Origin of the sequence: Yersinia aleksiciae (assembly GCF_001047675.1) — a bacterium.
GTDB lineage: Bacteria > Pseudomonadota > Gammaproteobacteria > Enterobacterales > Enterobacteriaceae > Yersinia > Yersinia aleksiciae.
The window spans coordinates 3,855,786-3,913,456 of sequence record NZ_CP011975.1 but is presented as its reverse complement, the minus strand read 5'-3'; the positions used below and the strand labels follow the sequence as shown (position 1 = coordinate 3,913,456).

Below are 57,671 nucleotides of genomic sequence, written 5' to 3'. Positions count from 1 at the left end.
GAGCAAAACCCCAGGTGGTATCGGCAGAAAATGGCGGGAAGATAAAGACCAGCATAAACGAGCCGATGATCATAAACGGCAGTGCCGAGGTAAAACCGTCGCGGATCGCGATAATGTACTTTTGTTGCCCTAACCGCCCGGCCAGCGGCGTGATGGTTTGCTCTATCATCCCAACCATTGTTTGGTAAAGAGAACTCATTGCAGATACCTTTTATTTCACTGCATTAATAAGAGATAAGGCGAAGTCGAGCACCTTATCACCGCGTTGCATACCGTAATCCATCATGTCGATGGTCATCACCGGAATACCCAAAGGCTCAGCTATCGCTGCCAAATCCCGTTGCATGTATTTCACCTGCGGCCCTAACAGCACCACCTGATAGCGGCTGAATTGCTCGTTGAACTCGCTGGCACCAAAAGCATCAATCTGAACGTCAAGTCCACGTGTTGCCGCTTCAGCCAGCATTTTTTTCACCAGCATACTCGTGGACATCCCCGCTGAGCAGCACAACATTATTTTTTTCATTACTTATAGCCTCATTGTTATCTTGTCATATTGAGCCTCATTGGAAACAAATTGGAAACCGGTTTCCATCCGAACAAGAGAGATATGAGAGCGCGCTCAAATATTTACTTACTGAAAGATATGCAGTTGTGAATGACGTCACAAAAAGCTAAGCAGGAATTAAGGTTTTACCGGATACTTTCCGGTAACAACGGTTTCCGTAATGGCGATCAGGGTATAGAATGAGTGGCGTTGGATGGGAACCAAGGATAAAGGGAACTGATAAGGCCCTCTGGCCTTTGATCAGATAAAGTGGAGTGAAGTTATGTCGACTATTAATGATGTATCGCGGTTAGCCAACGTATCTAAAGCCACTGTGTCTCGGGTGTTGAGCGGGTCACGCGGAGTCAAGGAAGAGAGCCGTCAGGCAGTAATGAAAGCGGTCGAAACACTTAACTATAAGCCGAATGTGATCGCGCAATTTCTGACCGCGCAGTCAACGGGCTGTGTCGGAGTGATTTGTGCCACTGAACATATTCAGCAAACAACCAGTTATCTGTTTGCCTTGGAAAAACAGTTTAGTCAGCATCAAAAGCACTTATTACTGCGCTTTGCTGACAACAGTGTCGGGGTCGCTAACGCCGTCACCGAGCTTGCCAATGGTCTGTGCGATGCCATTATCATCATCGGCGCACGCTTCCCGCTGCCGCCCCCCGATGAAAAAACCATCATGATCGATTGCCTTGAATCCTCGACCCCTAACAGTATTTTATTCGATCACTCATTTGCGGCAGAAACCGCCTGCCACTATCTGGTCAGTCAGGGCCGTCGGCATATCGCGCTGTTAAACCATGCTTCGGGCACGGTGGCAGAGCAGACACTACTGGGTTATCAGCGGGCGCTAGAAAATTATCTGATCCCCTATAATCGCAGTCTGGTGATGGGCAATGTTCTCTCCTCTTCCGAGGCGTTACAGACACTGTTAAACAATGGCGTGCAGTTTAATGCTCTGCTGGTGATGGATGAGATTGAAGCCCAAAAAGCGATTGCGCTGCTGCATCTCTTCAAACGCAGCGTGCCAGATAAAGTGATGGTTTTCAGCCTGGACGGTTCCGTGCAATTACCGGGTGTCCCAGCAGTACCCGCCATCGAGTATTCGTTGGAAACACTGGCCAGAAAAGTTGTCGACTTAATTGATGCCCGCGCGGGTAAGCATGTAAACCCACAAGTCTTCCGAGGCAATCTTGTGGTTCCGCACGGTTTAACCGAGTGAAAATACCTATTTAGGTGATTCGATAATGAATGCCATTCAGACCGATTATGACGCTATCCGTGCCACCCTCAGCGATAACAGGCTGATAACGCTATTACATATTGGTGATGGATCTACCACGATAACAACATCTGATGCCGATAACGCCGTGATCGCGCAGCCGCTCACTGTCGGCGCAATCAACACTGCTCGGGCCTATTTCCGACACAATCCGCCGACCCCAGATGAGATGGAAACCGCCATTATGGTGGTTGAAGATGAAGTTATCCGTATCAGTCCTGCGGTGAATAGATCTTCGCAACTCTTTACCACTGACCGTCATATCGCGGAGATTGCCCAGTTGGCTGGTTTGCCTTTGCAGGCTGAAACCCTGATGTCACTGGAGTCAGTGGAGCGAATGTTTGATAGATTAGCCGCCGTGATGATGGGCAGACCTGCGGCCTCCGAAGGGATTCCGGCAGATAATGAGTTTGCCGCTCGTCTCCTGATTCTGCGCGAATTTATGCATCATTTGCAGTTTTCGGCGATTACCGTGGTGAGGTTACAGAACGCGGGTGATTAGCTGTGAGATAACGTTCTGACTAGAGAGGAGACTGACAGCGGCAATGTTCATCGCACACTGTCAGTCTTTTTTAGGCTACTTTTTCTAGCAGTATCGTCGCTTATTTACTGGCTTTTGGGTCCAGATTATCCGCAGGCAATTCACCCGGCAGATAGTCAGGTAAGCGACCGGCAGGGAAAATGGCCAGCAGTGATAACAGCGCCATGATCAGCAAGCCAAATTTCAGCGCACGTAAACGTGCTTCTTCGTTGACTCGCACCGCTTCCGCAACCTGTTCAGGAGTCGCAGTCGTCTGCGCCAACACACCTTGTAGGCGGTCATTACTGACAAAGTTGATGCTATCCATATTGACCTGAGCCTGAATCTCTGGCGTCAGAATTGGCGTTTCAGCCACGCCACGCATCACATTGGCACTTAACAAGCCCACGAGCAAAGCACCAGCGACCGCCGTACCGATGGCATTTGCCAGGTTATTGGTGGTGCCACGCAGTGAACCCACATCGCCTGCCAGTTCTTTTGGTGACGCGCTGACCAATACGTTGAACAGCAAGGTCACCAGTGCGCCCTGAGCAAGGCCGAAGACTACCAGACCGAACAGTACCGCGAACTCACTCCAGTTATTGCGTACCACAAATGCCAGCCACAACAGGGCGATGGTACAAATGATAAAGCCATAACGGCCGATTTTACGTGGCGTCAGTTTCTTGTAGAAACGGACAATCAGCATCGCAGAGAAGAACACAGACAAGTTAAACGGCATCATGGCGATCGCCGTTGCCATTGGGGTACTGCCCTGCACAATCTGGATATACAGCGGAACAGAGAAGTTCAGCATCGCTTCCAGTGCTACCACGGCGAACATGGCAAACACGGCGGCTTTCTCAGTGGATGAGGTAATCACTTCCAGTGCCAGTAACGGCGTCTTACCTTGTTCCTGGCGGCGACGTGTCCAGACCACAAACGCCTGACCCAACACGATACCCAGTACAATCATGAATGGTGCAGGTGAAAAGCCCAGTAGATCAAATGGCGCACCGTCACGCACTAAGCCGAAGCCCCAGCGGTTCAGGTTATTGAAGCCAAATGACAGCAAAATAATGGCCGAAGCGGCGAGAATCACACCGATGATATCGATGCCCACTTCTGGACGGCCTTTATCTGCTTTCAGACGGAAGCTCAGTACAAAGATGACTGCCGATAGCACAATCAAAATACCGAACGCTGGACGCCAGCCGATATAAGTCCCGAGAATACCTCCGATCAGAAATGCCGCGACACCAGCACCGGCACGGGCAGAACCCAAAGCACCGAGCGCAGTAGCCTGTTGCGTACCACGGTAGTTTTCAGCAATCAGCGCTACCAATGCGGGTACCAAGGCTGCACCTGCCAGGCCACTTAGTGCCTGCGCGCTGATCATCACGGTAACATTCGGGCTGAATGTCATCATGACCTGTGCAATACCAAACAGCAGAACTGTGCTGCGGAACACCACCAGTGGCCCAAAACGTTGGTTGAGTTTGGCACCCAGCATAACGAAACCGGCAACGGACAGTGAGTACATCACGATCGCAGTCGCAATCGTGGTCGGTGGCACATTAAAACTTTTTACCATCCCACCTAAGGCTACTGGCAGGGAGGCAACGTTGAATGACATTAAAATCTGGGCCAATGCGATGGTTATCATCGGCACCCAGGACTCTTTAACTTCCACGCCTGCGCGGAGAGTTGATTGATTCGCCATAAATTTCTCTATCCTTTTGACATGTTATTCTTGTTTTCAAAACCATGTGTTTTGCAGTCACTTAGTTTTTGAAACGATCGATTTTCAGAGCAATGCCCACTTGTCGAGGCTCAACCCTTTTCGGTGTAAGGCTCAGAAACAAACATGTCCATCCCAAGACGACGTGATAAGAATCGGGCAGCTAATTGTCCTTTGACACTGTTACCGGCAGCATCCAGTAACGGTGCGAAGGTCCCCAAGCCACCCTTACCAGGTGACACTGTCACAATTCCGCCACCGATACCGCTTTTACCGGGTAGACCGATGTCATACAACCAGTCACCTGAGGTTTCGTACAGCCCTGCTGTTACCATTACGGCTAATGCGTAATGACACACATCGTTGTCCACCACTCGCTCACGGGTCAGTGGGTTCACACCGCCATCAGCCAGTGTTGCGCCCATCACGGCGAGATCTCGTGCACTGACATTCAGTGAACATTGGCGGGTATATAAGTCGGTGGCAATCAGCGGATCACAGCCCAGACGCCCATAGCCTTGAAGTACGTTGGCGATGCCACGATTGCGGAAATTGGTTTCACAGGCTGATTGATACACTTCTTCATTCAGTGTCAGTTCGCGCCCAGCGAAGCGGCATAAACCGTCATAAATGAATTTCCACTGCTCATCACTGGTTGCCCCCGGCACTAAGCTAGTGGTAGCAATTGCACCGGAGTTCACCATTGGGTTTGTGCGTCCATCGGGTGCGCGTTCAATCGCAGTGACAGAGTTAAATGCCATCCCCGTACTATTAACACCCAATTTTTCGCGGGCCACTTTTGCCCCAATAGCCTGACAAACCAACGCAAAAACAAAGGGTTTAGAGACGCTCATTATGGTAAATTCATAGTCTACATCACCGGCTGAATGCACTTTACCGTTAGTGCCGACCATGCATACACCAAAGAGATTCGGTGGAATACGCTCCAATGCGGGGTAAACTGTTGAAACCACACCTTCTGTATCTGTGCCAAAACGTTGATGGGCTTCTTGCACCAGTTTAACTACTGTGTCTGGATCCGGCAGATGTCCGGTGGATACGTAGTCGATAATTCCATTCTTGCTATCATCTGTAGGCATATTGGTTATCTCTCGTTTAACTTCTGTTTATTATTCTGTCTTTCTTTTATCTATTTAGCTTATTTTAAACGGCGAAAATACGTCCTTCGTTTGAACTTAGAAGGAATGGTAATAATCGATTTAAGCTTCTTCTACCCTTGGTTTTATCAATTAATCATGAAATTCTTAGAGTAAGATATCCTAGGTTAAGAAAGCTGTATATCACTTGTTTTCAATAATTTGATTGTGATTGAGATGAGGAAAAAACATCATGACTATTTTAGAATCATAACATTAAAGGTAAGGGACGAAGAAATTGGCAGCCATGTATTTAATTACAAACAGCCGATTCCCATGTCAGTTAGCAATAATCTGACATAACAGCGCAACAAAAGGATGAAGTTTGCCGTTAATGACTAATATTAATAAAAATGAAACAGCACCAACCGCGATATTTAATGCTGTTACAGGGGGAAAATTAATACGGATAATTGTTCTCCCTTCTCAGGGTAGGGAATGAAATCACATCATTTAACATCTGTAGTTTATGCTTTTCATCTTATCATTTACCAACGAAATTAGTTGATTAGCGTTAAAAAATGACAAAGACATTTTTACTAACACGTATAATCACATTAATTACCATTCCATACTCGGTAAACAGGCTAACTTAACAAGCAACAGTCATGGTATCGATTGAACGTCACTAACAGAAACTGACAGAGGTGGCCGAACGTGACTATCAGCATTGTTGAACTGGCTGAGTCTGGATGTATCGCCTTGCGCCGTGGTGCGGCGGCGTGTGAAAGGTAAAATTTGAATAACTATATAAATCGTTATGTAGCTAAAGTAACCCCAAGTCTTAGCATCCTAATAACTAAACAGCGTAAACTATAGGGTAATTTTGTAAGCCCGCTCATTGGGTTTACTGCTTTTGGTACTATACCCATTTCATCAATCTAGACGTCTGAGAATCACGCAGGCCGGTGTCTCTGGAGCATGACATGAACAACGCAACATCGGCAGGCAAGCAAAAAGTACCGTTACGGCTCAGCACCTCAATTACCTTGATGGTTTCTGCGGTGATTGTCTCTGTGTTGTTGGTGGTGCACACGCTTTTCTTCATTCAGCTCAGCCAGATGGCACAAGAGAGTTTACAAAACAAAGCTGTTGCCGTTGCGCGAGCCTTATCTTTCTCACCCACGATCATTAACGGCTTAACAGACCCGCTGGCCGGACAGAAGATTCAGGCTTATACCCAGAAAGTACAGAAAGCCAATGACCTACTATTCATCGTTATTACCGATATGAAAGGCATCCGTTATTCACATCCCAACGCTGAAATGATCGGCCAGCATTTTATCGGCAATGACCTGCTACCCGCATTGCAGGGCAAAGAGAATAGCGCGGTTAATCGTGGTGTGCTGGAGCAAGCATTGCGTATTTTTGTTCCCGTTTATGAGCCACAGGGAAAACAAATTGGCGTAGTGGCGATTGGTATTTCCCTTACCAACATCGATTCAGTAGTGAGTGAAACTCGCTGGACTATTCCATGGACCATCTTATTTGGTGCTCTGATTGGTTCACTGGGAACCTGGTTTTTGGTTAAAGCGCTTAAGCGAATTATGTTGGGCTTCGAACCTTACGAAATATCTAATTTGTTTGAGCAGCGGAACGCTATGCTGCAATCAATTAAGGAGGGCGTTATTGCGGTTGATGCGGACTCTCGTATTACCGTGGTTAACCATGAAGCCAAGCGCCTATTCAAGCAAAGTGGACCGATGGAGAATTTACTCCTGAGTAATGCCAGTAAATATTGGCCGGTGCGTTTGTACTTGCAGCAGGTTTTGGAAACTGGCATCGCCCGCCGTGATGAAGAGATAAACTTTAATGGCAGTATATTACTGACCAACACTGTCCCAGTGATGGTGGAGGGTAATGTCATCGGCGCCATTGCTACGTTCCGCGATAAAACTGAAGTGAGCCAATTGATGCAACGCCTGACCGGCATGGTGCATTACGCGGATGCTTTGCGGGCGCAGTCACATGAGTTTATGAATAAGCTCCATGTGATTCTCGGCTTATTACACATGAAGTATTATCAACAACTCGAAGATTATATCGTTAAAACATCGAATAATTATCAGGCAGAAATCGGCTCTCTGCTGCGTAAAGTAAAATCACCGGTCATTGCGGGCTTTCTGCTAGGGAAAATTAACCGGGCACGGGATTTAGGTATCACATTATCCATCAGCGACGATAGCTTATTGCCGGATACAGATAATGAACAAGTGACCACCACCTTAATCACAGTGCTAGGAAATTTGATTGAGAATGCCATGGAGGCCATTGGCAACCAGAGCCAACGAGAGATCAATGTCAGCTTCCATTATCAAAATGGCCGAGTGCATTGTGTCGTCAGTGATGATGGACCGGGCATATCAGCTGAAGTGCAAGATCGTATTTTTGAAAATGGCTTCTCCACCAAAGGAAATGAACACGGCATCGGTTTGAGTCTGGTGCGCCAGAGTCTAGAGAGCATTGGCGGCGATATTGAGTTTGACTCTGAAGCAGGTGTTTTTACACAGTTCTTTATCACCCTCCCCTACGACATTACCCTTAATAATATGACATCTAATAACAATGTAACTTCTAGCGATATTTCTTCAAACAACATCAGCGCGGTAAATCATGATTAATGTATTAATAGTGGATGATGATGCAATGGTGGCTGAACTGAACAAGTGTTATCTCAATCAGGTAGCCGGTTTCAACTGCTGCGGTTCAGTTTCCAGCTTACAGCAAGCCAGAGAATACTTAATGGCAGCGGAGCAGCCGATTGATCTCGTGCTGTTGGATGTTTTTATGCGCCAGGATAATGGATTGGACTTGCTACCAGTACTGCGTGAATTCAGCGTACAGACTGATGTGATTGTTATTTCATCAGCTACCGACGTGAACACCATTAAAAAAGCACTGCAATATGGGGTTGTCGATTATTTGATTAAGCCTTTTCAGTTCTCACGTTTTGAAGAAGCACTGTCCACTTACCGTGAAAAAAAGAGCTTGCTGGAGCAACGCGAGTATTGCGCTCAAGAAGATGTGGATTCATTACTGCGGCGTAGCAATGTGACCCCCGCCGAGCGTAAAAAGCTGCCAAAAGGGCTAACTGCGCAGACATTACGCACAGTATGTGAATGGATTCAGGAGATGCAAGACGGGGAGTTCTCAACTGAGCAGATGGCGAACGCCATTGGTATTTCGCGGGTTTCTTGCCGTAAATATCTGATTTATCTTTCAGATACCGAAGTCCTTAGCACCAAGGTTCTTTACGGAGCGACCGGACGTCCTGTGTATCTCTACAAGCGCTTACCCAGCCAGCAAGAAGTATTAAAACAGTATTGCCAGTAATAGGGGACGCCTAAGCATATCGTCCTGAAAAACAAGCGGCATCCGATAAGGGATACCGCTTGTTGCACCAGTCCCAACAAAGGGATTTACATAATCCAACCTAATAGCAGCGTGGCACCAATCACGGTAGATGCACCACCAATACGGGTTGCTATCTGAGCAAAGGGCATCAATGACATTCGGTTAGATGCGGACAAAATCGCTACATCACCTGTCCCGCCTAATCCACTGTGACAGCTAGTGACAATGGAAGCTTCAACCGGATACATATTTAAATAGGGAGCGATAATAAAACTGATTGCAGCCATGGATAGCACCACGGCACCACAGACCACGATATACCCGACAGAGAACACCGCGACAACACTTTCCAGCGGAACATAGAGCATCCCCAGACCAATCATCAGCGGCCACACCAGTGTTGTAGAGACAAATTTGTACCAACTATGCGCGCCCTGCTCCATTTTTGATGGAATAAGCTGTGCGTATTTGCACATCACCGCAATCAAGATCATCAATACCGGGCCAGGAATATGAACAATATGTTCAAACAGCCCTCCAACAATAAAGAAAGCGCAGGTCATCAACAACCCACCGCCCATTAACTGGAAGTCTGCTGGTTTTGGCCCCTCTTGCGAGGTAAATATCGCATTGTCCTTTGCCGAACGAATTAGCATCCCCTCACCATTAAGATCTTTACGTCGCATACCAATACGCGCCAGTGCTCCCGCACAAATAATCGCAAAAATATTCCCGACCACCGCCGCAGGTGCGAGTTGAGCGACATAGACATCTGGAGACTGCCCAAGTATGGCTGAATACGCCAACGATAATGGCAAGATACCTTCGCCGATACCACCACCGATGATGGGGACAATAATAAAGAAGAAGGTGTGATAAACGGTAAAACCAAATAATTTACCCACCAATAAACCCGTCGCTACTGCGGTTAACGTGCCTACGACCAGCGGGATAAACATCCGCGTCATCCCTTGGATGAGCACCACGCGGTTCATGCCAAGAATACTGCCGACCACCAGACTGGCTATCACAAAATAGAGTAAATTTGCTTCTTTCATCAGTAAGTGGACGGTGTCCAACGTATTCGTTTGGAAAATACCAAAGTAAACCAGAACCGAGGGCACCATTAAGCACAAAATGGCTGGCCCACCGATATCTTTCAACACGGGGATATGGCGGCCAATGTGTGATAAAACAAATCCCATCGTCATGATCACAGCCAAACCGCCAATCATATTTTTCGGCAAATAACTGGCATAAGCTGAAATGAACACGATGGCCGAAATAGTCATAAATAAGACCATTGGCATGGTATTTATATTCATCTCGTTAATATTTGAAATAAATTTTCTGGTTACAGATTTATCTGTCACATCAATTTTATCGGCGGATACAAGAGCGACATCCTGATTTGTTTTTTTCATTTTAGACCTACGTTGGGTAGCACCTAAGGTACGAGAGATGGCTTATCTAATGCCTAAAGTAGATAACATTCATCCAATTAATACTTCTGATGAAAACATCAAGCAAACAGGCAATGGAAAATAAATTACCTACATTACACATCAAATATTTAATTGAAATGTAAATATATACCGTCAAAGTACCACTCGATTAAAAATAAAAAAACAGCCAAGGCGATTAGTATTTCTGTTTTTGAGAAGATATCGTCAAGTTTATTATAATTAACTTAACTTGGCGTTTTGTAATTAAATAATCTGAAGAGGGTGATTTTTGTCTGGTATGATTTTCAGTTGGTGCTGAATAGATTCATGTTGAGATGCTGTTCGGGTCGACCACCACTACTCATCGTCCGATGATGAACCAACAAGACGAACTAGGTATATGATTAAATACAACATTTCGTCATTTGAAATAGTGATGTTCAGCAGGTTTTTGATGTAATCCCAGATTAACATACTGCATCGGTACTCACCCAGATACTCGCGAATCACTTGTTCAAAAATAAAGTCATCTTTAGTTTCAATCTGACTACTTTCAATCATACGCTGAATAAAAAACTGCATATGGGTCAGAAACCGTTGGTAATTGAGTGAGTCTTGGTCAATCACAACATTGAAGTGATATTTGATGATATTAAAGATATCTTTCAGCATCTTAACTGAGAGCAATGTGCTCTCCATTCTCTGGATATTGGTTTGCCCATTCACTAAATGGAATGCAATATTTCCGGCTTGTTGCGCAATGGCTTCATACCACAATTGACCCGTTTGGCCGGACTCAATATTATGCCAAATAGGGTTGTGTCAGTGGGCGGACTGTTTTCCGTCCAACGGCATGCAATATCATTCTCAAAAAATTGTGCGTCCGACCTCATATCACCCCAAGATATGTGTGCTTTATGTGCAGTGCGTGACTTAGGTCATTCAGATAGAATATCCGCATAAACCTATTGAATAAACAGATTCCATTATAACAATCTAGTACCTGGGTAAATATCATCGATAATATTAATGTCGCTACATAAAATAAATAATAGATATAAATAGAGAGATAAAAAACAATGATAGCTCATCATTAATGCAAATAAGATAAATTGCAATTCTGCGCAAGGAAATAATCAAAAAGTGTAAACTAAACCAAGAAATAGTTAATATCAAATCGATATGTATATAATCTATATTTAAGATAAGCACTGATTGATTTTTCATCAATTAAACAATGATCTATGAATTGTTGAAAATTAAATCAATAAGCCACACTAATACAACTACTGAAAAACATTCTAATTGCATATAAATCAACCTGCCATTTTCAATTACTGACTCTGCTAATAACACAAAAAAAATAATTTATAAGTGAATATTTTTTTGCCTCATCACGACAGAAACGATAGCATGCCCCTCCAGAAATCTAATGACAGCAATAAAACCATAATAATGGAAGGCGCTAAGACGCTATTTATGCATTAACCTTTAGCAATCAGTTGCTGTAATACATTCACGATGATTGCACGACAGACAGGAAAATAGGGAAAGTCTATGATGTCAGGTAAATACTCTGCGGAGACCCATCACACCGCAAAAAAACGCTGGTTAGATTCTCATGATACTGGCTACCACAAAAGTATGGGGCGACGTCATATACAGATGATAGCTATCGGTGGCTCTATTGGTACAGGGCTGTTTTTGGGGACAGGTGCTCGCTTACAAATGGCTGGCCCAGCACTGGCTTTGGTTTATCTGGTATGTGGGATTTTCTCGTTTTTTATTCTCAGAGCTCTCGGCGAATTAATATTACATCGCCCTTCCAGTGGCAGCTTTGTCTCTTATGCCAGAGAGTTTTTAGGCGAAAAAGCGTCCTATGTCGCCGGATGGATGTATTTCCTTAACTGGGCCATGACCGGCATTGTTGATATTACCGCTGTGGCACTTTATATGCACTATTGGGGCACATTCTCTGATGTCCCACAATGGCTGTTTGCACTCGGTGCTCTTTCCATTGTCGCGACCATGAATATGATTGGTGTTAAATGGTTTGCTGAAATGGAGTTCTGGTTCGCACTAATAAAAGTGGCGGCCATTGCCCTATTTTTAGTCGTGGGAGTCGTCTTCCTTGGGACAGGACAGAGTGTTGCTGGGCATCCTACGGGCATTCATCTCATCACCGATAATGGTGGTCTCTTCCCTCATGGGTTATTACCAGCGCTGATATTGGTCCAAGGAGTCATATTCGCTTTCGCGGGTATTGAATTGATCGGCACCGCTGCCGGTGAATGCAAAGATCCGGAAAAAATGCTACCAAAGGCCATTAATAGTGTCATTTGGCGCATCGGCCTATTTTATGTCGGTTCCGTGGTACTACTGGTCTGTTTACTGCCATGGAATGCCTATCAGGCGGGCCAAAGTCCTTTTGTAACATTTTTCAGCAACTTAGGTGTCCCCTATATTGGCAGTATCATGAATATTGTGGTATTAACTGCCGCACTTTCTAGCTTAAACTCGGGCCTTTACTCTACTGGCCGCATTCTACGCTCGTTATCAATGGGCGGTTCAGCACCTAAATTCATGTCCAAAATGAGCCCACAATCCGTCCCTTATGCCGGAATATTAGTTACCGTGGGAATTTATGTCTTGGGCGTGTTACTAAACTATCTTATCCCATCACAAGTATTTGAAATTGTATTAAACATCGCCTCTTTGGGTATTATCAGTTCATGGGCATTTATCATTGTTTGTCAGATGAAATTACGCCAGGCAATAAAACAGGGAACAGCTAAACCAGTATCCTTCAAGATGCCTGGTGCGCCGGTCACATCTTGGCTGACACTCTGTTTTCTGTTCGGTGTTTTAGTGATGATGGCTTTCGACTACCCGAATGGTACTTGGACCATCGCCACAGTACCGGTGGTCGCCATGTTACTCATTGCGGGTTGGTACAGCCTACGTAAACGCGCCAGCGAAGTTGCTGCTGCACCGATAGAAGTTATATCGCAGGATGCCTTATTCAGCGAATCTGAAATCCCCAAAACACCCCCCAAAGAGCTATATAAGCAAGAGTCGGCAGGCTAATACCTTCTGTCATTGAAAGCCTGTAGGTGGGTCATTGCACCTACAGGTTGGATTGAATTTTATAACTGGCTAAATCAGAGCTTGCTCAAAAGAAAATCACGCAACACAACTGCATATTACTATTTCGCGGCAACTGGGTTAACATTTCACCAGCGACATTAGGCATATCGCAGCCGAGTGACAGAGAATAAATACGCGAAACCTTGTGGCAAATACAGTAATAGTGATTTCCTCATAAATACTAACATGTTATATTCATTTCTGCTGAATCATTGGTGAAAAAAATGACTACTGTACCGCTTAATACCACCAGACAGATGAAACAAAAAAATATTATGTTGGTTACAAGTACATTAAAATCACTGATATCTGCAACCAAAGGCGATATATCCAACCACACAGGGCTAAGTCTAGCGACATGCGGCACCATTTTGAATGAACTCTGTTCGAAAGGTGAAATCATTGAAGAATCTTTTGATGAATCACGTGGTGGTCGACCAGCTAAACGTTATATATATAATTCAAACTACTTTAGCCTATTAAGCATTTATGTCGAGGGGACCAATACCTCAGGTATTATCTCCTCACGCCTAACGTCTGCGGATAATAAAACCATTGAAGAGCACGATGAAACTTACAGTAAGTTCACTGTAGAAGCGTTAATAGCCCACATTCAAAAAATTGCTGATAAACACAGTAATATCAAAGCCATCGGGCTAGGTTTGCCCGGAGTTGTTGTCAGCGGAAACGTACTTTCCTGCGACATTACTAGCCTGGAAGGATTAGCAATAGCCGAGCAATTAAGTGCCCGATTTGGTATTTTTGTCCAGGTAGGTAATGACATGAACTATACGGCATTTGGCTTCTATCGGAATAACTGTCGAAATATAGATGAACCTATCGCATATATTTATATGCCACCAAGGCATTGTGCTGGTTGTGGTATCGTTATTTCAGGAAAAATGCTTAGAGGTGCAAGTCAATTTGCAGGTGAAGTATCAAAACTGCCATTTTATGATAACTTTGAAAATAGCATTAATATAAAATCTCATCACACATTAGTGATAGAGAGATTGATCAATATTGCGTCGTCTTTGATTGCAATAATCAACCCCGTCACCATAGCCATATCAGGGGAATTAGTCAGCCAGAATTGTATTGAAGATCTCTATAGCGAATTACTAAATAGGTTTGATAGCAAAAACATCCCCCACTTTGTTTACCGCGATAGCATAAAATCTGATTATCATAATGGAATATCAGAATACACCCTTGACGCCTACAATAACTTCCGAGTATTTAGGATTTAGCACTCAGATACTTCTGCGATGAATCTGTCTGAGGCAGAAATATCACTATTCAAAAAAACAGACTTCAAGCCAGCACTCACCCCCCCCTTTTCAACCTTAGATGATAAACCAGCCCATCCGTCAAGATTGTGCTTGACACTTCGAGTTGCAGCATTATATTTTATCACTTAATTTAAGTCTTTTATAAAGTGATTTTGAATTGATGACTTAACCACACTTAACCAGAGAAAGGTCACTATAGAATGTCTACGTATACCATCGACTACCCTCTGGACTCTCAGGCCAAACGTGTCGCCACACGTGCCATCTTCTTTGTCGCCGGATTTGCTATGGGGCTTTGGGCATCACTGGTGCCCTATGCACAAAACAGATTAAATTTCGATGCAGGTTCATTGGGCATACTGCTGCTCTGCCTGGGTAGCGGCTCGCTTCTGGCAATGCTTTTCTCAGGAAAACTCATTGGCCGTTTTGGGTGCAGAAAGATAATGCTATCGGGTATCGTGCTGGCTTGCATTTTCTTACCTACCTTGGCCGTTATCGACCAATTCCCCATAATGGCACTATGCCTATTCTTTTTTGGTGCGGGTATTGGCCTGGTCGATGTCGCCGTGAATGTTCAGGGTTCTCTGGTTGAACAATCCGCTGATAAACCGCTTATGTCTGGCTTCCACTGCTTATTCAGTATTGGCTCACTTGCTGGCGCAGGTGGTGGCGCAATACTGTTTACGGTTGGCTTAATGCCCTTCACTGTAACACTTGTTGCTGTCGCGGTGATTGCAATAATTACATCAGCCGTATTTAACGAATTAATCCCCTTTGGCGATCATAAAGAGCCTAATGAGCCAGTAATAACAAAACCGCGACCCAACTTTAGGCTTATTTTAATGGCACTAATGTGCATGATATGTTTCATGGCGGAAGGTGCAATATTGGATTGGAGTGGCGTATTTCTGACGAATGACCGTGGCCTCGATATCGCCCATGCTGGATGGGGATTTGCCATTTTCGGTGGCACAATGTCGGTCATGCGTTTTACTGGCGACAAAGTTGTCAGCCTCTTGGGCCGTAAAACCGTACTGATCATCAGTAGTGTATTTGCCATGATCGGTTATGCCATCGCAGTCACTATTCCTGACTGGAAATTTACTTTGCTTGGTTTTGCTCTGGTCGGGATTGGTGCTGCCAATATTGTTCCAGTACTTATCACTCTGGCGAGTCAGGAAAAAGTCATGCCCGTTAATATGTCTGTCGCCTTAGTTGCAACAATGGGTTATTTCGGGGTCTTGGGTGGACCAGCATTAATCGGATTTATTGCCCACTTAACTGACCTTTACATGGCATTCTCAATCGTTGCACTGACATTTCTGGTTATCGCAATAGGCGCGTTTAAGCTGAAGTATTCCAGCGACTAGTGCCAATATTGCTGAAATGAAAAGCAGCAGGAGGCTTAGCCAAGACATTTATTGCAGATCAGATTTAAAGATTAAAATGTAACTGAGTAGGTAATTTTACCGGCTAGCAAAATTATGCTAGCTTTTTTTTAGATAAATTACGCGTCAATATTTTCTATCAGCCCTATTTTAAGCTAAGTTAAAGAGGAAAACGAAATGAGCATCAAAATTATTGCTGTTGATATGGATGGAACCTTCCTCAACGATCAAATGAGCTTTGATCGGAAACGGTTTAGTGCGCAATATTCACAATTAAAAGAAAATGGAATAAAATTTGTTGTTGCCAGTGGTAATCAATATTATCAGCTAATCTCATTTTTTCCTGATATCGCTCATGAAATCGCTTTTGTTGCTGAAAATGGTGCCTATGTTAGCAATGAAAATACCGAGATTTTTTGTGGCAAAATAACCAGTGATGACTGTCATAAAGTGCTAAAAACATTGCTGACAATATCCTATCTTGATGTGATATTTTGCGGAAAGAATGGTGCGTACATGCTGAGCTCCTCAGATGAAGAATTCTATACCACCATGAGTAAATATTATCATCGTCTTAAAATCATTGATGACTTTGATCAAGTAACAGAACCGGCATTTAAATTTGCGATCAGCCTACCCAATGATGAACTACCCGATTTTATGGCCTTCATTGAACATAAATTGGCTGGTATCGTCACCCCAGTCTCCAGCGGTCATGGTTCTGTTGACCTAATAATACCTGGCGTCCACAAAGCCAATGGCATTAAATTACTCCAAGATATTTGGGGGGTAAAGGATGAGGAAGTCGTGACCTTTGGTGATGGTGGCAATGATATCGAGATGCTGCAATATGCAGGTTTCGGTTATGCCATGGCGAATGCACCAGACAAAATTAAAAAAATCGCAAAATATCAGACTGACTCAAATAATGACTTTGGTGTGTTAAATGTAATAGATAAAATTCTAAAAAAAGAACCTCCTTTCGCATAAACATCCACATCAGATGGCGGGAAACTTCCCGCCTATCCTATTAAAATCCGAGCTTAATTGTAACTCGGCAATCAATAGTACTCTGTATTATATATTGCTGTGTAAACCTCAATAACTTTACCTTCAGGTTCCATACTCTCTATTTTGCAAGATGTTGGATTGCCATGTGAGTCAGTCTGACAATCTCTTTGGGTAGAAAGTACAAATTTATCATCTTCATAAATCTTTGTTTTATAATTGAATGGTTTTTTCCCTTTTGCATCAAGTTCAGTCATTATTTTAAACGTCTTACCGTTATCATAGCTAATGTCTACGATAGGAAAACCATTATCGTCATAATCGTAATGTTTTTTTATCGCACCGGATTCTGACATTTTGACATCTGTTACGAATCCTTTGTCATTAATTATGACTTTAACGTTTCCACTGGCGGTCTGAGTAATGTTACATTTGTCGTTTAAAGCGAGTTGTTTTTCTTTAGTTTTATTATCGACCAGATAACTTCCCTCTTTTACGTAATCCAAATCGACATCTTGAGCCGGAGTCTGTATCTGGAGAGTAGTAAAACAGCCATGCTCATTAATCTCTGCATGAACCTCAGAATAAGTATCACCCTTCGCATCTAGCATTTTTTGAGTCAGTGATCTCACGGGTCCCTGTATTGGATCAAATCCGAATATATTCGAATAACTTGCAACATTCGCTGTGAAAACGAAAGGTTCATGTCCCCTATCGCAGGCACTTAATGTCAAAGCCAGCAAACAAATCCTTAAAATCCGTACCATTAATTACTATTCCTATAATAATCAGTGGGCATACTCTAGCAGGTATGACGCCAAAACCATGAGACGCACCGCTAATACCTTAAAAATTTTCGGAATTTTGCCAATAGAAGCCTATTGTGCTTATTACTCAGAGATAAATCTCTTTCAACAGCTGAGCCATACCAAGAGGCAAACTAACGTAAGTACTAACCATGTCAGTTAATGGTGGCTGTTTTGCTGGAGGGTTTTGCAGGAGCGTCAAGGTGGGGGTTTTAAAAATCACGGAAGCCGAAGCCTCCGTGAGATATTGCACTCAATATGCAATTACATATGCTGAATAATGGCGTCGCCAAATTCACTGCATTTCAACAGCTTAGCGCCGTCCATCAGACGTTCGAAATCGTAAGTCACGGTCTTGGCCTGAATCGCGCCTTCGGTGCCTTTGATAATTAAATCAGCCGCTTCGAACCAGCCCATATGACGCAACATCATTTCTGCAGACAGAATAATAGAACCTGGGTTCACCTTATCCTGACCCGCATATTTTGGTGCCGTACCGTGTGTGGCTTCGAATAAGGCACATTCATCACCAATGTTGGCCCCTGGCGCAATACCGATACCGCCAACCTGTGCAGCCAATGCATCAGAGATATAATCGCCGTTCAGGTTCATACAGGCGATAACATCATATTCAGCAGGACGCAGTAGGATTTGTTGCAGGAAGGCATCAGCAATCACATCTTTCACGATGATCTCTTTGCCGTTGTTTGGGTTCTTGATTTTAACCCATGGGCCGCCGTCGATCAGTTCACCACCAAACTCCTCACGCGCTAACTGGTAACCCCAGTCTTTAAATGCGCCTTCGGTGAATTTCATAATGTTGCCTTTGTGAACCAGAGTGACTGATTCACGATCGTTGGTAATTGCATACTCAATCGCAGCACGTACCAAGCGTTTGGTCCCCTCTTCTGAACAAGGTTTTACACCGATACCACATTGTTCAGGGAAGCGGATTTTCTTCACACCCATCTCTTCACGTAGGAACTTGATGACTTTCTCAGCTTCTGGTGAGCCAGCTTTCCATTCGATACCCGCATAGATGTCTTCTGCGTTTTCGCGGAAAATCACCATGTTGGTTAATTCAGGGTGTTTTACCGGGCTTGGTGTCCCTTCGTAATAACGCACGGGGCGCAGGCACACATACAGATCGAGTTGTTGACGTAAAGCAACGTTTAAAGAGCGAATACCGCCACCGACTGGTGTCGTCAATGGGCCTTTAATTGCAACGCGATAGTCACGAATCAGATCCAACGTTTCTTCTGGCAACCAAACGTCTTTACCATAAACATGCGTTGATTTTTCACCGGTGTAGATCTCCATCCAGGCGATTTTACGCTCACCTTTATAGGCTTTCTTCACTGCAGCATCGACCACGTTGATCATGGCTGGAGTCACATCAACGCCAATGCCGTCACCTTCAATAAAGGGAATGATCGGATTATGCGGAACAACCAGTTTACCCTGAGCATCGACAGTAATTTTCTTACCTTCTGCCGGAACCACTACTTTGCTTTCCATCAACCTCTCCTTCAGCGCAATTTTGTTAATGCCTTGTAAGATTCGTGTCAATACTACTTGAATATTCGTTCCACGCCAATCCGAAACGGATTGAGGTATAATGCGCTAATCATTCGGAATCGCAATAATCATGAATAAATTCTCTGTTAAAAATCACAAAGTTAACCGATTCAGCACTAAGTCACAGGCCAAAACGGTAACCCCAGTCACCCCACGGCAAGTACTGTTATTCAACAAGCCTTTTGATGTGTTACCCCAATTTACAGATGAGTCCGGACGCCGAACTTTGAAGGAATTTATTCCTTTTAATGATGTTTACGCCGCAGGCCGACTCGATCGTGACAGCGAAGGTCTGTTGGTATTAACCAACGATGGCAAGTTACAAGCCAAACTGACGCAACCGGCCCAGAAAACAGGTAAAGTCTATTTTGTGCAAGTTGAAGGGGTACCTGGAGAGGAAGTGCTTACACAGCTACAACGGGGGTTGATCTTAAAAGATGGCCCGACCTTACCAGCCGGAGCTGAGCTAGTGGGTGAACCCGAATGGCTCTGGCCACGTAATCCGCCCATTAGAGAGCGAAAGTCTATCCCCACCAGTTGGTTAAAGATCACGCTTTTCGAGGGTCGCAACCGGCAAGTTCGCAGAATGACCGCCCATGTTGGCTTCCCAACCCTGCGTCTGATACGTTTTAGTATGGGTAATTTAAGTCTTGGCGACTTACAGCCAGGCGAATGGAAGGAGATAAACCATGTTTAAGCCCCATGTTACCGTCGCTTGTGTCGTTCATGCTCAAGGGAAGTTTTTAGTCGTAGAAGAGACCATTAACGGTAAAAAGTTATGGAATCAGCCCGCGGGTCACTTGGAGGCAGATGAAACCCTGCTACAAGCCGCAGAAAGGGAACTGTGGGAAGAGACCGGCATTCGTACAACACCCCAATCGTTTTTGCGGATGCATCAATGGATTGCACCGGACAAAACGCCATTCTTACGTTTCGCTTTTGTCATTGAACTGCCGTTCCCGCTGCCGACGTCACCCCATGACAGTGATATCGACTGTTGCCTGTGGCTCACTGCCGATGAAATACTGCAATCAGCCAATTTGCGCTCACCGCTGGTCGCTGAAAGTATCCGCTGTTACCAACAACCGGAGCGCTATTCGCTTGATTTGGTAGGCTCCTTTAACTGGCCGCTATAACTGGTGGATTTGATTTACGCAGGTAATTTCACCCAGACTGCGAATCGGCAATGCAGCAACGCGATCAACGTGATAAAATCCGGCGCTTGTTTTTATAATGCCTTTCCCGTGTGGGTAAATTATTCGGATGGTTAATCCGCGAGAGCCCTGCCGAGGCTTAGGTAATTACGTTAGTGAGACTCCCATGTCAGATAACAGCCAGAAAAAAGTAATCGTCGGTATGTCCGGCGGTGTCGACTCTTCCGTTTCCGCTTACCTGCTCCAGCAACAGGGTTACCAAGTCGCTGGTCTGTTCATGAAGAACTGGGAAGAGGATGATGACGAGGAGTATTGCTCAGCAGCGACCGATTTGGCCGATGCTCAAGCAGTATGCGACAAGCTGGGCATGGAGCTGCACACCGTCAATTTTGCCGCAGAGTATTGGGATAACGTGTTCGAGCTATTCCTCGAAGAGTATAAAGCTGGGCGTACGCCTAATCCCGATATCCTCTGTAATAAAGAGATAAAATTTAAAGCTTTCCTTGAGTTCGCCGCCGAAGATCTGGGGGCTGACTATATCGCTACCGGTCATTATGTTCGCCGCCAGGACGTTGACGGTAAAAGCCGCTTGTTACGTGGTCTGGATGGCAATAAAGATCAAAGCTACTTCCTTTATACACTCAGCCACGAACAGCTTGCTCAGAGCCTGTTCCCAGTGGGTGAGTTAGAAAAACCTGAAGTTCGCCGCATCGCCGAGCAGCTTGATCTGGTCACCGCCAAGAAAAAAGATTCTACCGGCATCTGCTTTATCGGTGAACGTAAGTTCCGCGATTTCCTTGGCCGCTACCTGCCCGCGCAACCCGGTCCTATCATGACCGTAGATGGTCAGCACATGGGTGAGCATCAGGGATTGATGTACCACACATTGGGGCAACGTAAAGGTTTAGGTATCGGTGGCACCAAAGATGGTGGTGATGACCCTTGGTATGTGGTGGATAAAGATGTTGCCAACAATATCTTGCTGGTCGCACAAGGCCATGAACATCCGCGATTAATGTCTGTGGGCCTGATTGCCCAGCAGTTGCATTGGGTTGATCGCCAGCCAATAACTGCCGCTTTCCGCTGTGTCGTGAAAACACGTTACCGCCAGCAGGACATTCCCTGCACCGTGACACCATTGGATGACGAACGCGTCGAAGTTCGGTTTGATGCTCCAGTCGCGGCGGTCACACCCGGTCAGTCCGCCGTCTTCTACCAAGGCGAAGTGTGTCTCGGTGGTGGTATTATTGAAGAGCGCTATCCACTGACTGACTCAGCAACCCACTAATTCAGTCAACACTGAGCCAAAATGTTTACAGGAGTGACCGTGGCGAAGAACTATTATGATATTACGCTGGCATTGGCAGGGATCTGTCAGTCAGCTCGCTTGGTTCAACAGTTGGCCCATGAAGGTCAGTGCGATAACGATGCATTAAGTCCCCTGCTGGGGGGATTGCTGCAAACCAATCCCCCTTCAACACTGGCCGTGTTTGGTGGTGATGAACAATCCCTGAAAATGGGGTTGGAAACCTTGCAAAGCGTCTTAAATGCCAATCGTCAGGGGCCAGCAGCAGAACTGACCCGTTATACCCTGAGCCTAATGGTGCTTGAACGTAAGCTCAACGCCAATAAGTCAGCTATGAATACCTTAGGTGAACGTATCAGTCAGCTTGATCGCCAACTGGCACATTTTGACCTCGAATCTGAAACCATGATGAGTTCGCTGGCATCCATTTATACTGATGTTATCAGCCCACTTGGCCCACGTATTCAGGTCATAGGTTCACCGGCTATTTTACAAAGCACACTGGTGCAGGCAAAAATTCGTGCCACCCTGTTGGCGGGTATCCGTTCAGCCGTGCTTTGGCAACAAGTTGGCGGAAGCCGCTTGCAATTAATGTTTTCGCGAAATCGTCTGTTTAAGCAGGCACAGAGTATTCTTGCTCATAATTGAAATCTGATCTCAGGAGTCGCCACCGATGGAATTATCCTCACTGACCGCCGTTTCACCTATTGATGGACGCTACGGCGATAAAGTCAGCGCACTGCGCCCAATCTTCAGCGAATTCGGTTTGCTGAAATTCCGTGTGCAGGTCGAAGTACGTTGGCTGCAAAAACTGGCCGCCTGTGCAGAAATCAAAGAAGTTCCGGCTTTTGATGCCGACGCAAACGCTTACCTTGATAAGATCGTGCAAGAGTTCAATGAACAAGATGCACAACGCATCAAAACCATTGAACGCACCACTAATCATGATGTGAAAGCGGTTGAGTACTTCCTGAAAGAGAAAGTGGAAAGCATTCCAGCCTTACATGCGGTGTCAGAATTCATTCACTTCGCTTGTACGTCTGAAGATATCAATAATTTGTCCCACGCCTTAATGTTGCAAACCGCCCGTCAGGAAGTGGTACTGCCGATGTGGCGTCAACTTATTGATTCCATTAAAGCATTGGCCCACCAATATCGTGACTTACCGCTGCTGTCCCGCACCCATGGCCAACCCGCAACCCCCTCCACTATCGGTAAAGAATTTGCGAACGTCGCCTACCGTATGGAGCGTCAGTTCCGCCAACTATCACAAGTGGAAATTCTGGGTAAAATCAACGGTGCTGTCGGCAACTATAATGCGCACATCGTGGCTTATCCTGAAGTTGACTGGCACCAGTTCAGCGAAAGTTTCGTCATGTCACTGGGGATTACCTGGAACCCATACACCACTCAAATAGAACCTCATGATTATATTGCTGAGCTTTTTGATTGTGTTGCCCGTTTCAATACTATCCTGATCGATTTTGACCGCGATATTTGGGGTTATGTTGCACTGAATCACTTCAAGCAAAAAACCATCGCTGGCGAAATTGGTTCAAGTACCATGCCGCATAAAGTGAATCCGATTGATTTCGAAAACTCCGAGGGCAACCTTGGGCTGTCTAACGCGGTACTGGGCCATTTGGCTAGCAAATTACCGGTTTCCCGCTGGCAGCGTGACCTAACGGACTCCACCGTGTTGCGAAATCTAGGTGTCGGCCTGGGTTATGCCCTGATCGCCTATCAGGCGACGTTGAAAGGGATCAGTAAGCTAGAAGTTAATGAAGCACACTTGTTGGAAGAGTTGGACCATAACTGGGAAGTTCTGGCCGAGCCCATCCAGACCGTAATGCGCCGCTATGGCATTGAAAAACCGTATGAAAAGCTGAAAGAACTCACCCGCGGTAAACGTGTTGATGCCGCAGGTATGCAGGCGTTTATTGATGGTCTAACCCTGCCGGAAGAAGAGAAAACTCGCTTGAAGGCCATGACGCCAGCCAACTATATTGGTCGGGCTACAGCCATGGTCGATGAATTAAAATAATGCTGACCGCTTAGACAGCCAACGTCATTGGCGTTGCAGGTAAATATCACCTAGACGCCCCTCAACTCACTCAAGCCAGTGAGTTGAGGGAGGTGACTCTAGCGAACAAGTCACAACTTAAAATATCAAGGAAATACAGAAGGTTTAATATTGCCCACCTCACTTCGTTGCCTTTTTACCCCCCTGCTTTCCCTCCCTGTTGAGCCTCGGTTTACCTGTTATCACTGATAATGCTAGCGATATCAGAAGGACTTTATACACGCAGGAGCAATTATTACATGTTGAAAAAAACCCTATTTTCTCTTGCCCTGATGGGCACTTGTACCACCGCGATGGCGAGTGATTACACATACATCGCTGGTGGTCTGCAATACGGTGCAATCAATAATAATGCCAATTTTGATAAGCAATTTAATCAAAATAATTACGCTCAAGTCGGTAAGCGTGATATGGGTGGGATATACCTCAACGGTGGTTATGGCTTTGATAATGATATATTTATTGATGCGCGACTGAATAGTATCGGCAATGATGATCGGGCTCTTGCAGAAGCCGTGCTCGGTGTGGGATACCACTTTGCTTTTTCACCCAATATCGACTTTTATAGCTTAGTGGGCGCGAGCCGCCATGCGATGGTATTTGATGCCAGCAAAGAGGGTAAAAAAACCGATACCAGCAATAGTGCAACCGGTGAAATCGGTATTAAAAGCAAACTTTCGCAAAATATCGGTATGGATATAGCCTACCGCATCGCAAACTACGACCATAGTGCATTTAATGAGGCACGCATTATGACAAGCTATGCTTTGACACCAAACCTTGCGGGTGAAGTCGGTTACACCTACCATAATTGGAAAGTCAATGACCAGACAGTGCAAGCGGGTTTGCGTTATAACTTCTAAATAATCAGTTTTAATGACTTTCCGGGTAACATTTGATTACCCGGTTAAAGACTTATCGAGGGATGTGGTATGCGGGTTCTGGTTGTGGAAGATAATGCTTTGTTGCGTCACCATCTGACGGTACAAATGCGTGAAATGGGCCATCAGGTTGATGCAGCAGAAGATACCAAAGAGGCGGACTATTTCTTGCAAGAGCACGCCCCAGATATCGCAATTATTGATCTTGGCCTACCCGGTGAAGATGGATTGAGCCTTATCCGTCGCTGGCGTAGCCATCAAACAAATTTGCCCATTCTGGTGCTGACTGCACGTGAAAGCTGGCAAGATAAAGTCGCGGTGCTTGAAGCCGGTGCTGACGATTATGTGACCAAACCCTTCCATCTGGAGGAGGTCATCGCTCGGATGCAAGCCTTGATGCGGCGCAATATTGGTCTGGCATCCCAGGTCATTGAGTTCCCTCCATTTCAGATAGACCTTTCGCGCCGAGAGTTGTGTGTCAATCAGCAACAGATTAAACTGACTGCCTTCGAATACACCATTATTGAAACCCTGATTCGTAATTCGGGCAAGGTCGTCAGCAAAGAGACACTTATGCTGCAACTGTATCCTGATGCAGAACTGCGTGAGAGCCATACCATCGATGTATTAATGGGCCGTTTGCGTAAAAAACTGCTGGCAGAACATGAGGGTGAAGTGATTACGACCATTCGTGGTCAAGGATATCGTTTTGACGCCAACTAGACACCATGTTCAGGAAAAATAGCAAACCCTTCTCCCTTCGTGCACGTTTTCTTATGGCAACAGCGGGTGTCATCCTAGCGCTGTCGTTATCTTATGGCATGGTCGCTGTGGTGGGTTATATTGTCAGTTTTGATAAAAACACCTTCAGAGCCCATCGCGGTGAAAGTAACCTATTCTTCAGCTTGGCACAGTGGCATGACAATAAACTCAGTATCTCAGTACCCCCTGAACTTGAACTAAACATCCCTACGCTGATTTTGATTTACGATAAAGATGGCAATATCTTGTGGCGTCAACGTCATGTCCCCGAACTTGAATCTCATATCGAAAAAAGCTGGCTACAAAAACCCGGCTTTTACGAACTGGATACTGGAACGCACATCAGTAGCATGATGTTGGGTGATAATCCGAAAGCCCAAGACCAGCTCAAAAAGTACGACGATAACGACAACAGTGCTCTGACTCACTCAATATCAGTCAATACTTATCCAGCGACCGCCCGCTTGCCACAACTCACTATTGTGGTCGTCGATACCATTCCGCAGGAACTACAGAGGTCTGACTTGGTTTGGGACTGGTTTAGTTATGTTTTACTGGCAAATTTGCTGTTGGTGATCCCTCTGCTGTGGTTGGCCGCCTATTGGAGCCTTCGACCAATTAAAGCGCTGGTCAGCCAGATCAATCAGCTCGAAAAAGGTGAGCGCGAACAACTGGATGAGAACCCTCCCCGCGAATTACAGAGCCTGGTTCGCAATCTTAATATATTGCTGACCAATGAACGCCAACGTTATACCAAATATCGCACTACACTGTCGGACCTTACCCACAGCCTTAAGACCCCATTGGCGGTATTACAGACGGCGTTACGTTCTTTGCGCACCGGCAAACAGGCAACCATTGAAGAGGTCGAGCCGATCATGCTTGAGCAGATAAGCAGAATCTCTCAGCAAATTGGTTATTATCTGCACAGAGCCAGTATGCGTTCAGAACATAGCGTGCTGGTTCGGGAAATTCACTCTGTTCCAGCCCTATTGGATAGCCTGTGCAGTGCGCTGAATAAAGTTTACCAGCGTAAAGGGGTGGTATTGACACTGGATATCTCCCCAGAAGTCACTTTCCTTGGGGAGAAAAATGACTTTATGGAAGTGATGGGCAATGTTTTGGATAACGCCTGCAAGTACTGTTTGGAGTTTGTCGAGATTACCTCCCTGCACTCTGAAAAACAGCTCACTATTGTGGTCGAGGATGACGGGCCAGGCATCCCTGAAAGTAAACGGCAGTTGATTTTCCAGCGCGGCCTGCGGGTGGATACGTTACGTCCTGGACAAGGGTTGGGATTATCAGTCGCCGCCGAAATTATCGAGCAGTATCAGGGCGAGATTTCCATCACTGAGAGTCCCTTAGGTGGCGCAAAAATGATGGTAACCTTTGGCCAACAGAACGATTACCATGATGATTAACAAAATTTGCCTATCACCCCCTGATACTGGTGGCTGGCATCCGTTATAATCACTGCCAAGCCCCTCCTATTTGGAATAAACATGGATTACCAACTCGATCTCGATTGGCCTGATTTTCTGCAACGCTATTGGCAGAAACGTCCCGTTATCCTCAAACGTGGCTTTAAAAACTTTATTGACCCACTCTCGCCAGACGAGCTGGCTGGGTTAGCGATGGAAAATGAAGTCGATAGCCGTTTGGTCAGCCATGAAGATGGTCGCTGGCAAGTCGGTCATGGCCCCTTTGAGAGCTTTGACCACTTAGGCGAAACCAACTGGTCGCTGCTGGTTCAGGCGGTTGACCATTGGCATGAACCTGCCGCTGCATTAATGCGCCCCTTCCGTGAGCTTTCTGACTGGCGCATGGATGATTTGATGATCTCCTTCTCCGTACCCGGTGGTGGCGTAGGTCCGCACTTTGACCAATATGACGTCTTTATCATTCAGGGCACAGGCCGTCGTCGCTGGCGGGTTGGCGAAAAAACTGAAATGAAGCAGCATTGCCCACATCCAGATTTGCTGCAAGTTGGCCCCTTCGATGCCATCATTGATGAAGAGATGGAACCGGGTGATATTCTCTATATCCCACCTGGTTTCCCTCATGAAGGCTATGCACTTGAAAATGCATTGAATTACTCCGTCGGTTTCCGCGCCCCAAATGCGCGAGAGCTGGTCAGCGGCTTTGCCGACTATATACTTTCACGGGAGTTAGGCAGCCACCGCTACAGTGATCCCGACCTGCAATTGCGAGAACACCCCGCAGAAATGTTGCCACAAGAGGTCGATAAGCTTCGTACCATGATGTTGGATTTAGTTCAGCAGCCTGAGCACTTCCAAAATTGGCTCGGTGAGTTTATTTCTCAATCGCGCCATGAATTGGATATCGCACCGCCAGAACCACCTTATCAGGCCGGTGATATCTATGAATTGCTCCAGCAAGGCGAGGCGTTACAACGCCTGAGTGGCCTACGCGTGCTGCGCATCGGAGATCATTGCTATGCTAACGGTGAGTTGATTGATACCCCGTATTTGCAGGCTGCTGATGCATTGTGCCAACACTTCAGTGTTGATGCTGAGAAACTGGGCAGCGCACTCGAAGACCCTTCATTCCTGGCGATGCTGAGTGCAATGGTGAACAGCGGATATTGGTATTTTAACGACTAATACTTGCTGCCTATACACAAAATACCCCGAACAACGGGGCATCAGACCGTTGACAAAGTTAATTGGCGGGGAAGTGTGACGAATGGGTCGTAACGGCGTGAGCCGTCGGAGCGCCCATCGGTGCAGTCGCCCGCCCGTCACCGAGCTATAAATGAGGTTTGTCAGCAAGCTCATGCCCCGAACAACGGGGCATTTTGCTAAAAGAGTCGCAAAGAAACCTATACCGCTTTAGCGCGTTTAGCGGTCAATTCCGCAATTCGCATGATAACGGCGACCGCTTTCTCCATCCCTTCCAGCGTAATAAACTCATGTTTACCGTGATAGTTATAACCCCCAGTAAAGATATTTGGGCAAGGTAATCCGAGGAAGGATAGCTGAGCGCCATCGGTGCCTCCACGGATCGGCTTCATAATAGGGGTGATATCACAATCGCGCATAGCCTGTTGGGCCAGTTCGATAATATGCGGGTGCTTAATAATATGCTCACGCATGTTGTAATAGCTGTCATCCATAATGATTTCGATATAGCAATCACGGTGTAACCCCTTCCCGACCCGCTTAGCAATATCCACCATATTCTTTTTGCGCGCTTCAAAACCATCGCGGTTAAAATCCCGCACGATGTAGTGCATTTCTGCCCGCTCAACGGTACCTTTGATACTTTGCAGATGGTAGAAACCTTCGTAACCCTCTGTGTGCTCAGGTGTTTCATCCGCAGGAAGCTCTTGATGGAAGCGAGTCGCCAGCGACAAAGCATTGACCATCACCCCTTTCGCACTACCAGGATGAACATTGTTACCGACAATTTTAATGGTCACGGATGCCGCATTAAAGTTCTCAAACTCCAGCTCACCCACACCGCCACCATCCACGGTGTAAGCCCACTGCGCATCAAACTCCTCCACATTAAAGAAGCGCGCACCTTTGCCCACTTCCTCATCTGGCGTGAATGCAATGCGGATATCTCCGTGAGGCACATTGGTGTGTCTTAAGCGCACCATGGCGGTGATGATCTCGGCAATGCCAGCTTTATCATCCGCACCTAACAGCGTTTTACCGTCAGTGGTGATTAAGGTATGCCCAAGTAGTTGATGCAATATCGGGAACATGACCGGGGACAAAACTTCGTCGCCCATCCCTAAGGCAATATCGCCACCTCGGTAGTTTTCTAAAATCTGTGGATTGACGTTTTTACCTGAGAAATCAGGGGAAGTATCAAGATGGGCAATAAAACCAATGGTGGGGACCGGCCAAGAGACATTTGCAGGCAATGTTGCCATAACACAGCCATGGTCGCTCAAGCTAACCTGAGAGAAACCTAGCGCCTGCAACTCATGTTGTAATGCCTGAGCAAGCTTTCGCTGCCCTTCAGTGCTCGGCACGGATTTTACATTGGCTTTTGCTTGTGTATCAAAAGAGACATAGTTGAAAAAGCGGTCGAGTAATTTGTCCATGGTTCCCACCCTCATAATAGTGATTATCATTATGGGGAAGTGATCATGATCAAATATTGCGTCAGGTCAGTTTTAGACAAACTTAAGCCAGAATAAAAGCCGCGACGTCAAAACGTGGCGGCTCCAATTAAGCAGATTGAATATGGTGCAAAGTCATTGGCGTTGCAGCTAACAACGCTACAGCCCCAATGCCGCAGAGTCATTAGTCACCCTGACGATTCTCGCCCCGTGTCGTTAAAAACTCACGCACATATTCTGGAACCACTTTACTCGCCAAACCGTAGTGTTTTTCATCAAACTGGCTTTCCACCTGGCTTGGCTCCAGATTCAACTCGACGGTATGCGCACCGTGCAAACTTGATTCATGAACAAACCCGGCTGCGGGATAGACATGGCCGGAGGTGCCAATCGAGATAAAGAAGTCAGCTTCAGCCAATGCTTGATAGATCTCATCCATTCCCATCGGCATTTCACCAAACCACACAATATGAGGCCGTAGCGGTGAAGGGAATTGGCAACAGTGGCAACGTTCATCAGCAGAGAGATCACCCGGCCAATCCAACACTTGACCAGACTGCGTGCAACGGACTTTCAGCAGCTCACCATGCATATGGATCACTCGCTTACTACCCGCTCTTTCATGCAAGTCATCAATATTCTGGGTCACCAGAACAAAGTTATCACCAAGCACAGCTTCTAAGTCTGCCAGTGCGAAGTGCGCCGCATTTGGCGCAATATCGGGCTGTTGTAACTGACGACGGCGGGCATTATAAAAAGCCTGAACTAATTCAGGGTCCCGGCGATACCCCTCAGGTGTGGCGACGTCCTCCACCTGATGCTCTTCCCATAAACCATCAGCGGCACGGAAAGTACGAATACCGGATTCAGCCGAAATTCCTGCCCCAGTCAACACCACCACAAAGGGTTTCTTCATTTCTGAGGTTGCAGCACTGTCCCGATGAAAAATGCGGGAGCGAAAACGTTGATGCCGCAAATGCTTATTCTTGCGAAACCGACATAGCCGATGGCGAATGCGCATAACTTTTTGCCTCTTCTATAACCTTGGCACTTGGCGTTACAGGGGTAATATGCTGCCGACCTGTAACATCAATGACATTGGGTATTATTATTGATAGTAACGACTATTGCTCATTCAAATTCAGAAATGCAGCCCCACGAACACCACCCGCATCGCCATAACGCGCTTTCTCAATGCGTGGTAAGCGCGCCACTCGCAATAAATGCTGCGGTAAGCGTTTCGGTAGTTCCTCGTAGATCTTTTCGAAATTAGATAATCCGCCGCCAATCACCACTAAATGGGGGTCCAGCATGGTCAATAGATTGCCTAAACACACGGCCAGCACATCCATAAAGCGCTCAATATGGGCCACAGCCTTAGGTTCACCAGCGTTATAGTTGGCGATGATTTCTGTCGCTGACAAGGATTGCTGGTTAAAGTGCTGATACATCCATTCAAAACCACGGCCAGAAATATAATTCTCGATGCAACCATTATGACCGCACCCACAAGGCACCCGTGGAATATCAGCACCCAAGATATCTAGCGCATCCACCGGTAAGCGAAAGTGACCAAATTCACCGGTGATATGATTACGTCCACTGACAATACTGCCGTTCACAATCAGGCCGCCGCCGACACCGGTACCCAGAATCAACCCCAAGACGGTTGGATAGGCACGAAATTCCGGGTCCCAAGCTTCAGACAGCGCGAAGCAGTTGGCATCGTTATCGATACGAACTTCACGCTGAATCAATTTTGACAGATCGCCTTGCAATGATTGGCCCATCGCCGCAGGGACATTGGCGGTGAAAACGGTGCCATCATCCGCATTAGGTAAACCGGGAATACCGATGCCCACGTGGCCTTTAACACCACAATGGGCATCGGCTTCCAGTGTCAAACTCTGTAATGTTTGCAGCAACTGCTGATAGTCATCACGTGGTGTAGGGACTCGTTTATGCCAGATTCGTTGTAGGTTGGCATCAAAAACGCCCAACTCTATTTTGGTGCCACCCATATCAAAGCCGTAATACATAAACTTATCCTTATATGCCCTAAATAATTCAAGTTGCAGGAAGGTAGCCACGTACATGCTGCTTGGAGTACGACGGCAATAATTACTGCCCGCTCAATACCCGAGCTGGATCAATACGACTCGCACGACGTGCAGGATACCAGCTGGCAATCAAACTCAGCACCAGCGCGGTTGCCAGCACGCAGACTACGTCAAACCAATGCAATTCTGACGGCAAGAAGTCGATGAAATAGATATCGCCCGACAAAAATTGATGCCCGATCAGCTTTTCTAACCCACGGATAATATTGGTTAATTGCAGCGAAATAATCACCCCAGCCACCACACCGCTAATGCTGCCGATAAACCCAGCCAGCAAGCCATACCAAATGAAGATGGAGCGAATCAGGCCATCCTTAGCGCCTAATGTGCGCAATACCGCGATATCACTGCTTTTATCTTTAACCGCCATCACTAGGGTGGAAACAATATTAAAACTGGCGACACCAATCACCAGCACCATCGCTAAGTACATGATAGTGCGGATCATCTGGATATCTCGGTACATATAGCCATAAGTGCCAATCCAGCTACTGATATAGACATAGGCGTTGCTCACCTCACCGGCGCTACGTACCAGCTTGTTGGCGTTGTAAACATCATCTACCTTGATGGCGATACCTGTAACACTGTCCCCCATTTCAAGATATTGCTGTGCATCCGCCAAGGGCACCAGTGCCAGACTGTGATCCAACTGACCACTCAGTTGAAAAATACCCGCCACCTGTAAACGAATGCGCTTAGGTTGCAGCAATTTCATCTCAGGATCGCTATTGGGGATCATCACCGTCAGCCAAGAGCCTTGTTTCACCCCTAAGGCATCTGCCAAGCCCTTACCTAAGATAATCTGCTGCTGCCCCGCCTTGAAATTATCCCAAGCGTGATCAACAACAAAACTGGGCAGTGCACTAAGGCGCTGCTCCGCCTCGGGATCCACCCCTTTGACCTGTACCGCTCGAAGTTGCGTGGCGTTTTCAATCAGTCCAGTGAAATTGATGTAAGGGGCCGCTGCCAAAATACCCGGCACTTTTTCGATCCGTTGTAAGCTTTGTGACCAGTCAGCAAACGGCTGATTAACCGCCGCAATCTCACCATGGGGAACGACCGCCAAAATACGGTTTTTCAGCTCACGCTCGAAGCCGTTCATCGCACTTAGGCCGACGATCAATACCGTGACACCCAAGGCAATACCCAGAGTGGATATCACCGAAATTAGCGACACCATACCGCCACGACGGCGGCCACGGCTAAAACGTAAAGCCATTAAGAGCGAAAGTGGCAAAGCGCCCATCACTGAGCCCCCACCAACGTCAAATGCTGCTGTAACTGACCATCACGCATTTCTAACTGCCGACTCATCCGTTTCGCCAACTGCAAATCGTGGGTGACCACTAAGAATGCCGTACCCTGACGGACATTCAATTCACCCAGCAAATTGAAGATACTATCCGCATTACGTTGGTCCAGATTCCCGGTCGGCTCATCGGCTAAAACCAGCGAAGGGTTATTGACCAGCGAACGGGCAATCGCCACACGCTGGCGCTCACCACCGGACAACTCAGAGGGGCGATGCTTACTGCGCTTCTCCAGCCCCACAGCCACCAACATGGCTCGGGCTTTATCCTGCGCTTCTGCCGGTTTAGCGCCACCAATGAGCAGTGGCATCGCGACATTTTCTAATGCAGTGAAATCAGGCAGCAAATGGTGAAATTGATAGATGAAACCTAACTCACGGTTACGTAATTCCGCTTTCGCACTGGAGGAGAGCTGATTCAATGAGCGCCCCTGATAAATCACTTCACCGGATGTCGGGGTATCTAAGCCGCCCAACAGATGCAGCAAAGTGCTTTTCCCGGAACCAGAGCTACCGACAATCGCCATTAGCTCACCAGACTCAATGGTGAACGACACATTGCTCAAAACCTCGGTATGCAGTTGCCCTTCCTGATAGCGTTTGCACAAGTTTAAGCACTGTAATAAAGGATGATTACTCATAGCGTAAAGCCTCGGCAGGTTGTGCGGCGGCAGCGCGCCAGGAAGGATAAAGCGTGGACAGCAAAGCAATCGCCATCGCCAACAAGGCAATGACCGTGACCTGAACCGGGTTAATTTCCACCGGTAACGAGCCACTATCAATCAGTAAACCGAGAATAGGCATGATAGTGTTCAATTGGCTGGCGAGCAAAATACCCAGCCCGGCACCGAGCAATGCACCAATTACGCCCGCGGTCGCACCCTGCACCATAAATATCAGCATGATTTGGCGACGGCTCAAACCCTGCGTCTGCAAAATAGCCACCTCACCCTGCTTTTCCATGACTAGCAGGCCCAGCGAGGTGATGATATTAAAGGCCGCAACGGCGATAATCAGACTCAGCAGCAGCCCCATCATATTCTTTTCCATGCGCACGGCTTGGAACAATTCGCCTTTGCGGTCACGCCAATCCTTCCATACCGTGCCTTCCGGCAGAGTTTGTTGGCTTAGGCTATCGACTGTGAGCGGGTGCGAAAGGAATAAACGCCAGCCGGTGATGTTACCCGCCGGATAGCGCATTAGGCGCGAGGCATCCTGCTGATTAACCAGCATTTGGTAGCCATCCACTTCGCTGTCAGCCGCAAATGTCCCGATCACATTAAATAGCCGCTGGCTAGGAATGCGCCCCATTGGAGTGAACTGGCTGGCGCTTGGCACCATCAAACGCAGCGTTTCGCCCCGTTTAACGCCCAACTGGCCCGCCAGTTTCTCACCGAGGATCATGTTGTAGCTGCCGGGCTGTAAATCCTTCAGGTGCACATTAACCAGATAGTTGGCCAAGGGTTCATGCTGGGTGGGATCAACCCCCAACATCACACCCGCGGACAGATTACGAGCGCTCTGCAACACCACGTCCGCCGTGGTCAATGGCACAATATCGATCACCCCCGTCAGTGATTTCAGTGCTGACGCTGGGATCTTGTTCGGGTCGAGTGAGCCTTGCGGCGTGGTAATCAGCACCTGTGGCATCAGCCCCAAAATATTATTCTGCAAATCACGCTCAAAACCATTCATCACAGACAATACGGTAATCAATGCCATCACACCCAGCGTGATGCCAATGGTAGAAAGCCACGAAACGAACCGACCAAAGCGGTCAGATGCACGCCCGCGCATATAGCGCAGGCCAATAAATAGTGCGACAGGTTGATACATGAAATCTGTTTAGATCCTGTTGCTAAAGCAAAGTGATCGAGGATAATAAAGGGTACTACCGCTTTATGGAACCATTAACCGCCTAAATCTCCGGCTTTTATTCCAAAAAAGGGCACCCATCTGTGGCTATAGCTGTTCACGTGCTAGGATAGCCGCCGAGATAATTTGTCCTGATAAAGAGACTGTTTAACTGCTTATGTCCCAACAATATCGTTATTCATTACCTGAACGACGTGGCGATACCCGTCAGTTAGGTCAGTTGACCGGCTCTGCTTGCGCGGTCGAATGTGCGGAAATCATTGAGCGCCATAAGGGTCCGGTAATGTTAATTACCCCCGACATGCAGACGGCGCTGCGCCTACGGGATGAGATCCAGCAATTCTCATCATGGCCGGTGAATACCCTCTCCGACTGGGAAACCCTGCCTTACGACAGTTTCTCACCGCATCAGGATATTATTTCGGCCCGCCTCTCTTGCTTGTATCAGCTTCCCGCAATGCAGCGTGGCGTTATTATTCTCCCGATCAATACCCTGATGCAACGGGTATGCCCCCATGAGTTCCTGCATGGTCATGCTCTGGTGATGAAAAAAGGCCAGCATCTGTCACGGGATAAGTTGCGCGCCCAACTCGAGCAGGCAGGTTACCGCAGTGTTGATCAGGTGATGGAGCACGGTGAGTTTGCCACCCGTGGCGCATTGCTGGATCTCTATCCGATGGGCAGCGAAGAGCCATATCGCATTGATTTCTTTGACGATGACATTGACAGCTTGCGGGTGTTTGATGTGGATACCCAGCGCACGCTGTCCGAAGTTGAGCAGATAAACTTACTGCCCGCTCACGAATTCCCTATTGATAAAGCCGCCATTGAGCTGTTCCGCAGCCAATGGCGTGAGCAGTTCGACGTCCGCCGTGATGCGGAACATATTTATCAGCAAGTGAGCAAAGGCATCTGGCCCGCCGGGATCGAATACTGGCAGCCGCTATTCTTCAGCCAGCCATTACCCTCACTGTTCAGTTACTTGCCTGAAAATACCCTATTGGTAAACACCGGCTCGCTGGAAAGCTCCGCAGAGCGTTTTTGGCTGGATGTGAATCAGCGTTTTGAGAGCCGCCGCATTGACCCAATGCGCCCTTTGTTGGCCCCCGAAACCCTCTGGTTGCGGGTCGACTCGCTGTTCAGCGAGCTCAAAGCCTGGCCACGAGTCCAGTTTAAAACCGAAGAAGTGCCGGCCAAAGCAGCCAATACCAACTTGCACTATCAGGCGCTGCCTGATTTAGCGGTTCAAGCGCAACAAAAAGCGCCATTGGATAATCTGCGCCGCTTTATTGAGGCTTTCAGCGGCAGCCTTGTGTTCTCCGTAGAGAGTGAGGGCCGACGCGAAACACTGCAAGATCTGCTGGCGCGGATAAAAATCAGCCCGACCCTCATTACCGAATTATCGCAAGCCCGCGCGCCCGGCCACTATTTGATGATTGGTGCGGCTGAACGTGGCTTCCTGGATACGGATAAGCAGCTCGCGCTGATTTGTGAAAGCGATTTATTGGGTGAGCGCGTTAGCCGCCGTCGGCAAGATAACCGCCGCACCATCAATACCGATACGCTGATCCGCAATCTGGCCGAGCTGCGCCCCGGTCAGCCGGTGGTGCATCTGGAACACGGCGTTGGCCGCTATTTGGGCCTAACCACCCTTGAAGCGGGCGGTATCAAAGCCGAATACCTGATATTGACCTATGCTGGCGAAGATAAGCTGTATGTCCCAGTGTCATCCTTGCATCTGATCAGCCGCTATTCCGGTGGCGCGGACGAAAATGCGCCGCTGCACAAACTGGGTGGCGAAGCTTGGAGTCGCGCACGGCAAAAAGCCGCAGAAAAAGTGCGGGATGTCGCCGCTGAACTGCTGGATATCTATGCGCAGCGCGCCGCTAAATCAGGCTTTAAATTTAAACTCGATCGTGAACAATATCAGCTGTTCTGCCAAAGTTTCCCGTTTGAAACTACCCCCGATCAAGAGCAGGCCATCAATGCGGTTATCAGCGATATGTGCCAGCCGTTGGCGATGGATCGACTGGTCTGTGGTGATGTCGGCTTCGGTAAAACCGAAGTAGCGATGCGGGCCGCATTCCTTGCAGTAGCTAATAATAAGCAAGTCGCAGTATTGGTACCGACCACCCTGCTCGCTCAGCAGCATTTTGACAACTTCCGCGACCGCTTTGCCACGTGGCCGGTGCGGATTGAGATGATGTCCCGCTTCCGTAGCGCCAAAGAGCAGCAAGTGATACTGGATCAAGCCGCTGAAGGGAAAGTCGATATTATTATCGGCACCCACAAATTGCTGCAAAGTGACCTTCGCTGGCAAGATCTCGGCCTGTTGATCGTCGATGAGGAGCACCGCTTCGGTGTGCGCCATAAAGAGCGCATCAAAGCGATGCGCGCGGATGTGGATATCCTGACGCTAACTGCAACGCCTATCCCGCGCACACTGAATATGGCGATGAGCGGCATGCGCGATTTGTCGATTATTGCCACACCGCCTGCGCGCCGTTTAGCGGTGAAAACCTTTGTACGTGAGTATGACAGTCTGGTGATTCGGGAAGCGATTCTACGTGAAATTCTCCGTGGTGGGCAGGTTTACTACCTGTACAACGACGTGGAGAACATCGAAAAAGCTACCCAACGACTGGCTGAATTAGTGCCAGAAGCACGGATCGCGATTGGTCACGGTCAGATGCGTGAACGTGATCTGGAGCGGGTGATGAATGATTTCCATCATCAGCGTTTTAACGTCTTGGTATGTACAACGATTATCGAAACCGGCATCGACATTCCTAGCGCCAATACCATTATCATCGAACGTGCCGATCATTTTGGTCTAGCGCAGCTACATCAATTGCGAGGCCGCGTCGGGCGCTCGCATCATCAGGCTTATGCCTACCTGCTAACACCGAACCCGAAGGCCATGAGTACCGATGCCAAAAAACGTCTGGAAGCCATTGCTTCACTGGAAGATCTCGGTGCTGGTTTCGCACTGGCAACCCATGATCTGGAGATTCGTGGTGCCGGTGAGCTGTTAGGCGAAGACCAAAGCGGCCAGCTGACCACCATCGGCTTCTCGCTGTACATGGAGCTGCTAGAAAACGCTGTTGATGCACTGAAAGAGGGTCGCGAGCCATCACTGGAAGATTTAACCAACAATCAGACTGAAATTGAGATGCGCATGCCCGTGTTGCTACCCGATGATTTCATTCCAGATGTGAATGTTCGGCTTTCGTTCTATAAGCGTATCGCCAGTGCACGTAATGAAACGGAACTTGATGAGTTAAAAGTTGAGCTCATCGATCGCTTTGGCAAGCTGCCAGATGCCGCCCGCTACCTGCTACAAACCGCTGAATTGCGTCAGCAAGCTCAGAAGTTGGGAATTAAGCGGATTGAAGGCAATGAGCGCGGTGGTTTTGTCGAGTTTAGCGAGAAGAACAAAGTCGATCCGGTCTATCTGATCGGGTTGCTGCAACGGCAGTCGAAAATATATCGACTGGAAGGGCCAACCAAGCTGAAGTTTATGCAGGATTTAACTGACCGAGCGCAACGACTGAAATTTATCAGTGAATTGCTGACGGCATTTGCTCAGCATCGCGTGGCTTAATCGGATGATTAATGCGGGTTCTCAGAAATGAGAGACCCGCGTTAATGCTAATGCCACTCGCTTAACTCCTATACTCTTCGTACTTAGCGCCGCAGGGGTGTTGGGTACAAATTAGGTTAAGCGATCAGAATTAACACTAAATCGCGGGTTCTTGGTACAAGGTCTTGGACAACAGTTTTTGTATTATGCTCGGTCGTTCAGTATCAGTTGACCATTTTTATCGATTGGGATCTGCGTGCCTGGATCACGATCCATACGAATTTTTCCCTGCTGATCGCCAATTTTGTAGGTTACGTCATATCCCAGCATTTTCTGTGACTTGTCGTAAACGGTTTGGCAACGCTGTTGGGTGGTCGTATAAGTATCATTTTCCTGCATATTGTTTTGCACGCGGTTACCGGCATAACCACCTGCCAGCGCGCCAGCCACAGTGGCGATATCTTTACCACGCCCACCGCCGACCTGATGGCCCAGCACCCCACCAGCAACGGCACCTAACACTGAACCCGCGATTTGGTTCTCGTCTTGCACCGGTTTACGATGAGTGACAGTGACATCACGACACTCTTTACGAGGCGTTTTGATCGTCTCTTTAATCGGTGTTGCGGCAAGAACTTGTGCATATTGCGGTGCGCCGGAGAAGACATTCATACTCGCGACAGCGGCAATTCCCAGAGCGGCCGCAATACCGATACCCACACCTGCTAACATTGATTTGTTCACAGGAAATCCTCCTGAAAGTGTTACCACGCATCTTCTGCCCCAGAATTCCAATGTCATAAACCGAAAATCTGATAGCGTCTGGCTTTGAGGGCTGAACCCTGATGACCGGAGTACGGCGTGCGTGACTCGCCGTCTTAACTCAGTAGACAGGTGAAGTCTGCACAATGTACTTTGACCTAGCAATAAGACAAATGGACTAAACATCCAGATAATAGGTGTGAATGAATGTGTTTAGGAGGAATCCGACTGGAGGGCCATTTTACTGCGGAATTTTATGCTGACAATTTCACATTACGTGCGCATTCTTTTAGCTTTCTGTGCGCTAGTTTCTGAGCAAACTGCCCTCATCAATCATGCGACAGTGATTCGGGTGAGTAAACGCCGCAAACAATGCTGCGGCGTTCAGGATACAGGAGAATTTAGTGGAGTTTGAGTCGTGGGCGAATAACCCGATTAATCCCACCCACCAGCATCATCAAGCCAGTCTTAGTGTAACCATGCAATGCGACTTGATGCATGCGATAGAGCGAGATGTACACCACGCGAGCCACACGGCCCTCGACCATCATGGAGCCACGCATCAAGTTGCCCATCAAGCTGCCAACAGTGCTGAACTTCGACAGTGAAACCAGTGAACCGTGGTCTTTGTAGATGTACGGCTTCAGCGGTTGGTCGTTAAGCAATGCCAAAATATTGCTGTAGCAGCGGCTGGCCATCTGATGTGCTGACTGCGCACGCGGTGGCACAAAACCGCCATTCGGCTGCGGACAAGAAGCACAGTCGCCGATGGCAAAGATATTTGGGTCACGGGTGGTTTGCAGGGTCGGTTCAACCACCAACTGGTTAATGCGGTTGGTTTCCAGCCCGGCGATATCCTTCATAAAGTCCGGCGCTTTAATCCCTGCCGCCCAGACCATCAGATCGGCATTAATGTACTCGCCATCTTTTGTATTCAGGCCGTTTTCGTCAGCACTAGTTACCATTGTTTTGGTCAATACACGGACACCCAGCTTAATCAACTCTTGATGCGCCGCTGCCGAAATACGCGGCGGCAGTGCAGGCAGAATTCGTTCACCCGCTTCAACCAGCGTCACATTCAGTGCTTGGTTATCCAAACCTTCAAAACCGTAGCTGTGCAGCTGTTTCACCGCATTATGCAGCTCAGCAGAGAGTTCCACACCGGTCGCGCCACCACCGACAATGGCGATGTTCACTTTGCCCTTCTCACCCGGCTGCGCTGAATATTTCAGGAACAGGTTGAGCATCTCATTATGGAAACGGTGAGCCTGATGCGGGTTATCCAGGAAGATGCAGTTCTCTTTCACACCCGGCGTGCCGAAGTCGTTCGAGGTACTACCCAGCGCCATGACCAAAATGTCATAGGTTAATTCACGTTGCGTCACCAGCACATCGCCGTGTTCGTCGCAAATCTCCGCCAGACTGAGGGTTTTGGTTTCACGGTTGATGTCAGTTAAGGAACCTAACTGGAAATTAAAGCCGTGGTTACGGGCATGAGCCAGATAGCTCAGCGCATCGACACCATCATCCAGAGAACCGGTTGCCACTTCGTGCAGCAGTGGTTTCCACAAATGGCTATGGTTACGATCGACCAAAACGATCTCGGCTTTTTTACTGCGGCCTAGTTTATGCCCCAGACTTGTTGCCAGCTCAAGACCGCCAGCACCACCACCAATAATAACGATTTTTTTCTTCGGCGTTGTCAAAATGACCCCCTAAATGTGAACCAATTGTTAGCTAAGGGTAAATGAATAATATCCTTAGATAACATAGGGTTCGCTTATGCTAAATCAATAATCTGAAGCCAGAATATCATGCAGGGTTATTTGGTCATACCAAAATTGATATATATCAACTTTTTTTGATTAAAGTGGCAGCGGCGGGATTTTTTCTAGAATAGGATTCAGATAGTTAGCATTTCGTCACAATTTTGAATCTTTCTATATGCCAAGCCATAAAAGGGAAAACTGGGCATTTTTTGTCATAAAAATGGCCTGAAAAAAGTACGCTACACACCTTTTCCAAGCCAAGTCACAGAGAGTTACCCCCCTGCCATTAACCCACCATTAACATTAAACCGAGTTAACCTTGAGTTTTAGTCCAACCCATAGCTCGTATTATCCGAGCGTTTTAAACGCCTTGATACGCTGAAGATGAGGTGAAAGATCCTTAAATTTGTGGCTCTGTTTCTCATCCCAGACAATTTCATAATAAGGGTGCAAATCACCTGCCGTTAGCTGACTGTCGAGCATTTCATCATGGCGCGACAACACCACCAGGCAGCGATCGCGGTTTTTCTCGCGGAAGTTATTGATGCATTTGCTGGCGATATCGACATACTCTTCCGGGCGGTCAATTTTGCCACTCATATTATTCTGTGGGTAGAGATTCGGGTTAAATGCAACCTGACGGATCCCGCACAGGAAGCCGATGCGCTCAGCCCAAAAACCGCCCAATCCAACGCCACAAATCAGTGATTTGGCATCACCGCCCTGCTGGATGGCTTTATCCACTTCTTTCAGTAAATGCTGCATGTCATGGCGAGGATGCAAAGTGCTGTAACTGATAAAACGCACATCCGGATCAATGAATTGCAGTTGCAGGACTTTCTCGTGATTGCCGGGGCTGTTGGAATCAAAACCATGTAGATAGACGATCATATTTATCCTCGCTTATCCCCCTCCTACTTCAAGCTGCATGTGCGTAAGCAACACTCATTACTCGGCCCATCCATGGGCCTCGCCTCTGCGAGACCGCTGCAACTCGAATTATTTAGGGTATATAACCTATCTCAGTAGGTGTTTATGAGCATCCCAACGTTCGCTGAGTGCGGTTAATGCCTTATTTGCCTGCTGCCAGCGTGATGACGCCATCAACGCCTGACGGCTGAACTGCCCTGAATGGTACAATCTCGTCAGTTGATCTGCTTTGACCGGAGACAGGTTATCTAGCACACTCACAGCCCCCTGACGGTGATTACACACCAAAATCATATCGCAACCCGCATCCAAAGATGCCTGCCCACGCTCAGCATAACTGCCCATAATCGCCGCCCCCTCCATCGAGAGATCATCGGAGAAAATGATGCCATTGAACCCTAACTCTTGACGCAATATCTGCTGAAGCCAGTAAGCCGAACCACTGGCTGGGCGTGTATCTGCCTCAGTATAAATCACGTGAGCGGGCATGATGGCATCCAGCAACCCGCGCGCGATCAGTTCGCGAAATATAACCATATCATGAGTACGTATTTCTGCCAGTGGTCGATTATCACGTGGCGTCTCTTTATGGGAATCTGCGGTTACCGCACCGTGACCGGGGAAGTGCTTCCCTGTGGTTTTCATCCCAGCGCTGTGCATCCCTCGGATAAAGCACTCGGCCATCTTCAGCGCTTGCTGCGGATCGCTGTGGAACGAGCGCTCACCAATAGCAGCGCTGACATGACCAATATCCAATACCGGCGCAAAGCTGATATCGATATCCATTGAGATCATCTCTGCCGCCATTAGCCAGCCCGCTTCTTGCGCCAACTGCGCCGCCGTGGCGGCATCATTGATGGCGGCGAATGACTGGGCTGCAGGCAGACGGGTAAAACCATCACGGAAACGTTGTACCCGACCGCCCTCCTGATCAACCGCCACCACCAGTCGATCATGGGAGGCCGCCCTGATTTGGCGGACTAACTCACGCAACTGCTCGGCATCATGATAATTACGGCTAAACAGAATCAGGCCGCCCACCAGCGGGTGTTTTAAAATCTCACGCTCTTCGGCATCCAGCTCATAGCTGGCAACGTCTAACATCACTGGACCCACGATAACCCCACAACTTTAAAGTAAAAATCAAAAAGACAGATTAAATCGCTGACGCAGCGGCGCGGCCCATTGTAAAAATGTGCTATCCCCCGTCTGCTGCCAGCGAACTTCAAACCACATCAGCATCAGGTAGTCAATCCACGGCAGCCAGCGCTGTATCTGGCGCGAGAGACGTACAGCGTCATGGTAGCCACTTCTGCTACCACAGTAGTGCTGTAAAAAAGTCTGCTGCTGTGGCAGCGGCCAGTTATTGCCGCGAAACAGGGCTGCAATATCCAGCGCAATATCACCATCAGCGGCATATTCCCAATCAATCAGTTTCAACCCAGTCGTGGTGATTAAAAGATTGCCGGGGTGAATATCCATATGCAAGGGAGCCAGTTTTATCGGTTGCGGTTGCGGCCGGCGCAGAAAATCTTGTTGCAGCCGCAACCAATCTGGTGAGCGGCGTGCGGGGTCAATCAAATCACCATAGCGGATTAACTGGGCACGCAGGTCCAAACGATAACCACTGGCGGGTAAACCATGGAGGCGAGTCAACAGCTGTGCCAATTGACCATTATCCGATAATTCAATGAATTGCTGACTGGTGACAACGTCACCTTCAAGCCAATTAACCACCAACCAGTGTGAATTGGCGGCAATTATGGTCGGAGAGAAATCGCTGCCAGCGACCTGTCGCAACAGCTTGCGCTCGCGCCGCCGATTCACCCCCAATTGCATTTTCTGCACCGATTGCTCACGCGCTAGCCAGTCAATGTTTGGCGCGGTAATTCGCCAGCTTTCACCGGTCAGGCCGGAGACAGGGCTAATCTGATAATCGGCGATTTTCACCGCCGGATTGATGCTTTCAATCAGTGCATGCAGGGCGGGATCAGCGCTGGACTGGGCCATGGCCTGACCAGATAATTTCGCCGGTTTGCGCCTGCATCAGTTGCATTTCAATGGTCGGTGATTTCACATCGCCGCTCACATCGCTGTACAGCACATACTGGGCACTGACATAACGGGCCAGACCAATCGCTTTGCTGCGCGACCCCAGGCTATCCTCTTCAGATAAGCCCAATGTTTGCTTGGCGACCGCCAATTGCTGCGGCGAGATCAAAACAAACTTCTTATTTGATGTCAGCACCTGATGCAGCGCAGCGGTGGCTTTCGCCATTTGCAACGCGCCGTTGGTGTTATTTTTGACGCTATCGAGCAGCAAGATGCTGCCATTCGCGACATCTTTGCTGTTGACCATTTGCGCGACTAAGGGCTCGACACTGGCGGCCCAGTCGATAGATTGCTGCACTTTCGGCGGTTGCGGTACTGTGTCTACCGGCGGTGGTGTCTCGATGACAGGTGGTGTGACCGGCTCAATGGTCACTGGCGGTGTGGTTGGCTCAACAGGTGGCTTAGTGATACACCCCGTCAGCACAAGTGCCGCTAGCGCCACAGATAAATACCTTTTCATTGTCCCACTCCAATAGCGACTGAACTATTATAAAAATAAATAAAGGCGCGCACTTCGCGCGTTGAAATGATTATTCACTGATTGAACGTCCGCCTCATCACCCGGCGCAATGATAATCGCGCGTGGCGCTTCTAGTGGCGGGACTTCTAAGCCCTGCGCATCATACCAATAAAAGCGATAGTTGATTTTTACCGGCTTATTCTGGCTATTAGAGATAACTGAACGCGCAACATTGGTGCCAGCAGAGGTTGATATGGCGGGTTGCGAAGCCAAAATGCCCGCCGTCAGTACCGACGAATCCATTACCACCGTTTGCTGTTGATTGACCGCAATCCCTTTCGGGCTGCTGCACCCCAGCAATGTCGCAACACTTGCGCACACCATCACCGGTAATAAGAACGCCTTTACACGGCGCATAGGCTTACCTCAAATAAGCTCACATTTATATCGCTATTTATGTCGCGACCTATTTATGTGATAGCAACGAACCGAGATCGCGACCACCGACCAAATGCATGTGGATATGGTAGACAACCTGCCCGGCATGGCGGTTGCAATTGATAATCAGGCGATAGCCATCTTCGGCAATGCCTTCTTGCTCTGCAAGTTTAGCAGCTACCGTGATCATGCGACCTAATGTTGCTTCGTGTTCCGCAGTGACATCATTCACAGTAGGAATGAGAATATTGGGAATAATTAAGATATGGGTCGGTGCCTGTGGGGCGATATCACGAAACGCGGTCACCAGTTCATCCTGGTAAACCACGTCGGCAGGGATTTCGCGGCGGATAATTTTGCTGAAAATCGTTTCTTCGGCCATCACGCATTTCCTTGATCATGATAAAAATGGAGAATGCGTAGTATGAGCGACAAATTCTATTGATTTCAACCTCAATCATCACCCTCGGGCATAAGCCGCCGCTTTTTCAAACAAAGCGGGATCGGGGCGAATACCGGTATACAACACAAATTGCTCAACCGCCTGAATGGCAAACACTTCAGCACCAGTAATCACCGTTTTCTCTTGCGCTTTGGCATAGCGGATCAGCGGGGTCATCGCAGGCAGTGCCACTACATCAAAAATGATCTCCGCGCAGTTAACTTCATTTTCAGTGAAAGCCATGTTATCCGCCTCTTTGCCCCCTGCCATGCCCACTGGCGTCGCATTGATGAGCATATCGGCCTGAACATCCTGCATATCAGGGCGGTAGCCGTAGCCCGATTGCTCAGCTAATTGCCTACCTGTTTCTTCATTGGTCGCAATGATAAAGCCCTGCTTAAACCCGGTATTTTTGAGGGCAAATGCCACTGCCTTCGCCATACCGCCACTGCCACGCAGAGCAAACACCTTATCGGTCGGTACCTGATAGGTCTGTAGCAATTGCGCGATGGCGAGATAATCGGTGTTGTACGCTTTCAAATAGCCATCAGTATTAACCAAAGTATTGACTGAATTAATCGCTGCGGCTGATGGGTCCATCTCATCCACCATCGGGATAACGGCCTCTTTAAATGGCATTGATATGGCGCAACCACGGAATCCAAGCGCCCGCACGCCACCAATGGCCGCGGCCAAATCTGTAGTAGTAAATGCCTTATAGAGGTAATCGAGATCCAGCGCATCATACAAATAGTTATGGAAACGGGTGCCGAAGTTGCTAGGTCTGGCGGCTAGCGAGATACAGACTGTAGTATCTTTATTTAAGTGCCGAGTCATCTTTCTACCTCAAATATCATCGTAAATAGGGTATGCGCCCAGTAAGTACCACGTTGTGGGCAACAAAGCTTGCTGTGTTAAAAATTATCGGCTAAAAAGGTGAGATAAAAAACTGCTGACTTTTCTTTAATTGAGTTCCCCTTTTATGACCAGCCGACGCCTTGAGCAACAATATTTGAGATTACTGAATCTGGTCGGTGTGCAACCGACGTCAATTACTCTGCAAGAATTGGCCGACAAACTCAGCTGCACCAAGCGCCATATGCGGACCTTACTGGTTCAAATGCAACAAGCGGGCTGGTTAGTATGGCAGGCAGAGGCGGGTCGAGGCCGTCGTTCACATTTACAACTATTGCGGAACACGCACCAATTATTGATTGAAAAAGCGGAACAGTTGCTCGACTCTGGTGGCTTCAATGAAGCGATTGCCCTGCTGGGTGAAGATAAGCAGCTCATCGCGCCGTTGTTGCGCAGCAAGCTGGGTTATCGGATACGTGATGACTATCAAGCGCTGCGCATTCCCTACTACCGCACCATGGTAAATCTCTACCCTGGCACGCCATTACGTCGCTCCGAGCTGCATTTAGTGCGGCAAATTTTTAACGGACTGACGCGGATAAATGAGGAGAATGGCGAGGTCGCAACCGATTTAGCCCATAAATGGCGCATGCTAGATCCATTACATTGGCGCTTCTATTTACGCCCTGCGGTGCAATTTCATGATGGGCGGGAGCTTTCCAGCCATGATGTGGTCAGCTCATTAACTCGTTGCACCCACTTACCGCTGTTCTCACATATTCAGCAAATTACTGCGCACGGTCCATTGAGTGTCGTTATCGAATTGAATCAGCCGGACCCACATCTCCCCTTGCTACTGGCTCACCATTCGGCACTGATTTTACCGCAAGACCATGCCGCACAGCCGAATTTTGCCTCTCACCCTATTGGCACCGGCCCCTATCGGGTTGCCGAAAACGATGACTGGCATCTGCTGATGAAATCCTTTGATCACTATTTTGGTTTCCGTGGCCTGCTGGATGAAGTTGAGGTGCTGATTTTCCCTGATCTGGCGCGCACTCAAGCGAATCAACCCGTAGTGACCCCGCCCGTACTCGCTGAGCAACTGGATATTGCCCAGCTTCAAAGCGCAACCTGGCTGAGTTCCAGTATCAGCGACATTGATTATGTCTCCGGCTTCGCGGCCAGCCTGACCGGCAAACCCTCGGACTCAACTCAGGAGATGTTCCTTGAGCGTGGCGGCTATTTTCTACTCTGCGATAGTCGCTCAGCGCACTGGCACCGTATCGAGCAGCGGCGCTGGCTGCGGGAAACCCTCAATCCTTATCATTTGATCCAAGGATTAATCGCACCAATCCGCCCTTTTTGGGTTCCTGCCAGCAGTGTGTTGCCTACCTGGTTCCACGGGATAGATTCAGGGGAAGCATGTTCGCCATTCGCCATGGAAACCACGACCGAGGATCGGCCGACACTCACCTTGGCCTACCATGCCCAGCACCCAGAATATTCGATGCTGATCGCAGAAATGACTCATATTCTGGCGACACAGGGCATTCAGCTAACGTCATTGGAGCTGGATTACGCCACTTGGGCCAAGGGTGAAGCGGATGCGGACTTGTGGCTCGGGACGGTGAACTTTGCCGTGCCGGAAGAGTGGAATGTCGGCGCATGGTTGTTAGGCACCTCACTATTACGTCAATCCATTACTGGCGGTGATGGGAGTTGTTTGCAGATACACCAGAATGAGTGGCGTAATCACAAACTCAGTAGCGAGCAATTTGTCAGGGAAGTGACCGCGAGCGGTTGGTTACAACCCCTATTTCATCACTGGATGCGCCTAAAAGCCCCTGAACAGGCACAGGGGGCACACCTGAATAATCTGGGCTGGTTTGATTTCCAAACCACCTGGCTAGAGCCGGAATAGTTGCAATCCACGTTAAGAATATGACTAACTGTATTCGCTCAATGAAATATTACTCAATAACAAATATTGAGTAATTTATACTGCAAGGCTCTTATTATTACATCGGCAATAACCCACCTTTATTTTATTAAAACAGGACAACTGTTTACATTAATATTATACTTTTATTGTCCATGCAGAATTACGACTCCATTTAAATTAACCCATTAATATTAACGCTTAAGATTATTTATATTCACCACTCAATCTCAGCGAATAAAAATGATATTAGCATTTGACACAAGCCCATTATCAATGATATTTCTAATTCAAGGAGAGTAGGAATACATACAATTGCCTTTAGTCATAATATTAACCTTATATAATTAGTTTATTTCCATAACTCAAAATCAAGATCGGCGTAATAATACTTTCCTTAACGGACGAATCCAGGAAGAAGTTTCTTGGTATAGATAATCAATGGAGGGATAAATTATGTCTCGTTTGAAGAAAGAGATCACGGCAACTAAGACTGTTATTAATGTTAGCGAAGTGAAAAAAAATCAGCCTCAGCGCTTGGCGGAGGATGTTCTTGAACAGATTTCTGGTGGTTGGGTCAATGCATTTCTAAGATGGGGGAAATCGTTCTAATTTTCAACAAAATAGGGACTGCCATCGGTGGCCCCTATTTCGCCGATTTATTCGCCCTACAGTCCAGATATATTAACGCTGGAAGGAGTGTAGACTTATGGTCAATATATCAAGTGAGAAAAGAATTAAGCACTTGGAAATAATATTAAAGATAAGTGAGCGCTGTAATATTAATTGCGACTATTGCTACGTATACAATAAAGGTAACACCATCGCGGATAACAGTCCCGCTAGAATTTCCAACAAAAATATTCTTCAGTTAGTCGGTTTTTTACAACGAGCCTGTCGGGAGTATAGCATTGGCACCCTCCAAATTGATCTTCATGGTGGAGAGCCGCTGTTAATGAAGAAAGAGAATTTCGCCAGCATGTGCGAGCTATTAATGATGGCTGACTATTGTGGTTCGAATATTAATTTGGCCCTACAAACTAACGGCACTCTTGTTGATGACGAATGGATATCTTTGTTCGAAAAATATTCTATACACGTCAGTATTTCGATCGATGGCCCCAAACATATTAATGATCGCCATCGGCTAGACACCAAAGGGCGCAGTACCTACGAAGGGACTGTTCGTGGCCTACGAAGACTTCAACATGCCCATCAACAGGGTCGACTTCGGGCTGCCCCCGGTATTTTATGTGTGGCGAACCCGCAGGCAAGTGGTACTGAAATCTATCGACACTTCGTTGATGATCTGGGGGTTTATGGTTTTGACCTTCTGATACCCGACGACGCTTACAGTGATGACCACGTTGACCCCATCAGCATGGGCCGCTTTCTCAACGAGGCGTTGGATGAGTGGGTGAAGGATGATAACCCTAAGATTTTTGTCCGCCTATTTCAGACACACATTGCGACTCTACTCGGTGCCAAGGTTGGCGTCTTGGGTCATACCCCCGAAGTCACCGGTGCCTATGCCTGCACTGTTGGTTCAGATGGTTTTATTCGCGTGGATGATACTTTACGCGCCACATCAGACCGAATTTTCGATCCCATTGGTCATGTTTCTGACATCAGCCTTTCTGAGGTATTGGATAGCCCTCAATTCCAAGAGTACACCTTAATCGGGCAATCACTCCCCACCGAATGTGAAAACTGTATTTGGGCAAAGGTCTGTGCCGGTGGCCGCATCATGAATCGTTTTTCCCCCGAGGATCGCTTCAACCGCAAATCTGTTTATTGCTATTCCATGAGAAGTTTTCTTAGCCGTGCATCCGCTCACCTACTCAATATGGGCATCAAGGAAGAGCGCATTATGGCGGCAATTAGCCAATAGATTGTTAGCCAACAGCTTTGGCTAAACGGTGTAGGAGCACCCATAAATTGGTCAATATACATCCTATTTTCAGGCAAGAAGCGATAGAGCATCGATCCCATTATTGGTTAGGCAGCCCACAAGTGATGACACCAGTGGGAGCCTCCCTTTGGGCAATGGTCGCGCTGGTACTGATTGTCAGCTTGATCACTTTCATGGTGATGGGGACTTACACTCAGAGAGCTCGTCTGACTGGCACCGTGGTTCACCAACCTGCGGTGGCGCGGATTATTGCTTCCCATGATGGCGTTATTGTCAGTAGCGTTGCGGAGGAAGGAAAAGCCGTTCGTGCGGGCGAGGTGATTTTTATCCTGAATAGGGAGACGCAAACAGAGTATGGCGCGACCAGCCATGAAATTACAGTGGCGCTAAAAGCTCAGAAAACGGCGATAGAACGGGAGATCGCCCTAACGTCTGAGGCATCAGAAACTGAGCGCAACTTTCTGCTTCAGCGCTTGAAAAATAGGGATGCAGAGCAGCAAAAAATGGATGATTTGATTGCTAAATCTACTCAGCAAACTGCATGGCTACTGGAAAAAACCGAACATTTCAAAACGTTAGTTCGTCAAGGGATAGCCCTTGAGACTGAACATATGGCGCGGCGCTCTGAGTATTATAGTGCCGCAGTCCAGCTTAAAGCCCACCAGCGGCAAAGGGTTAAGTTACAAGGCGAGATCCTCGATATTGAGGCCAGGCTCGCAGCGCTCAACAGTGCCGTTGAAGCCTCATTAGAGAGACTGCATCGACAAGCTGCACAGTTAGATCACGATTTAGTCGCGACGGAAGTGCAGCGGGAGCTGCATATCACCGCGCCGATAGAGGGCATATTAACCGGCTTTATCGGGCTTACTGGCAACACTATTCAGGCGGGGCAAGAGTTAGCCACTGTGGTTCCCACCTCAGGGCGGTCCGAGGTGGAAGTTTTTGCCCCTTCTGACGCCATTGGCGAGTTACGAGAAGGCCAGACGGTAAGATTGCGCTTCGACGCCTATCCGTACCAATGGTTTGGGCAATACGACGGCGTTGTCACCTCCGTTTCCGCCGCCACTGTTTCCGCCGCCGACAGGGGGGTAAGCGCAAGTGGAGAGCGGACTTATCAATCTCCGCGCAGGTATTTTCAAATACGCATCACCCCCAAAAATAATGCGGTGCTTATGGCGGGGAAAACCTACCCTCTGCGCCCCGGAATCGGGGTTGAAACCGATATTTTCATCAGAAAACGCCCGCTCTATGAATGGTTACTTTGGCCCCTCAACAACAGCCGCAACAAGGTGCAAAGTGAGTCAGGAGGGGCGGCATGATTTTGGCGATGAAAGGCTACTTTGCAGCCCTGCGACAGCGCCTGCCGGTGGTGATGCAAACAGAAGCTACGGAGTGCGGGCTGGCATGTATGGCGATGATTGCCAGCTATCATGGCCTTAACATCGATCTTCAGGCACTGCGTAAACACTATCAAGTGTCGCTGAAGGGGATGACGTTACGAGATCTTATCGTACTGGCAGACCGACTCTCATTAGGGGCACGTCCAGTGCGCGCTGATTTAGATGCCGTCCGTCAGCTTAAAACCCCCTGCATTTTGCACTGGTCATTCAACCATTTTGTGGTACTGAAGAAATTTTCTCGTCACGGGGCGATTATCCATGACCCGGCCAAAGGCGAGAGACGAATCACTCTGACTCAGCTATCTCAACACTTTACTGGTGTCGCACTGGAGATCTGGCCGAATCCGCATTTTCAGCGACGCACTGAAAAGCAAGTCATCCGACTGCTGGATATGTTCAAAAACGTGTCTGGGTTACCACGGGCGATAGCCCATGTCTTGGTGCTCTCATTTTGTATTGAGCTGCTGACGATGGCAGCGCCGATGGCGGCGCAATTCACGATTGATATGGCCTTACAATCCGGTGATATCGATTTAGTTTCACTTATAGTGTGGGGGATGATTGCTCTATTGCTCTTTAGAGCCTTGCTCAGTCTGGTTCGTTCTTGGACTGTCATGTCCGTGAAGTACTCGTTGGGTATTCAATGGAGTGCTGGGCTTTTTAGCCATTTGATCCGATTGCCCGTTTCCTACTTCGAAAAACGCCATGTGGGTGATGTGACCTCGCGCTTTAACTCGCTGTCGGTGGTGCAAGATGCTTTTACGGCGGAGATGGTCGCGTCACTGCTGGATATCGTGATGGTGATTGGATTGATCTTCTTAATGTGGATCTACAATGGCTACCTCGCGGCAGCGGTTATCTCAATATCCTGTTTGTATGTCGCCCTACAGCTATTTCTTTTTCCCGCCTACCGCTCCGCCAACCTTGAAGCTATTGCTCATGAGGCGAAACAACACTCGCATTTTCTTGAAACGGTGCGAGGCATCACTTGCGTTAAAATCTTTGATTTATCAGAGCGGCGGCGCTCCGATTGGCTCAATTTGGTGATTGATGAGGCCAATGCAAAAATCTACCTGTTTAAAATAGATCTGGCGACTCAGACTATGGGCCTGCTGTTAATCGGACTCTCTTGCGCAATGATATTGTGGTTGGGCGCAAGGCTGATTGATGACGGTACCATGACCACCGGTATGCTGTTCGCGTTTTTGATTTACTCGGACATGTACATTACGCGAACCCTCCGCGTGGTTGACTCGATCATCAAACTCCGCCTGATCGATATGCACAGCGAACGCCTCTCAGAAGTCGCTCTAGCCACACCTGAACCTGATGAAGGTGAAGCTGATTGGGTTATCCCCAGCAGCGTCGCGGGCAGTATCGAGGTAAAAGAGCTGTGCTATCGCTATGGTGACGGCGAACCCGCCATATTTGAAAATGTTTCGCTCTCCATCAAGGCGGGAGAAAGCCTCGCTATCATCGGGCCATCGGGTTGTGGTAAATCGACACTGCTTAAAACAATGGGGGGGTTAGCCCCGCAAGAACGCGGTGCCATCTTATTGGATGGCGTAGATGTGCGCCGATTGGGCCTCAGCGTCTATCGCAAACATATCGCCTATGTCTTGCAAGAAGATCGGCTCTTTGCCGGATCTTTGCTGGATAACATCAGCTCATTTGATATTCATCCAGATACCGAATGGGTATTTGAGTGCGCTCGACTTTCTTCAATTCATTCTGAGATTGAAGCCATGCCAATGAAGTATGAAACCAGGGTCGGTGATATGGGCAGCGCCCTATCCGGTGGGCAACGGCAACGTATTTCTCTGGCCCGCGCCTTGTACAAACGCCCACGAATACTCTTTCTCGACGAAGCGACCAGTGATCTGGATATCGATAATGAAGCCCGAATTAATGATGCGATCCGCGCGCTGAAAATCACCCGAATTTTTGTTGCCCACCGCCCAACCATGATAGCCATGGCGGACCGGGTATTTGACCTCAGCACCCACGCTGAAATGAAAATGGATAAGGAAAATCCTCATGTTCCCTTTATTAAATAAAATCATAATGTTACTCAAAAATCACATTACAGCTATCACCTGCGCCCTCTTATCCTGCGTCATCTCGCTGGCTACCCTTAATGCTCACGGGGCAGAAAAAGTTATGCATATGCCTTTTGAGTGGGATGAGGCGTCGATACCCTTGGTTAATGTTGACATCAACGGCATGCGCCAAGCATTTTCAATCGATACGGGTTCCGGCACCGCGCTGCATTTAACCAACGAGTTTATGTCTCAACTCCCCGGATTGGTACTCGACTCAGGAAAACATCGCACTATCGATCTGGCGGGAAAAGTCTCTTTTAATGATAAATTTCACATCCCACTGCTTCTCATCAATGGCATGACATTTAAGGACGTTAAAGGGGTTTCCTTCGCCCCTTGGGGGCTGAATATCACCCCCGATAGCACTATCCCAGAGTCGATGGTCATTGGCTTGAGCTTATTCAAAGAAAAAGCGTTGTTGATTGATTACAAAAGTCAGCGCCTCTCTGTTGCTGATAGCGCTCTCGCTTTAGGTATCAATATGGCTGATGGTTGGCTCTCATTACCCCTACGGCTCACACAAGAAGGGATTGAAATTAAAGTCACTCACGATGAAAAACAGTACAACATGGTTTTGGATACCGGGGCCACCATCTCAGTTTTTTGGCGAGAGCGGTTGAAATCACCTGTTACTGATATCCCTTGCGGCGCCGTGCTGGCAGAAGTGCGTATTGATGGAGACATTGACGATTGCGTGGCTTCGGCGTTTCAGCTTGGCGAAATGGGCACCGAGGGCATAAAACTGAATGCGATATTATTAGACGGCGCATTCAAGCAGATGGATGCCGATGGATTAATCGGTAATAACTTCCTCGCTAAATTCGCCGTCGTCATCGACTTCCCCGCTCAACGGCTGCTGGTAAAGCCGTTTTAAGGCCTGGAAAAACCATAAAAAAAGGGAGGCATAAGCCTCCATTTTCGCCCTAATAAAAACAAGTAGTTACAGTAATATCAGTAAGTTAGATGCCTGCAACTGCGTGCTCAAAATGGCTATAGCGTGGGTGGTTTGGGCAGAATGTGGACATCCTAAAACGCGTTATCATACCGATTTACCGGTCATTAAGTTTTTCCTGCGAGTCCCCCCACAAATCGAAAATCCTATGTGCCAATGCCATATTCTCTTCCGCCACAGTTTTCTTTATTGTTGTGTCAAGTTTATAGTCGGCCTTATTCCTCGCATTCCTTAACTGCTTCATACAACGTGAAAGTTCTTTTAATGTTTCTTCTTCGTACTGCTCATTTTGGAAACACTGCTCACTAGCAAGATACTGAATCAGTGCTACATGATGACTAGAACGAGTTGCGGGCATTTTTACGACTTGTGACAAGCTCTTATGGTACGTAGAGTAATATGCACGCGAGATCGCGTTACGGTAGCCTACTTCATTATTGAATTTGAAATTAGCAATAGCTGAAAGTAGGAAGTCGTTGTTATTAAGCGCCATGAATATATCTCCAGTTAGACATACCACCCTCGGAGAAACAAGGTGTGACTTCGCAAGTATCAAGTTCTTTTATTTTTATCATCCGTTTTATTAATTCATCATTTAAATTTGAAAGAGTTTTGAAATCATCATTATCTAAAGAAATCCCAATTTCATAACTAGCGCCTTCTCCTTCATAATAAAAAAGTTCAACGTAGCGGAGTGGGTAGTGATACTTATCTAATATATCTAATGTTAAATCAGAGACCATTTTAAACTGTTCTGGCGTGCAATATCCTGATTTATAGACGCGAGATAAAGAATCAAGTTGTTGAGATATTGAATATTCTGCACGTTCTTTATTTTTATTTTCTGGCAACATAGATAAAAACTCCCTCGCTTTTCTTGCTGAGTTCGCAATGTCACCAATTATATAATAATACTCCATACTCATCCAGGAGAACCAAATGTCTTTAAATGAATCGGAGTAGTTTAAAGTCAAATTTATCAGTTCTCTATTTCTACCTAAGATTCTAAGTAAAGAACCATATGCTTTTAGTGTAACTAACTCAGTAAAAGGCGAGAATGATTCGAACCAGTTAATAGCATCATCATTATTTCCCATCACTGCATGAGCGTATCCTATTGCACATATAGCAGTACTACTTTTATCGTTATTTAAATCCTTTATAATTTTCTTGTATTCGAATTCTGACAGTTTTCCACCATTAGTTAAGCTGTCTTGCAATGCGTTAAAATACTCTTCCGATTTCAATTTAGGTTGTATCACAACTTGGTTCTCCAAAAAGTAATGATGCCTGCTCCGGAGAGCATTACACACTCATTTATATGAGTGGATATACTTCTGATGATCACAAGGTTACCAATTTTGACTTCTCGTCTAGTCTTCATTCTATAACCTCTATATGTTTCTTATTAATGGATTAAAACGAACCGCATCTTCCAGATAGTCAGGCGCAAAGTGCGCATAAGTCATTGTTTGTAGAATATTTGAATGCCCTAAAATCTTCTGGAGCGCCAGAATGTTGCCGCCATTCATCATAAAATGGCTGGCAAACGTATGGCGTAAAACGTGCACGGCTTGCCCTGCGGGTAGGCCCGGAGCAACTTCTTTGACGCAGGTTCTTACATAGGGATAATTTAAAGACTTAAACAACGGGCCTGTTTTAATTCCATCGGTTAATTGCACGCATAATTCATGCGATATAGGGACTGTTCTATTTTTACTATTTTTCGTATCGAGGTAAATCACCTTATTACCGATAACTTCATCCCTACGAAGCTTGGCGACTTCTCCCCATCTGGCTCCTGTCGCTAGACATAACTTCACAGCCTTCAGATGATCCCCCTCTAATCGACTGAGCAAAGTCCTGATTTCATCATTTGTTAGAAAGCCCATTTCCTGAGCAGGCAACTTGATTTTTTTCATTGCCTTCAGTGGATGTTCACTATGGTAATGTCCCAATTCAATAAGAACGGAAAATACACCACCTAACATTTCCTGATCGAGGTTAACGGTTTTTGCTTTTTTGCCTTCAGCCAGCCGTAATGCGCGATAGTCAGAGAAGAATGTGCGTGTGATTTGGCTCGCTTTTGGATGGCCCATTTTTGCGGCCATAACGCGTAATTTATGCGCCCGCTTTACCCCATCTTTCATATTCTGGCCGTGATGTTTCCACCATAGTTCGATTAGGTCTAGCAACGGTCTTTGATCTGCGGGTTTATCTACCCAATCTTTATTATTCTGTGTAGAAATAACCCAGCGTTCATATTGCTGCGCTTCAGCTTTGGTTTTGAATTTCCTACGAACACGCTTCCCTTCACGACCCTGTGGCCGCACATCGACCATATAGCCTTCAGCGCCAAGTGACTTAATACTCATCGAAGAAGTTCCTTTCGTAGCAAATCCCGCCTTTACCCCAAAAATTCTTTATTTTGTAGGCAATTAACCAACCTTCTGGCCTTTTTGGTTCGCAGATGTGCTTTCTGGCCCATTAGGGGAGAGATCAGGGGAGATTTGGCCTATTTCTGGCGCGACATCCCCTGTCATTAGCCACATTGTGTATTTCTTGAATTGGGGATGTGTGGTGATTTTCATCAGAGTCCCACCACCCGGTTCTAACAAACCAGTTTCATATTTCTTAACGGTACTAATTGATATCCCTGTCGCCTCGCAAAATTGAACTTGGCTTAGTTGCTCAACTTTGCGGATAGCTTTTACTTTTTCACCCAGATCACTTGACATGGTTCACTCCAATGAACTATCTTCTGAATGGTTCACTTTAATGAACCTAATTTTACGTTAAACTGCGTGATTATAGAGGGTAGCACTTATGCCAAAGAAACAGAATAGAAGCGTGAATACGTCAATTATCAGGGAGTTGCCGCCTGATTATCCCTTTGGCAACAAGCTATCCGAGTCGATCGCTGACTATGCAAAGCGCCAAGGTATCAATCAAGACACAATTCGCACTCAGGCTGATACAGGACGTTTACCTATCATCCAGCAAAAGAAAGGCGCAAAACGTGAAGTGAATCTGTATGCGATTTACTTAAACGCCCGTTATAAAGCCGAGCGCTATGTGGAGATGATGAATTGATTAGCCCATTGCAACTATCTGCTGCTGCGCGCCAATTGGTTTATAGCCCATGTCAT

General features: G+C 47.3%; 52 protein-coding genes and 1 pseudogene (2 of these 53 cut by a window edge). 26 read left to right on the top strand and 27 right to left on the bottom strand.

Annotated elements, in window-relative coordinates:
* A protein-coding gene (locus ACZ76_RS17530; RefSeq protein ID WP_048620061.1) for a PTS sugar transporter subunit IIC crosses the window boundary here: on the bottom strand, positions 1-199 show its start. Its footprint begins 1,127 nt before the window's first position; only the first 199 of its 1,326 coding nucleotides appear in the window; its start codon is at positions 197-199; the stop codon falls past the left edge of the window.
* A gap of 12 nt (positions 200-211) precedes the next feature.
* Positions 212-526: a PTS sugar transporter subunit IIB gene (locus ACZ76_RS17525; RefSeq protein WP_048620060.1), complete on the bottom strand. Its 315-nt coding sequence runs from the start codon at positions 524-526 to the stop codon at positions 212-214.
* A 304-nt stretch (positions 527-830) separates the two neighbouring features.
* On the opposite strand from ACZ76_RS17525, the gene ACZ76_RS17520 reads away from it, so the two are divergent.
* Together ACZ76_RS17520 and ACZ76_RS17515 are read left to right on the top strand one after the other, a co-directional pair.
* Entirely contained in the window at positions 831-1,778 is a 948-nt protein-coding gene (locus ACZ76_RS17520) for a LacI family DNA-binding transcriptional regulator (RefSeq protein WP_048620059.1), read from the top strand.
* Positions 1,779-1,803: 25 nt separating this feature from the next.
* Complete coding sequence (locus tag ACZ76_RS17515; protein WP_048620058.1) at positions 1,804-2,340, top strand: hypothetical protein; 537 nt, start codon at positions 1,804-1,806, stop codon at positions 2,338-2,340.
* A gap of 100 nt (positions 2,341-2,440) precedes the next feature.
* Here ACZ76_RS17515 and ACZ76_RS17510 read toward each other — a convergent pair whose 3' ends face one another.
* Positions 2,441-4,081: an MFS transporter gene (locus ACZ76_RS17510; protein WP_048620057.1), complete on the bottom strand. Its 1,641-nt coding sequence runs from the start codon at positions 4,079-4,081 to the stop codon at positions 2,441-2,443.
* A gap of 110 nt (positions 4,082-4,191) precedes the next feature.
* Positions 4,192-5,199: a glutaminase A gene (gene glsA, locus ACZ76_RS17505; protein ID WP_048620056.1), complete on the bottom strand. Its 1,008-nt coding sequence runs from the start codon at positions 5,197-5,199 to the stop codon at positions 4,192-4,194.
* Between the two features lie 983 nt (positions 5,200-6,182).
* Here glsA and ACZ76_RS17500 point away from each other — a divergent pair.
* Complete coding sequence (locus ACZ76_RS17500) at positions 6,183-7,877, top strand: sensor histidine kinase (RefSeq protein ID WP_048620055.1); 1,695 nt, start codon at positions 6,183-6,185, stop codon at positions 7,875-7,877.
* Positions 7,870-8,589: a two-component system response regulator DcuR gene (dcuR, locus tag ACZ76_RS17495; RefSeq protein ID WP_048620054.1), complete on the top strand. Its 720-nt coding sequence runs from the start codon at positions 7,870-7,872 to the stop codon at positions 8,587-8,589. Before ACZ76_RS17500 ends, dcuR begins: the two co-directional genes overlap by 8 nt.
* 86 nt (positions 8,590-8,675) lie before the next feature.
* On the opposite strand, the gene ACZ76_RS17490 is transcribed toward dcuR, so the two are convergent.
* Positions 8,676-10,034 (bottom strand): 2-hydroxycarboxylate transporter family protein, encoded by a 1,359-nt coding sequence (locus ACZ76_RS17490; RefSeq protein WP_048620053.1) that lies wholly within the window; start codon positions 10,032-10,034, stop codon positions 8,676-8,678.
* Positions 10,035-10,412: 378 nt separating this feature from the next.
* Positions 10,413-10,811, bottom strand: a pseudogene (locus tag ACZ76_RS17485) (PRD domain-containing protein); the annotation flags it as partial.
* A gap of 801 nt (positions 10,812-11,612) precedes the next feature.
* On the opposite strand from ACZ76_RS17485, the gene ansP reads away from it, so the two are divergent.
* From ansP to ACZ76_RS17465, 4 genes are all read left to right on the top strand, one after another.
* Positions 11,613-13,142 carry an L-asparagine permease gene (gene ansP, locus ACZ76_RS17480; RefSeq protein WP_048620052.1) on the top strand — a complete coding sequence of 510 codons (1,530 nt, stop codon included), beginning with the start codon at positions 11,613-11,615 and terminating at the stop codon, positions 13,140-13,142.
* A gap of 284 nt (positions 13,143-13,426) precedes the next feature.
* Positions 13,427-14,452 (top strand): ROK family protein, encoded by a 1,026-nt coding sequence (locus tag ACZ76_RS17475; protein ID WP_048620051.1) that lies wholly within the window; start codon positions 13,427-13,429, stop codon positions 14,450-14,452.
* 242 nt (positions 14,453-14,694) lie between these two features.
* On the top strand, positions 14,695-15,864 hold the full coding sequence (locus ACZ76_RS17470) for an MFS transporter (RefSeq protein WP_048620050.1): 1,170 nt from the start codon (positions 14,695-14,697) through the stop codon (positions 15,862-15,864).
* Positions 15,865-16,059: 195 nt separating this feature from the next.
* Positions 16,060-16,872 (top strand): Cof-type HAD-IIB family hydrolase, encoded by an 813-nt coding sequence (locus ACZ76_RS17465; RefSeq protein WP_048620049.1) that lies wholly within the window; start codon positions 16,060-16,062, stop codon positions 16,870-16,872.
* Positions 16,873-16,943: 71 nt separating this feature from the next.
* On the opposite strand, the gene ACZ76_RS17460 is transcribed toward ACZ76_RS17465, so the two are convergent.
* Both ACZ76_RS17460 and icd read right to left on the bottom strand, forming a co-directional pair.
* The gene (locus tag ACZ76_RS17460; protein ID WP_048620048.1) at positions 16,944-17,657 is read right to left on the bottom strand and encodes a YnfC family lipoprotein; all 714 of its coding nucleotides are present in this window, start codon (positions 17,655-17,657) and stop codon (positions 16,944-16,946) included.
* A gap of 303 nt (positions 17,658-17,960) precedes the next feature.
* Positions 17,961-19,214 (bottom strand): NADP-dependent isocitrate dehydrogenase, encoded by a 1,254-nt coding sequence (gene icd / locus ACZ76_RS17455; RefSeq protein WP_004873900.1) that lies wholly within the window; start codon positions 19,212-19,214, stop codon positions 17,961-17,963.
* Positions 19,215-19,344: 130 nt separating this feature from the next.
* Here icd and rluE point away from each other — a divergent pair, with 130 nt between their 5' ends.
* From rluE to ACZ76_RS17410, 9 genes are all read left to right on the top strand, one after another.
* Positions 19,345-19,971, top strand: coding sequence for a 23S rRNA pseudouridine(2457) synthase RluE (gene rluE, locus ACZ76_RS17450; protein WP_048620047.1), 627 nt, complete (start codon positions 19,345-19,347; stop codon positions 19,969-19,971).
* Positions 19,964-20,410: an NUDIX hydrolase gene (locus ACZ76_RS17445; RefSeq protein ID WP_048620046.1), complete on the top strand. Its 447-nt coding sequence runs from the start codon at positions 19,964-19,966 to the stop codon at positions 20,408-20,410. Before rluE ends, ACZ76_RS17445 begins: the two co-directional genes overlap by 8 nt.
* Positions 20,411-20,594: 184 nt before the next feature.
* Positions 20,595-21,716, top strand: a complete 1,122-nt coding sequence (mnmA, locus tag ACZ76_RS17440) for a tRNA 2-thiouridine(34) synthase MnmA (protein ID WP_048620045.1) — start codon at positions 20,595-20,597, stop codon at positions 21,714-21,716.
* 39 nt (positions 21,717-21,755) lie between these two features.
* The gene (gene hflD / locus ACZ76_RS17435; RefSeq protein WP_048620044.1) at positions 21,756-22,382 is read left to right on the top strand and encodes a high frequency lysogenization protein HflD; all 627 of its coding nucleotides are present in this window, start codon (positions 21,756-21,758) and stop codon (positions 22,380-22,382) included.
* Between the two features lie 25 nt (positions 22,383-22,407).
* Positions 22,408-23,778 carry an adenylosuccinate lyase gene (purB, locus tag ACZ76_RS17430; protein ID WP_048620043.1) on the top strand — a complete coding sequence of 457 codons (1,371 nt, stop codon included), beginning with the start codon at positions 22,408-22,410 and terminating at the stop codon, positions 23,776-23,778.
* Between the two features lie 278 nt (positions 23,779-24,056).
* Entirely contained in the window at positions 24,057-24,680 is a 624-nt protein-coding gene (locus ACZ76_RS17425) for an outer membrane beta-barrel protein (RefSeq protein WP_048620042.1), read from the top strand.
* A gap of 69 nt (positions 24,681-24,749) precedes the next feature.
* Positions 24,750-25,421 carry a two-component system response regulator PhoP gene (gene phoP / locus ACZ76_RS17420; protein ID WP_048620041.1) on the top strand — a complete coding sequence of 224 codons (672 nt, stop codon included), beginning with the start codon at positions 24,750-24,752 and terminating at the stop codon, positions 25,419-25,421.
* A 5-nt stretch (positions 25,422-25,426) separates the two neighbouring features.
* Entirely contained in the window at positions 25,427-26,881 is a 1,455-nt protein-coding gene (phoQ, locus tag ACZ76_RS17415; protein WP_048620040.1) for a two-component system sensor histidine kinase PhoQ, read from the top strand.
* Positions 26,882-26,962: 81 nt separating this feature from the next.
* Positions 26,963-28,084 (top strand): ribosomal protein uL16 3-hydroxylase, encoded by a 1,122-nt coding sequence (locus tag ACZ76_RS17410; protein WP_048620039.1) that lies wholly within the window; start codon positions 26,963-26,965, stop codon positions 28,082-28,084.
* A 218-nt stretch (positions 28,085-28,302) separates the two neighbouring features.
* Here the strand turns inward: ACZ76_RS17410 and pepT are convergent, their stop codons facing one another.
* From pepT to lolC, 6 genes are all read right to left on the bottom strand, one after another.
* Positions 28,303-29,538, bottom strand: a complete 1,236-nt coding sequence (gene pepT, locus ACZ76_RS17405) for a peptidase T (protein ID WP_048620038.1) — start codon at positions 29,536-29,538, stop codon at positions 28,303-28,305.
* Between the two features lie 202 nt (positions 29,539-29,740).
* Complete coding sequence (cobB, locus tag ACZ76_RS17400) at positions 29,741-30,577, bottom strand: Sir2 family NAD+-dependent deacetylase (RefSeq protein ID WP_048620037.1); 837 nt, start codon at positions 30,575-30,577, stop codon at positions 29,741-29,743.
* Positions 30,578-30,680: 103 nt separating this feature from the next.
* The gene (gene nagK / locus ACZ76_RS17395; protein WP_048620036.1) at positions 30,681-31,595 is read right to left on the bottom strand and encodes an N-acetylglucosamine kinase; all 915 of its coding nucleotides are present in this window, start codon (positions 31,593-31,595) and stop codon (positions 30,681-30,683) included.
* A gap of 82 nt (positions 31,596-31,677) precedes the next feature.
* Positions 31,678-32,925 carry a lipoprotein-releasing ABC transporter permease subunit LolE gene (gene lolE / locus ACZ76_RS17390; protein WP_048620035.1) on the bottom strand — a complete coding sequence of 416 codons (1,248 nt, stop codon included), beginning with the start codon at positions 32,923-32,925 and terminating at the stop codon, positions 31,678-31,680.
* The gene (gene lolD, locus ACZ76_RS17385; RefSeq protein ID WP_048620034.1) at positions 32,925-33,629 is read right to left on the bottom strand and encodes a lipoprotein-releasing ABC transporter ATP-binding protein LolD; all 705 of its coding nucleotides are present in this window, start codon (positions 33,627-33,629) and stop codon (positions 32,925-32,927) included. The genes lolE and lolD overlap by 1 nt, the downstream gene beginning before the upstream one ends.
* Entirely contained in the window at positions 33,622-34,824 is a 1,203-nt protein-coding gene (lolC, locus tag ACZ76_RS17380) for a lipoprotein-releasing ABC transporter permease subunit LolC (protein ID WP_048620033.1), read from the bottom strand. Before lolC ends, lolD begins: the two co-directional genes overlap by 8 nt.
* 196 nt (positions 34,825-35,020) lie before the next feature.
* Between lolC and mfd the strand changes: the two genes are divergently transcribed.
* Complete coding sequence (mfd, locus tag ACZ76_RS17375) at positions 35,021-38,467, top strand: transcription-repair coupling factor (RefSeq protein ID WP_048620032.1); 3,447 nt, start codon at positions 35,021-35,023, stop codon at positions 38,465-38,467.
* A gap of 183 nt (positions 38,468-38,650) precedes the next feature.
* On the opposite strand, the gene ACZ76_RS17370 is transcribed toward mfd, so the two are convergent.
* From ACZ76_RS17370 to ACZ76_RS17330, 9 genes are all read right to left on the bottom strand, one after another.
* Complete coding sequence (locus tag ACZ76_RS17370) at positions 38,651-39,190, bottom strand: glycine zipper 2TM domain-containing protein (RefSeq protein ID WP_005273099.1); 540 nt, start codon at positions 39,188-39,190, stop codon at positions 38,651-38,653.
* A 419-nt stretch (positions 39,191-39,609) separates the two neighbouring features.
* On the bottom strand, positions 39,610-40,914 hold the full coding sequence (locus tag ACZ76_RS17365; protein ID WP_048620031.1) for an NAD(P)/FAD-dependent oxidoreductase: 1,305 nt from the start codon (positions 40,912-40,914) through the stop codon (positions 39,610-39,612).
* A 411-nt stretch (positions 40,915-41,325) separates the two neighbouring features.
* A complete protein-coding gene (gene ycfP, locus ACZ76_RS17360) occupies positions 41,326-41,868 on the bottom strand; it encodes an alpha/beta hydrolase YcfP (protein ID WP_048620030.1) in 543 nt (180 codons plus the stop codon).
* Between the two features lie 126 nt (positions 41,869-41,994).
* A complete protein-coding gene (gene nagZ / locus ACZ76_RS17355; protein WP_053082185.1) occupies positions 41,995-43,023 on the bottom strand; it encodes a beta-N-acetylhexosaminidase in 1,029 nt (342 codons plus the stop codon).
* A 27-nt stretch (positions 43,024-43,050) separates the two neighbouring features.
* Positions 43,051-43,917, bottom strand: a complete 867-nt coding sequence (thiK, locus tag ACZ76_RS17350; protein ID WP_048620028.1) for a thiamine kinase — start codon at positions 43,915-43,917, stop codon at positions 43,051-43,053.
* Positions 43,898-44,479 (bottom strand): penicillin-binding protein activator LpoB, encoded by a 582-nt coding sequence (gene lpoB, locus ACZ76_RS17345; RefSeq protein WP_048620027.1) that lies wholly within the window; start codon positions 44,477-44,479, stop codon positions 43,898-43,900. The genes thiK and lpoB overlap by 20 nt, the downstream gene beginning before the upstream one ends.
* A 27-nt stretch (positions 44,480-44,506) precedes the next feature.
* Positions 44,507-44,896, bottom strand: a complete 390-nt coding sequence (locus ACZ76_RS17340) for a YcfL family protein (RefSeq protein ID WP_048620026.1) — start codon at positions 44,894-44,896, stop codon at positions 44,507-44,509.
* Positions 44,897-44,945: 49 nt separating this feature from the next.
* The gene (gene hinT, locus ACZ76_RS17335) at positions 44,946-45,299 is read right to left on the bottom strand and encodes a purine nucleoside phosphoramidase (protein ID WP_005273079.1); all 354 of its coding nucleotides are present in this window, start codon (positions 45,297-45,299) and stop codon (positions 44,946-44,948) included.
* A gap of 78 nt (positions 45,300-45,377) precedes the next feature.
* Complete coding sequence (locus ACZ76_RS17330; RefSeq protein WP_048620025.1) at positions 45,378-46,196, bottom strand: shikimate 5-dehydrogenase; 819 nt, start codon at positions 46,194-46,196, stop codon at positions 45,378-45,380.
* Between the two features lie 145 nt (positions 46,197-46,341).
* Between ACZ76_RS17330 and ACZ76_RS17325 the strand changes: the two genes are divergently transcribed.
* The 6 genes from ACZ76_RS17325 to ACZ76_RS17305 all read left to right on the top strand — a co-directional run bounded on the left by ACZ76_RS17325 (position 46,342) and on the right by ACZ76_RS17305 (position 54,444).
* Positions 46,342-48,138 carry an SgrR family transcriptional regulator gene (locus ACZ76_RS17325; RefSeq protein WP_048620024.1) on the top strand — a complete coding sequence of 599 codons (1,797 nt, stop codon included), beginning with the start codon at positions 46,342-46,344 and terminating at the stop codon, positions 48,136-48,138.
* A 474-nt stretch (positions 48,139-48,612) separates the two neighbouring features.
* Positions 48,613-48,768: a XyeA family cyclophane-containing RiPP triceptide gene (gene xyeA, locus ACZ76_RS18665; RefSeq protein WP_071840519.1), complete on the top strand. Its 156-nt coding sequence runs from the start codon at positions 48,613-48,615 to the stop codon at positions 48,766-48,768.
* Positions 48,769-48,865: 97 nt separating this feature from the next.
* Positions 48,866-50,047 (top strand): cyclophane-forming radical SAM/SPASM peptide maturase XyeB, encoded by a 1,182-nt coding sequence (gene xyeB, locus ACZ76_RS17320; RefSeq protein WP_048620023.1) that lies wholly within the window; start codon positions 48,866-48,868, stop codon positions 50,045-50,047.
* A gap of 47 nt (positions 50,048-50,094) precedes the next feature.
* The gene (locus ACZ76_RS17315; protein ID WP_048620022.1) at positions 50,095-51,387 is read left to right on the top strand and encodes an HlyD family secretion protein; all 1,293 of its coding nucleotides are present in this window, start codon (positions 50,095-50,097) and stop codon (positions 51,385-51,387) included.
* Positions 51,384-53,525, top strand: a complete 2,142-nt coding sequence (locus ACZ76_RS17310; RefSeq protein ID WP_048620021.1) for a peptidase domain-containing ABC transporter — start codon at positions 51,384-51,386, stop codon at positions 53,523-53,525. Before ACZ76_RS17315 ends, ACZ76_RS17310 begins: the two co-directional genes overlap by 4 nt.
* Position 53,526: 1 nt before the next feature.
* On the top strand, positions 53,527-54,444 hold the full coding sequence (locus ACZ76_RS17305; RefSeq protein WP_374700769.1) for a pepsin/retropepsin-like aspartic protease family protein: 918 nt from the start codon (positions 53,527-53,529) through the stop codon (positions 54,442-54,444).
* Positions 54,445-54,619: 175 nt separating this feature from the next.
* Here the strand turns inward: ACZ76_RS17305 and ACZ76_RS17300 are convergent, their stop codons facing one another.
* The 4 genes from ACZ76_RS17300 to ACZ76_RS17285 all read right to left on the bottom strand — a co-directional run bounded on the left by ACZ76_RS17300 (position 54,620) and on the right by ACZ76_RS17285 (position 57,260).
* A complete protein-coding gene (locus tag ACZ76_RS17300; RefSeq protein WP_048620020.1) occupies positions 54,620-55,015 on the bottom strand; it encodes a hypothetical protein in 396 nt (131 codons plus the stop codon).
* Positions 55,005-55,784: a hypothetical protein gene (locus ACZ76_RS17295; RefSeq protein WP_048620019.1), complete on the bottom strand. Its 780-nt coding sequence runs from the start codon at positions 55,782-55,784 to the stop codon at positions 55,005-55,007. The genes ACZ76_RS17300 and ACZ76_RS17295 overlap by 11 nt, the downstream gene beginning before the upstream one ends.
* Positions 55,785-55,916: 132 nt before the next feature.
* Positions 55,917-56,897 carry a phage integrase gene (locus tag ACZ76_RS17290; RefSeq protein WP_048620018.1) on the bottom strand — a complete coding sequence of 327 codons (981 nt, stop codon included), beginning with the start codon at positions 56,895-56,897 and terminating at the stop codon, positions 55,917-55,919.
* Between the two features lie 63 nt (positions 56,898-56,960).
* Entirely contained in the window at positions 56,961-57,260 is a 300-nt protein-coding gene (locus ACZ76_RS17285; protein ID WP_048620017.1) for a helix-turn-helix domain-containing protein, read from the bottom strand.
* 88 nt (positions 57,261-57,348) lie between these two features.
* Here ACZ76_RS17285 and ACZ76_RS17280 point away from each other — a divergent pair, with 88 nt between their 5' ends.
* Positions 57,349-57,615, top strand: coding sequence for a hypothetical protein (locus ACZ76_RS17280; RefSeq protein WP_048620016.1), 267 nt, complete (start codon positions 57,349-57,351; stop codon positions 57,613-57,615).
* On the top strand, positions 57,612-57,671 hold the 5' portion of the coding sequence (locus ACZ76_RS17275; RefSeq protein ID WP_315852471.1) for a hypothetical protein. The gene runs 192 nt beyond the window's last position; 60 of the gene's 252 nt are visible here — the first part of the coding sequence; the start codon lies at positions 57,612-57,614; its stop codon lies beyond the right edge, outside the window. Before ACZ76_RS17280 ends, ACZ76_RS17275 begins: the two co-directional genes overlap by 4 nt.

What these genes read in the sequence shown, in the direction of transcription:
- ACZ76_RS17520 (WP_048620059.1), top strand. Translation starts at nt 831, where the DNA reads ATGTCGACTATTAATGATGTATCGCGGTTAGCCAACGTATCTAAAGCC.
- dcuR (WP_048620054.1), top strand. Translation starts at nt 7,870, where the DNA reads ATGATTAATGTATTAATAGTGGATGATGATGCAATGGTGGCTGAACTG.
- lolD (WP_048620034.1), bottom strand. Translation starts at nt 33,629, where the DNA reads ATGAGTAATCATCCTTTATTACAGTGCTTAAACTTGTGCAAACGCTAT.
- ACZ76_RS17500 (WP_048620055.1), top strand. Translation starts at nt 6,183, where the DNA reads ATGAACAACGCAACATCGGCAGGCAAGCAAAAAGTACCGTTACGGCTC.
- hinT (WP_005273079.1), bottom strand. Translation starts at nt 45,299, where the DNA reads ATGGCCGAAGAAACGATTTTCAGCAAAATTATCCGCCGCGAAATCCCT.
- icd (WP_004873900.1), bottom strand. Translation starts at nt 19,214, where the DNA reads ATGGAAAGCAAAGTAGTGGTTCCGGCAGAAGGTAAGAAAATTACTGTC.
- ACZ76_RS17515 (WP_048620058.1), top strand. Translation starts at nt 1,804, where the DNA reads ATGAATGCCATTCAGACCGATTATGACGCTATCCGTGCCACCCTCAGC.
- ACZ76_RS17465 (WP_048620049.1), top strand. Translation starts at nt 16,060, where the DNA reads ATGAGCATCAAAATTATTGCTGTTGATATGGATGGAACCTTCCTCAAC.
- ACZ76_RS17510 (WP_048620057.1), bottom strand. Translation starts at nt 4,081, where the DNA reads ATGGCGAATCAATCAACTCTCCGCGCAGGCGTGGAAGTTAAAGAGTCC.
- ACZ76_RS17490 (WP_048620053.1), bottom strand. Translation starts at nt 10,034, where the DNA reads ATGAAAAAAACAAATCAGGATGTCGCTCTTGTATCCGCCGATAAAATT.
- glsA (WP_048620056.1), bottom strand. Translation starts at nt 5,199, where the DNA reads ATGCCTACAGATGATAGCAAGAATGGAATTATCGACTACGTATCCACC.
- thiK (WP_048620028.1), bottom strand. Translation starts at nt 43,917, where the DNA reads ATGGCCCAGTCCAGCGCTGATCCCGCCCTGCATGCACTGATTGAAAGC.
- ACZ76_RS17280 (WP_048620016.1), top strand. Translation starts at nt 57,349, where the DNA reads ATGCCAAAGAAACAGAATAGAAGCGTGAATACGTCAATTATCAGGGAG.
- mfd (WP_048620032.1), top strand. Translation starts at nt 35,021, where the DNA reads ATGTCCCAACAATATCGTTATTCATTACCTGAACGACGTGGCGATACC.
- ycfP (WP_048620030.1), bottom strand. Translation starts at nt 41,868, where the DNA reads ATGATCGTCTATCTACATGGTTTTGATTCCAACAGCCCCGGCAATCAC.
- phoP (WP_048620041.1), top strand. Translation starts at nt 24,750, where the DNA reads ATGCGGGTTCTGGTTGTGGAAGATAATGCTTTGTTGCGTCACCATCTG.
- lolC (WP_048620033.1), bottom strand. Translation starts at nt 34,824, where the DNA reads ATGTATCAACCTGTCGCACTATTTATTGGCCTGCGCTATATGCGCGGG.
- ACZ76_RS17460 (WP_048620048.1), bottom strand. Translation starts at nt 17,657, where the DNA reads ATGGTACGGATTTTAAGGATTTGTTTGCTGGCTTTGACATTAAGTGCC.
- xyeB (WP_048620023.1), top strand. Translation starts at nt 48,866, where the DNA reads ATGGTCAATATATCAAGTGAGAAAAGAATTAAGCACTTGGAAATAATA.
- ACZ76_RS17525 (WP_048620060.1), bottom strand. Translation starts at nt 526, where the DNA reads ATGAAAAAAATAATGTTGTGCTGCTCAGCGGGGATGTCCACGAGTATG.
- xyeA (WP_071840519.1), top strand. Translation starts at nt 48,613, where the DNA reads ATGTCTCGTTTGAAGAAAGAGATCACGGCAACTAAGACTGTTATTAAT.
- ACZ76_RS17325 (WP_048620024.1), top strand. Translation starts at nt 46,342, where the DNA reads ATGACCAGCCGACGCCTTGAGCAACAATATTTGAGATTACTGAATCTG.
- ACZ76_RS17340 (WP_048620026.1), bottom strand. Translation starts at nt 44,896, where the DNA reads ATGCGCCGTGTAAAGGCGTTCTTATTACCGGTGATGGTGTGCGCAAGT.
- ACZ76_RS17290 (WP_048620018.1), bottom strand. Translation starts at nt 56,897, where the DNA reads ATGAGTATTAAGTCACTTGGCGCTGAAGGCTATATGGTCGATGTGCGG.
- ACZ76_RS17285 (WP_048620017.1), bottom strand. Translation starts at nt 57,260, where the DNA reads ATGTCAAGTGATCTGGGTGAAAAAGTAAAAGCTATCCGCAAAGTTGAG.
- purB (WP_048620043.1), top strand. Translation starts at nt 22,408, where the DNA reads ATGGAATTATCCTCACTGACCGCCGTTTCACCTATTGATGGACGCTAC.
- ACZ76_RS17330 (WP_048620025.1), bottom strand. Translation starts at nt 46,196, where the DNA reads ATGACTCGGCACTTAAATAAAGATACTACAGTCTGTATCTCGCTAGCC.
- mnmA (WP_048620045.1), top strand. Translation starts at nt 20,595, where the DNA reads ATGTCAGATAACAGCCAGAAAAAAGTAATCGTCGGTATGTCCGGCGGT.
- rluE (WP_048620047.1), top strand. Translation starts at nt 19,345, where the DNA reads ATGAATAAATTCTCTGTTAAAAATCACAAAGTTAACCGATTCAGCACT.
- ACZ76_RS17425 (WP_048620042.1), top strand. Translation starts at nt 24,057, where the DNA reads ATGTTGAAAAAAACCCTATTTTCTCTTGCCCTGATGGGCACTTGTACC.
- lolE (WP_048620035.1), bottom strand. Translation starts at nt 32,925, where the DNA reads ATGGGCGCTTTGCCACTTTCGCTCTTAATGGCTTTACGTTTTAGCCGT.
- lpoB (WP_048620027.1), bottom strand. Translation starts at nt 44,479, where the DNA reads ATGAAAAGGTATTTATCTGTGGCGCTAGCGGCACTTGTGCTGACGGGG.
- ACZ76_RS17475 (WP_048620051.1), top strand. Translation starts at nt 13,427, where the DNA reads ATGACTACTGTACCGCTTAATACCACCAGACAGATGAAACAAAAAAAT.
- cobB (WP_048620037.1), bottom strand. Translation starts at nt 30,577, where the DNA reads ATGCGCATTCGCCATCGGCTATGTCGGTTTCGCAAGAATAAGCATTTG.
- ACZ76_RS17470 (WP_048620050.1), top strand. Translation starts at nt 14,695, where the DNA reads ATGTCTACGTATACCATCGACTACCCTCTGGACTCTCAGGCCAAACGT.
- ACZ76_RS17310 (WP_048620021.1), top strand. Translation starts at nt 51,384, where the DNA reads ATGATTTTGGCGATGAAAGGCTACTTTGCAGCCCTGCGACAGCGCCTG.
- ACZ76_RS17410 (WP_048620039.1), top strand. Translation starts at nt 26,963, where the DNA reads ATGGATTACCAACTCGATCTCGATTGGCCTGATTTTCTGCAACGCTAT.
- ansP (WP_048620052.1), top strand. Translation starts at nt 11,613, where the DNA reads ATGATGTCAGGTAAATACTCTGCGGAGACCCATCACACCGCAAAAAAA.
- nagK (WP_048620036.1), bottom strand. Translation starts at nt 31,595, where the DNA reads ATGTATTACGGCTTTGATATGGGTGGCACCAAAATAGAGTTGGGCGTT.
- pepT (WP_048620038.1), bottom strand. Translation starts at nt 29,538, where the DNA reads ATGGACAAATTACTCGACCGCTTTTTCAACTATGTCTCTTTTGATACA.
- phoQ (WP_048620040.1), top strand. Translation starts at nt 25,427, where the DNA reads ATGTTCAGGAAAAATAGCAAACCCTTCTCCCTTCGTGCACGTTTTCTT.
- ACZ76_RS17445 (WP_048620046.1), top strand. Translation starts at nt 19,964, where the DNA reads ATGTTTAAGCCCCATGTTACCGTCGCTTGTGTCGTTCATGCTCAAGGG.
- ACZ76_RS17300 (WP_048620020.1), bottom strand. Translation starts at nt 55,015, where the DNA reads ATGGCGCTTAATAACAACGACTTCCTACTTTCAGCTATTGCTAATTTC.